The sequence below is a fragment of the Sediminibacterium roseum genome (genome assembly GCF_009939005.1).
Classification (GTDB): Bacteria; Bacteroidota; Bacteroidia; order Chitinophagales; family Chitinophagaceae; genus Sediminibacterium; species Sediminibacterium roseum.
The window spans coordinates 1,168,737-1,226,407 of the sequence record NZ_JAACJS010000015.1 but is presented as its reverse complement, the minus strand read 5'-3'; the positions used below and the strand labels follow the sequence as shown (position 1 = coordinate 1,226,407).

Below are 57,671 nucleotides of genomic sequence, written 5' to 3'. Positions count from 1 at the left end.
GATGTTGAAGCCCTCGTGTTCGTGTGGCTCACGCACATCGATCAATGCAACTTTGTCTTGTTCGATCAGCAAAGCCAGCGCTATGGGGTCTATCTCTTTCATCCGAAATCTTCGGTATCGTCGTGGTAAACGCGTTTGAGTTTAAAGTTGGCAACCGGTGCCACGATGAGCGGGAATTTTTCAACGGTTACATTGCTCGGGTCAAGGCCAAAACCACGTTCTTCGCCGAGGCTGATCTCCTTCAGCCAGAAATACAGTTTCATCACGATCCTTTCTATGATCGGAAGTTCATTGTCCTGGCTCAGGTATTTTTCAAGCACCACGAATTGAAAATCGCCCACCACATTGTTTTTCTCCAGGCTTTCATAGCGGCTGGTGATGTTTACTTCCTTGTTGTTCACCAGCTCTTCCACCACGCGGCGGAACATGAGGTTGATGCGTTGCTCAACCCTGAACCCCACACGGAACTCGACACGGATGATATCGTTGGGAATGATGTGCTCAACGGAGAACTCGCAGGTATATGGATCGTCAAGAACATCCACGTGAACGAACCAATAGATGTCTGCACGCTTTGGTTTTTTATTGAGGATGGAATAGATGATCTTATGCTCGATCTCTTTGGGGTTGTTGGCGCTCGTCATGTAAACGAGGTGTGTTGCGTATTTGGGAATGGTCCTGTCGTTGCTCAGTTCCTGTATCATGGGAATATAATGTTCCATGCGAACGAACTCGACATAGCGGTTTTTGATCTTGCGGCTGCGGAACCATACATACATCACCGCAAACAGGATGGTACCCATGACCACGGCAACATAACCGCCATGCATGAATTTTTCGAGGTTGGCGATGAGGAATGATATTTCGATCGCGAGGTAAACAGCGAGGTATAAATAGATCCATCCTTTGTTGACCCTGCGGCTTACGAGGAAATTGGCAAACAGGATGGATGTACTGATCATGCACATCGTGATCGCCAATCCATATGCCGCGCCCATGTTGGCCGATTTCTGGAAATACAACACAACGCCTACGCAACCGATATAAAGCAAAAGGCTGATGCCTTGGATGTACAGCTGTCCTTTTTCTTCTGTTGGATAATTGATCTTCATCTTCGGCCACAAATTCAAACGCATGGCTTCGCTGATGAGTGTGAATGAGCCCGAGATCAGGGCCTGGCAGGCGATCACCGCGGCCATGGTAGAAATAATGATGCCCGGAAGTTTGAACCATACCGGCATGATACCCAGAAAGGGGTTAAAGCCACCCGCCATTACTTCAGGCGGGAGCAGCTGGTCCTTGTAATTGGCGAGCAGCCATGCGCCCTGCCCGAGGTAGTTCAACAGCAGGCAGGTTTTAACAAAGATCCAGGAGATGCGGATGTTTCCTCTTCCACAGTGGCCCAGGTCGCTGTAGAGCGATTCTGCTCCCGTGGTACAAAGAAAGATCGCGCCGAGCAGCCAGAAACCTTTGGGATATTGCGTAAGCAATTCGAATGCGTAATAAGGATTGAGTGCCCGGAAGATACCGATGTCATCTACCAGGTGCGATGCGCCCAATACGGCGAGCATGCTGAAAAAGATACACATGATCGGCCCGAATAGTTTTCCGATGGATGCGGTTCCGAACTGCTGAACAAAGTAGATCACGGTGATGATACCGATCACGATCCCGATGATGGTGCGTTGGGAAATTTCGTGCAGTGCAGGGATCTGGCGCAGACCCTCGATGGCGGAAGTAACGGTAATGGGCGGTGTGATCATCCCATCTGCCAGCAATGCGGCACCACCGAGCATCGCCGGTACCACGAGCCATTTACGGCGGCGGCGTACGAGGGCATACAGGCTGAAAATGCCACCTTCGCCTTTGTTATCGGCTTTTAATGTGAGGATCACATATTTGATGGTGGTTTGCAGGGTGAGTGTCCAGATGATGCACGACAGGGACCCCAATATCAAAAACTCACTGATGACCCTTCCGTTGATGATCTCGTTAAGTACGTACAGGGGAGAAGTTCCAATATCCCCATAAATGATCCCCAGCGCAATGACGAGGCCGGCGGCGGAAACCTTGTTGATGTTCTTGCTCACACGAAGAGGGTTAGTGCTGTGAAGACGCTGCGGGTCGGGAGCCAGGAGCTGCAAACCTTACAGTAAGGCTCGAGGCTCGTGGCCGGTGGCTCGCGGCTGATTGCTACAACAAATGTAGATAAAATCATTCCACCCCTCCAAAAATCCCTTGGCAGGCTAACGACTGTTCTTTTACTGTTAAATTGCATACCGGTAAGCGTCACAAAGCTTACATTTGAGATCATAAAAATGCCGACCGGTACATGAAAACGAAAGTACGCCTGCTCCTCGCCTTTTTACTGTTTACCTGCCTCACCGGATCTGCACAGCGGATCACCTATTCAGAACCCGACCGCGACGATGCCCGCAGCCTCAATTTCGAGATCGTGGGCAAACTGAACGGGAACGTGATGGTGTATAAGAACTACCGCGACCAGCATTTTATCTCCATCTACGACAACGACATGAAGCTGGTGGATAAGGTGAAGCTCGAGTTCATGAACAGCAGCCGCATTCTCAATACCGATTTCCTGCAGTTCCCCGATTTTGTTTACATGATCTACCAGTTCCAGCGCCGGAGCATTATGTACTGCATGGCAGTGAAGCTCGACCCGATGGGGAAGCCGGTGGGCGAGCCGGTTGAACTGGATTCTACCGATAATTTCAATTATTCGGCGAGCAACAAGATCTATTCTGTGATCAACAGTGAAGACAAACAGAAACTGATGATCTTCAAGATCAACACAAAGAACGATAAGGCGCATGTGCTCACCACCTGCCTGTTCAACAAAGAACTCAAGCTGATCAAAAAATCAAGGCTGTCTATACCCATGCCGCAACGGAATGATTTCTTATCGGAATTTTCACTGGACAACGACGGCGACCTTGTTTGCGTGCGGGAATCGGGCACGGCATCGAATGACAACATCAATAAGATCAGCCTGGTTAAAAAACACGCGAACGCAGATACGTTTGCGCTGAAAGACCTGAAAGTGGGTAATGTATACCTCGATGATGTGCGCATCAAAGTAGACAATGTGAACAAACATTATGTGATCACTTCCTTCCTCAGCAAAAAGAAACGAGGCGATATAGACGGGTTGTATTATGTGCTTTGGGATAAGAACGAGAACAAGGAGCTTCTCAATGCAACCACCATCTTTACACCTGAGTTCAGGGAAGATGCAAGGGGAGAAGCGTCTTCAAAAAATGCGTTCAACGATTATTTCTTAAAACACATTATCCTGCGCAGGGACGGCGGGTTTATCGTTCTGGCAGAATCGGCCTATACCAGCTCGCGCGGCAATACGCTGAACCGTTGGGATTACCTGTACGGATCGCCGTACTGGTCGCCCACAGACTATTATACCTGGAACAGCCCGATGGGTTATTACCCCTGGTACCGCTCCAGTCTTTACGGCAACTCATCCTACATGAACCGCTACTTCGCAGACAATGTTGCCATACTTTCTTTTGAGCCGGGCGGCAAGCTTGAATGGAGCAATGTGATCCGTAAAACACAGTTTGACGATAATACGGATAACAAGATCGGTTTCGGGTTGTTGAATACGGGCGGGCAATTGCATTTTATGTTTAACGTGGTGGAGAAAAGGATCATGATACTAAGCGATCAAACCATTTCACCATCGGGACAGATAGACCGCAACCCTACTTTCAAGAACATGGACAAAGGTTACGAGTTCATGCCACGCCATGCCAAGCAGGTAGGGGCACGGCAGGCGATCGTACCGTGCGAATACCGCGGGTATACCTGTTTTGCTAAAATTGAATTTTAATCTGTAACGCGTGGTCTTTTTATTCAGGGATAAATCCATCATCAATATTTTTTTCCTCGTCGTCCTGGGCATCGGTGTGCACCTTCACTTTTTTGTAGATGCGCCGCCGGTGATCTCCGATTTTAACGATGGGTTGTTTTCATTGGCGCTGAAAAAATACCTGGTAGGGTTATCGCCCACCATCCTTTTTATTTTATACATCGCAGTGATACTTGTACAGGCCATCCGCCTGAACTTTGTGCTCAGCGACCTGCGCATGTTCCAGGCAACCAATTTTACTGCGGCCGCGGCTTATGTGCTTTTAACAGGAATGCTTACACAATGGTGCAGCATTTCGCCGGCGCTGATGGCCAATTTCCTGCTCATATGGCTGTTTACCAAGCTGAGCCGTTTGTACAATCATCCGTCGCCTAAAACTTTATTGTTCAATACGGGGCTGATTGTGGGGCTGGCGGTTGTGTGTTACCATCCAACAGCTATACTGATACTGGTGGTATTGTTTGCCCTCGCCGTGGTAAGGCCCTTCAATTTTGCAGAGTGGGTGGTATTGCTGATGGGCATTTTGATGCCTTATTATTTCCTGGCCTCGTTCCTTTTCCTGCGCGACCACCTGGATACCTTTCAACTCTATCTCCCTTACCTCCGACTGAACCTGCCCGCCGCAACCTGGGATATACCGCTGATCGTGAGCCTTTCGGTAATGGTGGCGATGCTGCTGGCCGGATTGTATTGCTGGCAGGTATCCAATAAAAGGATGGTGATCCAGATCCGCAAGAACTGGGGAGTGATGATGGTGATGCTGCTGATCCTCCTGCCCATCCCCTTTATATTTCTGCATGCGGGCATCGAATCAGGCTTTTTGAGCCTGGTGCCGCTGGGCGCTTTTGCGGGCTATGCATTTTCTTATCCACGCAGGATGGTTTTACCGAATATCCTTTTCTGGCTTGGGCTGCTGGTGGTCATTTACAACAATTGGTGGCTGATTACCCACAAATGACAAACGGTCATAAAAATTAGTCAAGTCTTAACGGGTCAGACGTTACCTTTGAACCCTCAAATCAACATTGATATTCTTCAAAAAAGGAACCTATGAAATTTGGCGTTGTTGTTTTTCCCGGATCTAATTGCGACAGGGATATGCAGGATGCATTGCAGCATGATCTTGGTAAGGAAGTGGTCATGCTCTGGCACAAGGACAAGGACCTGAGTATGTTCACAACAGACGACTGTATCATTCTTCCCGGCGGTTTTTCTTACGGCGATTACCTGCGCTGCGGCGCCATTGCGAGGTTCAGCCCGATGATGCAGAGCGTGATCGAGTTTGCCAACAGGGGCGGGAAGGTGCTCGGGGTTTGCAACGGCTTCCAGATCTTGTGCGAAAGCGGGTTGCTGCCGGGTGTTCTGCTCCAGAATGCGAACCAGCAATTCATTTGTAAGAACGTGTTCATCAAAAACGACGACGGGGAAGCTTTGAAGATCCCTATTGCGCATGGAGAGGGAAGGTACCACGCAGACGAAACAACACTCAACGAACTGGAAGCAAATGGCCAGGTGATATTCCGCTATTGCGATGAGCAGGGAAATGTATCAACTGGGGCCAACCCAAATGGCGCCAGCAGGAACATCGCGGGCATCAGCAACAAAAACAGGAACGTATTCGGCATGATGCCACACCCGGAACGTGCCTCATCCGAAGCCATGAGCAATATGGATGGGAAGAAAGTGTTTGAACTGTTGGGATTGAACTAAGCGGCAGCGGCCACAGCCTTACACAGGTTAAAAAGCGTTAAAGCTGTTGGAACGGTTAAACGCTTTGGAACAAACGCGATCCAAGATTGTTATATATCAGGTCAACGATGCGTCCCTTCACCCGGCTCTGCCGGATGAGCGACCATTCAACGACATAAAAGCAACTATAAGAAATGAAAAAAATTATCCTCGCCCTCTCCTTCATGGCCATTGCAATGATCTCTTTCAGCCAGGAAAATCCAGTGAGCTGGACCTATGAAGCCAAGAAAAAAACGGCAGATACCTACGAAGTTACCATTACGGCGAGTGTGGGCCATCCATGGCACATTTATTCGCAAAACACGCCCGATGGCGGTCCTATACCAACCAAGTTCACCTTCAAGGCAAATCCATTGCTCACAAAGAACGGAACGCTGAAAGAACTGGGTAAGCTCGAAAAAAGGCACGACGCAAATTTTGGCGTGGATGTGCTTTCTTACTCGGATAAAGTGCAATGGGTTCAGACCGTAAAAGTAAAAGGCGGTGTGAAGACCAACCTCAGCGGAACGATCGAATACATGGTGTGCGACGACAGTCATTGCCTTCCACCTACAAAAAAATCATTTGACGTTAAACTTCAATAAAACGCCAATGAAAAAACTACTGCTGCTCACTTTTATTTTATTCGCTGGTGTTTTTGGCGTGTCTGCACAGGGAGACAGCCTGTTGCATTGGCAGACACAGGTCAAAAAAACAGCTGCGGGGCTTTACGAGTTGTATGCAAAAACAACCGTACCGCAGGGATGGTACGTGTTTGGCCACAACCCTTCTTCCGAAGGGCTCGAAGGTGCGGGGTTTGTGTTGCAATATGAAAATGCAAGTTTGCCCGGGCCGGTACAATATATTTCACCCGCACATTTTGTAAACGATGCAACGTTCGGGAAAGTGAACGTTTTTACCGGTGTTGTTGAAATGCGCCAGGTAATGCGCATCAATGGATTTGTTCCGAAAGTGATCAAGGGAACCATCAACGCTTCCATCGCGAAGGCGGGTGAGTTCTATCCCACGGAAATTCCTTTTGAAGTGATGCCCGAAGACGGCGTGGAAGCCGCGGCGTCGGCATCATCCATCAAAGTGGCATCGATCGACATCAACAATGCCCTTGCATCCTGCGGCACAAAGAACGAGGTGGTAAAGAGCAGTGTGTGGGGAATATTTTTATTGGGCTTCCTCGGTGGATTGATCGCGTTGCTTACACCCTGTGTTTTTCCAATGATCCCGGTAACGGTTTCGTTCTTCACAAAAAAAGCGAAGACACGGAGGGGCGCCATCCAGAACGGGATGCTCTACGGTTTTTTTATTTTCCTCATTTACCTGATGGCGAGTGTTCCTTTCCATGTATTGGGAAATGTGCAGCCCGAGATCTTCAATAACATATCCACCAACCCCTGGTTGAACCTTGTATTTTTTATCATCTTCGTTTTCTTCGCCATTTCATTCTTCGGTTATTTTGAGCTGACGCTGCCAAGCAATATCGCCAGCAAAGCAGATTCAAAAAGCGGGCTGGGCAGTATCGGCGGGATATTTTTTATGGCGCTTACACTGGCCATTGTTTCCTTCTCCTGCACCGGCCCTATCCTGGGATCGCTGCTGGTAGGATCGCTGAGTGGCGGCGCATGGCAATTGACCACAGGGCTTGCCGGTTTCGGCCTCGCACTTGCCTTGCCTTTCGCGTTGTTTGCGATCTTTCCGGATTGGCTGCAGTCTTTACCAAAATCAGGCGGCTGGCTCGATACCGTAAAAAAAGTACTTGCCTTTGCAGAGCTCGGCCTTGCGCTCAAGTTCTTGTCCAATGCAGATCTCGTAATGCACTGGGGCTTTTTGAAACGGGAAATATTTATCGGGCTCTGGGTTCTTATATCCATCGGTTTAACCCTGTATCTTTTTGGCGTGCTGCTGTTGCCGCACGATTACAAGGGGATGAAGATCAGCCCTACGCGGAAAGTACTGGGCGGTGTTGCATTGTTGTTCACTTTGTACCTGCTGCCGGGGTTAACGAATACGAGGTATGCGAACCTTCGGTTGCTGAGCGGTTTTCCACCGCCATTGACATACAGCATCTACAACAAGCCTCCGGATCACATCGTAAACGATTATGCAAAAGCAGTTGAACTTTCCAGGGCGCAGAACAAACCGATCCTGATCGATTTTACAGGATGGGCCTGTGTGAACTGCCGTAAAATGGAAGAGAATGTGTGGACGGTGCCCGCGGTAGACGAATACATCAAACAAAATTTCATCCTGGTTTCATTGTATGTGGATGACAAAGGGAAATTACCTGCAGATCAGCGCATCCTCAATTACAAGACCGTGAACGGAGGAACAAAGGACATCATCAGCATCGGCGATAAATACGCCACTTTCCAGTCGGAAAACTTTGCTCAGACCACACAACCGTTGTATGGCATCCTGGACGGAAAAGAGAGGCTGCTCAACAACCCGGTGGGCTATACACCCAATGCAACGGAATACCTGAACTGGTTGAAATGCGGTAAGGAAGCATTTGATAAGAACAAATAAATAAAACGATTTCGATAAATGACAAAGCCCCTGCATCCAGGGGCTTTGTCATTTAAATTTATCCGGAGCTGGCCGCTTACAAAGCGATCTGCTTTTCAATCATCATTTTCCTGAGGTTGATCAATCCATAACGCATACGCCCCAAAGCCGTGTTGATGCTGCAGTTGGTAATGGTAGCGATCTCTTTGAAACTCATGTTGGCAAAATGCCTGAGCACAATGATCTCGCGCTGCTCTTCAGGCAGGAGATCGAGCATGCGGCGAACGCGTTCGTGGCTTTGTCCCTGCATGATCTTACTGTCTGGCCCCTCTTCCGATATCTGCAGGATCTCAAAAATATCTTTGTTGTCGCTCGTGCGGATGGCGGGCGTTCTTTTTACTTTCCTGAAATAATCAACACAGAGATTGTGCGAGATGCGAAGCGCCCAGGGAAGGAATTTGCCTTCTTCGGTATAACGTTTGTTTTTCAACGTGTCGATGATCTTGATGAACACGTCCTGGAACAGGTCCTCGGCAAGGTAGCTGTCCTTTACAAAGAAAAGAATGGAGGAGAATATTTTATCCTTATACCGGTAGATCAGGGTTTCAAAGGCAGCGGCATCGCCATCCTGAAAGGCCCGTATCAGTTCCGTATCAGACGCCTGGTCCAATGTTCTCATAGATTCATTTTTGAGTCGGGTGGTACAAATCCAGGATATCGGCAACTTTTTATTGAGTGCTCCTGGACTAACTCATTATCTTTCAACGACAAATTATACATCTTTTCATATCTGGTAAGGTTTGTGGAAAAGATGATTTTCGGGGGGGAAGGTTATACACATTTTCAGGCGGTTCGGGCTTTGTAGCCGGTTGGGTATGAACACTTTAAAAAAGATAAAAAATTTAGTATTTACTAATGTTATTAGCGAATAATTCTGTTTACATTTGGGATGCATATGGCAACAAAAACAAAGGCCCCCAGGCTCGAAAAAACAACAGGCGATACAGGCGATATTCTGGTAAAAGGTGCGCGCACGCACAATCTTAAAAATGTTACGGTAAGTTTTCCGCGCAACAAACTCATCGTGGTTACAGGTGTTTCCGGTAGTGGAAAATCTTCGCTTACCATTGATACATTGTTTGCGGAAGGGCAACGCCGCTACGCCGAAAGTTTGAGCGCCTATGCCAGGCAGTTCATGGCGCGTATGGTGAAGCCCGATGTTGATTACATCAAGGGGCTTTGTCCCGCGATCGCCATCGAACAAAAAGTGATCACGCGAACGCCACGCAGTACGGTGGGCAGTATGACGGAGATCTACGATTACCTGCGCCTTCTTTTTGCACGCGCCGGTAAAACCATCTCGCCCGTTAGCGGAAAGGAAGTGAAGAAAGACGATGTGGCTGATGTGATGAGTGCCATCCAGCAAATGCCGCACGGTACAAAAGTGGTGATCATCGTTCCGTTTAAACAACACGCCAAACGCGATGCGCGCGAAGAACTGAATATTTTGTTGCAAAAAGGTTTTACGCGTATGTACCTGCGTGAAGCGCCGGCCGGCAATGGTGAATCGGCTTCCGAGATCGCAAGAATAGAAGAGCTGCTCGAGTTACCGGATAAAGAACTGAAAAAGAAAACAGGTGGCGGTTCAACATCGGCGTACGTTTTGGTAGACCGCATCGTTGCCAAAGAATTTGACGAAGACGATATCCATCGTTTGTCAGATTCCATCGGCACTGCTTTTTACGAGGGCGAAGGAGAAATGAATGTTGAGGTGGATAATAAAAAGATGCTTCACTTCAGCAACAAGTTTGAGCTGGACGGGATCGTGTTCGAAGAGCCGGTACCGAATCTTTTTTCGTTCAACAATCCATATGGCGCCTGTCCTACCTGCGAGGGCTTCAGCCAGGTACTGGGTATAGATGCCGATCTTGTTATTCCCGATAAACGTTTGAGTGTTTACGAAGGCGCCGTTGCGCCCTGGAAAGGCGAGAAGCTGGGCTGGTGGCGCGAGCAGTTTGTGAAGAGTGCGGGCAAATCTGGCTTCCCGATCCACAAGCCGGTCATCGATCTTACAAGAGAACAATACAAACAATTGTGGGAGGGTGCGGGCAATGCCCAGGGCATCAACGATTTTTTCAAAGAAGTGGAGCAGAACCTGTACAAGGTACAATACCGTGTTTTGCTGAGCAGGTACCGCGGCCGCACCAACTGCCCGGATTGTGAGGGATATCGTTTGCGCAAAGAAGCTTTGTATGTAAAAGTGGCGGGCAAACACATCGGCGAATTGTGCGAACTGCCGGTGAGGGATCTGAAAACATGGTTTGATAAACTGCAGTTGTCTGAGCACGATAAGCAGGTAGCCAAAAGAATTTTGATAGAAGTGCACCAACGTTTGCAGACACTGATCGATGTTGGGCTCGGCTATCTTACACTCAACCGCCTCGCCAACTCACTGAGCGGCGGCGAGAGCCAGCGCATACAGCTTACGCGGAGCCTGGGGAGCAACCTCACCAATTCGCTGTACATACTCGATGAACCCTCCATCGGTTTGCATTCGCGCGATACGGTGCGCCTGATAGGCGTATTGAAATCGCTGCGCGACCTGGGTAATACCGTGGTAGTGGTTGAACACGATGAGATGATGATGCGCGAAGCGGATTACATCATCGATATGGGCCCGCTTGCTTCGCATCTTGGCGGGGAAGTGGTGGCGATGGGTAATTATGATGAGATCGTTGCAGACAAAGACAGTCTTACCGGGAAATACCTCACCGGCAAACTCAGCATAGACGCACCAAAACACGTGCGTAAATGGACGCGCAGCATCAAGGTGGAAAATGCGAGGCAGAACAACCTGAAAGACATTACGGTTGAGTTTCCGTTGAATACCCTTTGCGTGGTGAGCGGGGTAAGTGGAAGCGGTAAGACAACCTTGATCAAACAGATCCTGGTTCCTGCCCTGCAGAAGCTAAAAGGAGAGTTTTCGGAAAAGGTGGGGTTGCATAAAAACATCAGTGGCGATATCGATTATATTTCGCAGGTGGAGATGGTAGACCAGAACCCGATCGGTAAATCATCGCGAAGCAATCCTGTAACCTATATCAAAGCCTATGACGCGATACGTGAATTGTATGCAAAGCAAAACCTCGCAAAAACACGCGGGTTCCAGCCCAAGCATTTTTCTTTTAACGTAGATGGCGGCCGTTGCGATACCTGCAAGGGTGAGGGCGAGCAGATTGTTGAAATGCAGTTTTTGGCGGATGTACATCTCACGTGCGAATCGTGCGGCGGCAAACGTTTCAAAGAAGAAGTGCTGGAGGTTCATTACAAGAACAAAAGCGTGTTTGATGTACTGGATATGAGCGTGGATGAGGCGATCGAATTCTTTGCCGATGAAAAACAGATACGCAATGCCATTCAGCCGTTGCAGGATGTTGGCCTTGGCTACATCAAACTCGGCCAAAGCAGCGATACGCTTAGCGGCGGAGAGGCACAACGCGTAAAACTGGCGAGTTTCCTCGGTAAGGGAAAAGGAATAGGCCATATGCTGTTTGTGTTCGATGAACCAACAACGGGACTGCATTTTCACGACATCAAAAAACTGCTTGCTTCCTTCAATGCCTTGATAGAACAAGGGCATTCACTTATCGTGATCGAACACAATACGGATGTGATCAAATCGGCCGACTGGATCATCGATCTCGGCCCCGAAGCCGGCGATGCGGGCGGAACCTTGGTGTATGCAGGTGTGCCTGCCGGGTTGAAGAAAGTGAAGGAGAGTTATACCGGGAAATTTCTTTAAGCATCCAGCCCGTAAACATTTAATAGCAAACAATAAGGCCGATGAATATCATCGGCCTTATTGTTTGCTATTGATCCCGCCTGCAGGCACTATCGCAAACGGTCAACGCTTTTCACAAGCTTCTCATCTTTGTAGATCGCGCGCGCTGCCATCAGCAGGAATATGGGGATGGCGATGGCAATCAGGCAGGAAAGGTTGTACGTCCATTCTCCAGCCACATAGGCGCCCTTAGCTACATAGAACATGATAATATTGAGAAGGGAGAATACGAAAAGCACAAGCGCAACCTTCCATTGAAGTCCCCTGTTCTTGTAAAGAAATATGGTTACGAGCGAGCCCGCTGCAACGATGACCGTAAGGATCATGAGCAGCATATAACTCATCGCAGTGAATTGACTGAACACTTTTGCATTGTTCACAAGAATGTTGCCGCTGAAAAAGGGCAACTTCAGGGTCATGAATGCGCACAGTGATGCGAGCAGCAGCCACAGTGATTGTAAACGTTGTATCATAAGAAAAATTTAGTTGCTGTTTGTAAAACCAACAATAATCATGCTAGCCCAGTTCAGGATACAAAGCGAACTGGGTCATAAAATCGTTCACATCTTTTTTTACCTGGGCGATGATGTTTGTGTCATCCGCATTCATCAACACCTGGTCTATCGCGTTTACAACAAACTGCATGTGTTCTTCTTTCATGCCCCTTGTTGTAATGGCCGGTACGCCAAGACGGATGCCTGATGTTACGAACGCGCTTTTGTCGTCGTACGGAACCATGTTTTTGTTTGCGGTGATATCGGCCATTACCAATGCCTGTTCTGCTTTTTTGCCGCTGATGTTTTTGTTGCGAAGGTCGATCAGCACAAGATGGTTGTCTGTTCCGCCGCTGATGATCTGGTATTCTTTGGCAACAAGCGCTTTTGCAAGCGCCTGTGAGTTTTTGATTACCTGGTTGGCGTAATCGGTATAGGCATCGGTCAATATTTCACCGAAGGCTACTGCTTTTGCGGCGATCACATGTTCCAGCGGCCCACCCTGGATACCCGGGAAAACGGCCATATCGAGCAGGTTGCTCATCATGCGTATGTTCCCTTTCACATCTTTCAATCCAAACGGATTTTCAAAATCCTTGCGCATCATGATGATGCCGCCGCGTGGCCCGCGTAATGTTTTGTGCGTGGTGGATGTTACAAAATGACAATGATCGAAAGGATCGTTCAACAAGTTCTTGGCGATCAGTCCTGCCGGGTGCGCTATATCCGCCATCACCAGGGCGCCTACCTCGTCGGCCACTTTGCGGATGCGTTCGTAGTCCCAGTCGCGGCTGTATGCACTCGCGCCACAGATGATCATTTTCGGTTTTACCTCTCTTGCTTTTGCCTCGAGCATTTCGTAGTCAACCCTTCCTTCTTCGCGGGTAACGCCGTAAAAATTGGGTTGGTACAGTTTGCCGCTGTAGTTAACGGCAGAGCCGTGTGTGAGGTGGCCGCCCATGCTGAGATCGAGCCCCAGGATGGGGTCGCCCGGTTGCAGTACCGCCAGCGCAACGGCGGCATTGGCCTGCGCCCCGCTGTGCGGCTGAACGTTGGCATATTCTATGTTGAAGATCTGTTTGAGGCGGTCGATGGCCAGCTGTTCTGTCTGGTCAACAATTTCGCAGCCCGCATAATAGCGGCGGCCGGGATACCCTTCGGCGTATTTGTTGGTGAGTACGCTGCCCATGGCCTGGATCACCTGCAGGCTGGTAAAATTTTCAGAAGCGATCAGTTCAATGCCATGACGTTGTCTTTCCAGTTCCTGTTTGATCAGGTCGAATACCAGGGTATCTCTTTGCATTAGCTTGTTGTTTTGCCGCAAAGATAGCTGTGCGCTGCGACCTATGTGCCGAAGGGTCTTTTTTTGTGGAAAAAACCGATAAAAAGGGATGGAACGGCGTTTGGCAGGCAACCCGCGGCCCGGAGCTGGCAGCGGATAGCTGTTTTTTCCCTATTTTGCGCCTCCTGAGAATGTGTCTGGCATACATGATGGTGTATGTGAGGTATGGCAGTGCACTGTTTTCAAACATAAATGGAACCCCCATGAAAGCGATCATCCCCGTTGCCGGAGCCGGTACCAAATTAAGACCGCATACCTATACCCAACCGAAGGCCCTGATACCGATCGCAGGAAAGACCATCCTGAGTTTTATTGTTGACCAGTTGCGCGATGCCGGTATACAGGAATTTATTTTTATCGTAGGATACCTGGGCGAAAAGATCCAGGATTATGTAAAGGAAAATTACCCCGACCTGACCACTCATTTCGTTTTCCAGAACGAAAGACAGGGAACGGGCCACGCGATAGAGCTTACCCGGAACATTGTGGGCAACGACGAAGTGTTTGTGGCATTGGGCGATACCATTTGCGAGTACGATGTAAAGGAAGTGGTGAACAGCGAATACAGTATGCTTGGCATCAAGAAAGTGGATGATCCAAGAAATTTTGGTGTGGCGTCTGTCGGCGAAGACGGGTTTATAGAGCAGGTGGTGGAGAAACCGGCGATACCCAAAAGCAATATGGCGCTTGTGGGGTTGTATAAGATCAAGGAAACGCATTTCCTTTTCGAGTGCCTGCACCATCTTTTTGCGCAGGACATCCGCACTTTTGGCGAATACAATCTTACCGATGCGCTCGACTGCATGATCAAACGCGGCGCCAAGTTCCAGGCGTTCAAAGTGAAGAACTGGTTTGATTGCGGCAAGAAAGAAACCCTGCTGGAGAGCAACGCCACCCTACTGAAAAAATTCGGGGGCAATACAGAAGGCAATCACTGTTACAAAGACACCATCATCATTCCGCCCGTCAGCATAGCGCCGGGCTGTGATATCTCGAATGCGATCATCGGGCCGCATGTGGCCATTGGCGCCAATACGTCTATCAAACATTCAATCGTAAGAGACAGCATCATCGGGTCCTATACTACTTTGTATGAAGTGGTGCTCGACAATTCCCTGATCGGCAGCGATGCTTCGGTGAGAGGGTTGAGCCGAAGCCTTAATATTGGGGATAATACAGAGATAGATTTCGGTTAATGGGGTCTTAGTCTTAGCTCACTTCGCCTTTTCCTTAGCCTTTCTTCGAGTTGTTCTATCGTGGTTGTCGCTGCTGTTCCTGCTTCGTGGTCGGCAATCCGTTTTTTTAATTCGATCCATTGTCCGGCACTCAGTTCGTTCTCATAAACTACCTCCGGTTCGGCCGGTTTTCCCTGCGCAATCCCGCTCCCCGCTGCCTGTATTTGGTGTTTTGCCATTGCGCAAGTTTTAATAAAGTTACCAATTAAATATTGATTTTTTAAATTGCACACATGAATACCTCTAACCGGATCACAACCTTGTTCCAGGTACAGTACCCGATCGTACAGGCGGGAATGATCTGGGCGAGTGGATGGAAACTTGCCAGTGCAGTGAGCAATGCCGGCGCACTGGGCCTGCTCGGCGCCGGAAGCATGTACCCGCCTGTATTGCGCGAACACATCCGGCAGTGTAAAGCGGCTACCGCCAAACCCTTCGGCGTGAATATTCCTTTGATGTATCCTGATGTGAAAGAACTGATCGATATCATCATCGACGAAAAAGTACCTGTTGTTTTTACAAGCGCGGGTAATCCCAAAACATGGACCGCATACCTGAAAGAAAATGGCATCACCGTTGTGCACGTGGTAAGCAGCAGCAAATTTGCACTAAAGGCTGAAGAAGCCGGTTGCGATGCGGTGGTTGCCGAAGGCTTTGAAGCCGGCGGCCATAACGGCCGTGAAGAAACGACTACGATGGTATTGGTGCCGGTGGTAAAAGAAGCCGTTAAGATACCCGTAATTGCCGCAGGCGGCATTGCCACCGGCAGGCAAATGCTTGCAGCGATGGTACTGGGCGCAGATGGCGTTCAGATCGGGAGCCGTTTTGTTTGCACACCGGAAGCATCTTCGCATATGGCATTCAAACAGGCGGTAGTAGAAGCAGGCGAAGGAGACACGCAACTCAGTATGAAAAAATTAATGCCCGTACGTCTTCTCAAAAATCATTTTGCTACCGAGGTTCGCGATGCAGAATTGCGTGGCGCTACCGAAGAAGAGCTCCGTCAATTGCTCGGCCGCGCCCGCGCCAAAAAAGGCATGTTCGAAGGCGATCTGGCCGAAGGTGAACTCGAGATAGGACAAGTGAGCGCACTTATCCATGAAATAAAACCCGCCGCCGATGTGGTGAATGAGATCGTTGCTGAGTTTGAAAAATTACGATCTGAATAGTAAGATTGTTTCTTACATCTTGGGAAATAGCAAATCCCTAATAAACAAGAAGCGAATCTTACCGATCCGCTTCTTGTTTATAAATGTACAGGTTTATATCTCTAATCTGCCTGTGGTAAGAACGTCATCGCTTCCCATTCTTCTTTTGAGGGGCCGTAAATGCCGGGTACTTTTAATCCTGCGGCGCGCATCAAAACAGTGAGCTGGCCGCGGTGATGGATCTGGTGCACTACTGTTACCCAAAGAGCAAACCCTTTCTTCCAGCTTTCTCCGTACATCGGCGTTTCTTCCTGCAGGGTATCGTCGTTCCACTGTGTGAGTGCGGCTGTTACTGCGGCCGTATTTTTTTTGTAGGCCTCTACCAGCTCGTGTACGGTATGAAATTTTATTTTTTCATAACCCGCAACAGGCAATCCTGCTTCGTGCGGAATACCGGCGGCACAATCTACGATGTGGTTGGCCAGGCGATCGATCGTTCTGTAATCATTCACATATTCTTTCGTAAGACTTTCATCTGTCAGGTTGTTAAGACACGCAAGTGTTGATGCCGTTTCTGATTCCCAGATGTCGCTGAAATGCCGGATGGAGCTGAACATAGTTTTGGTGTATTGTTTTTATTTGTGAAAATAAATTGAATCGGCCTGCGCCGTACAGGTTACGGTAAGATCATTGATGCAAACGTTGGGCGGAAGTGTTGCGCAATAGTAGGTCACACCTGCAACATCATCTGCATACAAAGGAACAAAACCATCGTAAACCTGTTTTGCCTTTCCTTCATCTCCTTTGAAACGAACGATTGAAAATTCTGTTTCTGCCGCCCCGGGATTGATCGTGGTTACCTTGATCGCATGTTGCAAAAGATCTATGCGCATCGATTTGCTCAGTGCACCCACTGCAAATTTTGTTGCGCAATAGCCATTGCCATCTTTGTAAACTTCTTTTCCCGCAGTAGAACCGATGTTGATCACATGCCCTTTTTTTCTCGCGATCATAAAAGGCAGCACAGCCTTGGTAACATACATGATCCCTTTCAGGTTGGTGTCGACCATGGTATCCCAGTCGTCGAGGCTGGCGTTTTCGAAACTGTCTCTCCCCAAGGCGAGTCCTGCATTGTTTACAAGCACATCAATCGACTGCCATTCTCCAGGGATCTGTGTGATGGCGGCGAATACTTCATCCCGTTTCTGAACATCAAATACCAATGGAAGCGTTTTGATCGCGTGTGCCGATTCCAGTTCTTTTGCCAAAGCCGAAAGCCTGTCTTCCCTTCTCCCCGTGATGATACAGTTCCATCCCCCGGCCGCAAATTTTTCAGCGATCGCTTTTCCAAAACCGGAAGTGGCGCCGGTGATCAGAATGATTTTTTCCATAAAAATGTGTTGGCTGCGAAGGTAGGGAATATGGTGAATAGTAAACGGCAGGTGGCGGTCGCTGAATGCGGCCAGAAGCGTAGCAAATAACAATCAGTCCCGGATATTTTTCATTCACCAGCCTCTTACCGTATCAAAACAACTGTGCCTTTCCTTGAGATCACGTTCCCGAGAAAATCCACGCCGGATGTGATGTACACATAGGTGCCACTGGGTTGCGGCGAGCCGTTAAAGTTGCCGTCCCATCCTTTGTTTTGTTCGCTGGTGGTGAAGACGAGTTGTCCCCATCGATTGTAAATACTGAAGTAATTCAGTTTGGATATCCCAAGCAGCACCGGCCGGCTCACATCGTTTTTTCCATCGCCGTTTGGTGTAAAGCCGGAAGGCACGAGAATATCCGGCGCCGATTTGTATACCCGCACTTTTACCTGGTCCTCTGCATAACACGCGCCAATGCTCACGCGCACCGTGTACACCATGGTATCGTATGTTTTATCGAGCGTGGCGATCGGGTTTGCAATATTGATGGCGCTCAGGCCGGTGGCCGGCGACCACAGATAGGTGGTTCCCCCGGTGGCTTCCAGTTGCAGTGGTTGTCCTGCAACCACCGCCGTATCCCTGCCCGCATTGGCAATGATGGGAGGAGTAACCGTTACGATCACCGTATCTGTTTTTGCATTCAAACAGCCGGCCGTATTGGTGGCGCTGAGAATGTACATGGTTGTTTTCGTTGGGCCCGCAATCGGGTTCAATGTATTTGGGTTGATGAGCGACGAGGCCGGCGTCCATGAATATTTTGTTGCGTTGGATGATCCGTTCAACTGCACACGCGACCCGTAACAGATCGTAACATCGTTGCCCGCGGCAGCGAGCGGGTAAGGCGATACGGTTACAAACATAGAATCTACCGCCTGGCATTTCCCGAGGTTGGCCGTTACGTAATAACGTGTGCTTACAAGCGGCTGAACAAGCGGGTACTTCACATCCTCCACGTTTTCGCCGGTGGAGGCGGTCCACAGGTATTGCAACGCATGGCTAACGGGCCGCAGCCTGAACGTGTCTGTCTGGCAAACCCCCGTATCCAACCCTGCTTTCACAGCAATGAACGGAAGCACGTTTACCGTAACGGAATCTGTGTTTGTGCAGCCATTGTCGCTCACGGTAACGTAATATTTCGTGGTATCTGTGGGATAGACCAATGGTGTTGCGGTGTTCCTGTTCAATATTCGTGTTGCATTGGGGCCGGTACCGGCGGGCGACCATACTACGGACCCCGATGTAATGTTCGATCGAAGCATAAGCGTATCGATGCTGCAGATCAATGTGTCTTTGAACGGAAGGCTGAGAGAGGGTCTGTCGAGTATGGTGAATGGCCGGGTGATGGTATCAATGCAACCGATGTTGTTGGCAACGACCAGTTGTAGCTGAACGGTGCCCGGCGAAGTATATTTCCATGCGGTATCTTTTGCCCGGGCGGTGTCTGCTAGTGTAGAAACATCGCCGAAGTTCCAGAGACGGCTGGTTACCGTTCCGTATTTGATGGTTGAGGTGTCTTTGAAAATATAATTGTTGAGAAGACAAGAGCCGGTAACGGTGAATCCTGTTTTAAAACCGGGATACACTTTTACCAGTGCGGTTGTAGAATCTTCGCATCCGTTAACGGTTGCCACTTTGAGTTTAACGGTGAATGTGCCGCTGTCTTTTCCGCTTTTCAGGTAATCATACGATGGGGTGGGGTTGGTAGATGTATCTGTTGTGATTCCCGCCACGCCAAAATCCCATAAATAGGAATTGATATTGGAACTGGTTGATTCGTTCTCGAAAAAAAGAGTGGTGCCCGTACAACTAATGTAGGTTGGCTTCAACACGGCTCCTGTGAGTGTGCACGAATTGACACGCAACGTAAAATCTTTCCGGTGATTGGAAATGATCTTTCCCGCTCTCCATTCTGTAATACAAACCGTAACCACATACCTGCCCGGCGTTCCAGGGGCTATGCCCGATATAATGCCTGTAACAGGATCGATCACAGCCAGGTCGCCGAGCGGCGTGGAACCTGTATAGCCGGCGTTGTATGCTACATTGTTATAAGGCGGATAACTGTAATTGGAAGTAGCAGCAGAATTAATGGTGAGTCCCCTGTCGAAAGCTGAACAAAGGCTGTACGACAATGAGTCGCCTGCATCGGGATCGTTTGCCCCGAAGTCCAGAATGAACTTGCCGCCTGCGCAAACCAGCGTGGTATCTTTCAACGCAAAAACAGGACTGGAGTTTACACCCACCGGTAATGCGGTTGTGCCCGGGATATTGCCCGTATACGTTGCGCCTTCGTTTTGTGCGGGATTGGAATAAACGTTCACGATATTCACCGTTCTGCAACAGGTTTGAAACGTTACGGTGTAACCCGCAGCGCTGTTGGGAAGGTCTCTTGTAAAAGTAAAAACACCCACCTGGTAGCAAATCGGTTTTGGGGGCGCCGGTGAAATGCAGGGGTTGAGCGTACCCAATTGGATCGTGTTAAAACTTGCCCTTGTTACATTGATGCCTAACTCGTAAAGGGTAGATGGGCTGGAATTGTTGTAAATATTTACAATGACACTGGCTGGCATATCAGCAGTCATGGTACCAGGCGCCGGTGGATCCGGGTCACACTCCCTAAACAACCTTAATGAGATCTCGTACCGGGATGTATTTGCAGTGCCCCCCGGCCCGATGTATTTGTAGAACACTTCACCACCCGCAATATGCCCGGCAAAGGAATAAGCAGCAGAGAAAAGGATCAGTAAAAGGAAAATAATGCGTTTCATACCTCGGTTCCGTTGCCAAAATAAACCTATCTGGGAGAACAGTCCCGTTTTTGGGGCAGTTATCTGATCATTTAACGGTGTTGCAACACTTTAATGAGGTTAAAAGAGAGAGGATCGCTGCTTTGGCGGTCATTTTACTGTGAACAAGATCAGGTAAAGCTTGGTAACAGGTTGAGAAATCATACCGGAAATATTTCATACACTACCTGATCAACACCACCGTTCCCTTACGGTACACCACTTTTCCCGTGTAATCGACACCCCTTGCCTGGAACACATAAGTTCCGCTCGGCTGTTCCGCTCCATTAAAACGGCCATCCCATCCTTTGCCAAACTCGGTTGTATTGAACAGAAGTTGCCCCAGACGGTTGTAAACCTGGAAGAAGTTCAGCTTCGCAATACCGATCGTGACCGGCTGAAGCACATCATTCTTTCCATCCGTATTGGGCGTGAAGCCTGTTGGCACAAGTATATCCGGGCCGGTCCTGAAGATCCTTACCAATACATCGTCATCGGCAAAACATCCATATTGATCCGTAACACGCACATAGTAACGGATCGTATCCGCCTCATTTGAAAAGATCGCCGTAGGGTCTGCGATGTTCGTAGCCGATAAATAAGATTCCGGGCTCCAGGAATACGTTACGCCCCCTGTTGCCTGCAGGCGCAAGGGCTGCCCAACCGTTGCCGTGGTATCGTTTCCTGCGAATGCGTGAACCGGCGGCGCCACGATAACCGTGATGCTATCGCTTACAATCTTCGGGCAACCCAGTGTATCCCGCACATAAGCCACATAGGTTGTTGTTCTGGAAGGCCCGGCCACCGGGTTTTTCGTGGTAAAGCCAACGAGCGTTGCCGATGGCGTCCAGTTGATGTAAGCCGCCTTCACAATGCTGTGCAGCTGCGCGCGCGACCCGATGCAGATGGCGGTGTCAGGCCCCACGGTAACACTTGGGTATGGCACCGAACGGATCGTTACCGTGTCCCTTGCCTGGCATTTGCCCAGGTTCGCGGTTACATAATATTTTGTATCAACAAGCGGTTGCGCGGCGGGATATTTTACGGGAGGCAGTTTTTCGCCCGTTGAACTTGCCCATTGGTATTGCAATCCATGGCTGACGGGATGAAGTTCTATTTTATCTGTACTGCAGATCAAAGAATCTTTACCCAACTCAACCGTGATCGATTGCAGCACGTTGATGGTTACCGTATCAGAATTGGTGCATCCCTGGTTGGAAAGGGTTACGATGTACCGGGTGGTATCCTTTGGAAAAACAAGCGGCGTACCGGTATTGCCGAAAAGAATGTTCTTGTTTGGCGACCATGAATACGTACCGGGATCGGTCATAGGTATCGCCAATGTATCGATCGCGCAGATCAATGTGTCTTTGAAAGGAAGATGCACCTCGGGTTTATCGCGCACCACAAAATCCTTGTACACACTGTCAATACATCCCTTTGAATCGGACACAACAAGCCCTATGTTTTTTGTACCCGGGTCTTTGTACTTGTAAGTCGGATTTTTTAAGGAAGATATATCAGCGGTTGTAGACGCATCACCAAAGTTCCAGCGCCAGCTGTTGGGCGTTCCGTATTTTGATGTTGTGCTGTCTATAAAACGGTACGGCAAAAAATAACAGGCACCCGCAACACCGAAACCGGGTTTGAAACCCGGGTACACCACCACTTCCGCACTGTCTACACCCACACAACCTTTTGGCCCGTGCACGGTGAGCCGCACCATAAAACGGCCCGTGTCTGCATAATTGAAATCAACCAGCGGCAGGGTCGAGCTGCTGCCGGCCTTGTCTCCAAATTCCCACAAATAACCCGTGATGGCAGATGAGGTGGATTGGTTTTCGAAATGAACGATCGTTGTGTCTTTGCATTGCACGATCTTATCAGGAAGATCCGCTTCCACAAAATCGCAGCTTTGTGTTTTGAGGATAAAGTCTTTGCGGTGTTCCGAAATTATTTTTCCATTGCGCCATTCCGTGATGCAAACACTTACCACGTAACCATTTTTATCGCGTGTTCCTGCTGTAGTGCGGCCCACGGGCGGCACAATACCACTGATGATCCCCGTTCGCGGGTCTATGGTAACGCCCGCACCCAAGGGCATATCGCCCGTGAATCCCCCGCCATACGGCAAACCTTCGAGCGTGAGCGTAGAAGGTGGCTGCGACTCGCTCCGGATAGATGAACCATATCCTTCACAAAAAGAATAGGAAAGTGAATCGCCGTCTTCATCCGTTGCACCAAAATCAAGCACGAATTTTTTGCTTGAACAAACCAGCGCCGTATCGCGCACATTAAAACGCGGTGAGCTGTTGTGGCCGGCGCCGAGCACATTTGTGCCGGGTATCTTGGTTACATACGTACTGCCCACACTTGTTTCCTGAGATAAATTGTTGATGTAATCGATGCGGTCCTTGCCATGGCGCACCACGGTGTATCCGTCTTCCGTATCGCGCAGCACAATCGTTGCCTGCGATACCGCCATCTGGTAGCAAACCCTCGGGTCGCCCACCAGGCAGGGAAACTTGGATGTATTGAGGGAAAGTGTTGTTACGTCGGTGGGTTTGGGCAAAGACAGTGTGGTAACCAAAACGCCTTTCGAATAAAAGCCAACATTGATCACTTCCGATTCCAGGCGCGGGCCGGGCGATTCGCAATCCCTGAACAATCGCATCGTAATCAGGTAAACGCTTGTTCCGGGTGTGGTACCGGCTCCTACATATTGGTACATGATCTCTCCACCTGCCACATGTCTCGCCGTTGCAGAAATACATAACAGAAAAAACACCACTATGAAGAAATACTTCTTCATGCATCCGGAAATTAATGATTGAGAAAAGACAACAGGTGCCGGTTCAATAAATCCGGTGCTTCCCACATGCCCATGTGCCCTGAATCCTGTAACACATGAATATACGAAATGTTGGGGAGCGAAACCTGTTTTATCACGTCGGCGAGTGGCGCTGCCACATCTTCGGTACCTATTACGAACAGCACCGGTAAAGAGTTGCTTAACAGCACGTGCGTGCGGTCGGGCCGCAGCATCATGGCCCTGGTATACTGCTGGAGCGATTGTTTGGAGAAGGAGGCGCCGGCATCGATCAAAGCCTGCACGCTTTCGGGGTGCTCGGTTTTGAACTTTGCTGCAAACAGGTTGGGGGTTGTATTTTTAAGGAAAGCCAGCGATCCATATTCTTCTATCATCGCAATGCTTTTTTCCCTGTTTTTTTTCTTTTCCTCACCATCCGCAAACGCAGTTGAATGCACCAGCCCGAAACGATGCAACGAAGCCGGGTATTTTTCTGCGAAAGCAAGCGTGATGTATCCTCCCATGCTATGGCCAAGCATGGCGCAGGGGACTGTTTTTTCTTCCTGTAGCAATGCATACAGGCAATCTGCATATACATCGATCATGTTTGAATCAAACCGATCGGCATCCAGTAAATCAGAACCACCGCTGCCCGGCAGGTCCGGAACAATGAGTGTGAAATATTCCCGTAAAAAATCAACCTGTTTTTTCCATACCGATCCGTCTTCTCCAAAACCATGCACAAGTACTACCGGCGCGCCCTGCCCTTCTATGTTGTAGGCAATCTTTGATTGGTTGTATGTAAAGTGTTTACGCAAGGTTTTGATTGATTGTTATTTTCTCAAGGCATAACTACGTACCAGCATCAGCAAAACGATCGGCAGCACGGCGATGTTGATCTGTTGCGGAATAAAGTACCATCCGATCAGGGTAAATGCATAAACGGCCACGCAGCATGATAAATACCCCTTCAGCCATTTTGGTTTTTTCCACAGCGCAAAAGCAACAACGAGGTTGGTTGGCAATGCCCACAAAAGGTTGTAATTGGCGCCACAGGCTTTGTGATCCGTGCCAAACCACATGAACAGAAGGAAGCAACCAAGCAAACCGGTGAGCAGGAAAAATGCAACATCGAAAAACCGCGTGATGCTTCTTGCCGTACTGTTGTTCTTCGATGAAATATAAAGCACAACCAGCACTATGGCAGTAAATGCATACAGGGGCATATTGGTATTTTTCCGCGGCGCGTTACCCGGGTTGTGAATGAGCTGTTTACTGCGCAGTATGTTTTTGCTGTGAACAGAACTGTCAACCCCCTTCATCAGGTAATCGGGCAGGAACATCGATTCTGCAATGTTCACTTTCCAGTCCATCCTGCTGCCCAGCAACAGGTCGATGCCCAGTTTGCTCCAGGGTTGTGCCCCCCTGTCGAGGTACTCGTGCAGCATGTTCCGGAACGTTGTTTTTTCGGGAACGAGTTGCCGGTCTGCTTTCAGCCCCGCATATTTCATGAGCATGTCCCTCACGCGCGTGGTGCAGTTGTCGTAGTTGAAAATGTATTTGTAATAACGCGCCGCGCCGGCCAGGTTCGCGTTCAGCGCTTCGCGGATCGCCGTCTTCTCTTCACCTGTTAACAACAATTCCTGTTCGGTTACCGTTCTTCTTTCGTACACGTATGCCTGCATGAAGTCTGGAAAATATTCTGCCGACAACATATAATCCAGCGTGCCGCGTGTAAATTTTACGTAGAAGTCGGGATCGTTGAAATCGAATGTGCCGTAGTTGTAAACAATATCGGTTTGTTTTGAACTATCGGTGATGCGGATGGCCGTATGGCCAAAAACAGAATACAATTCATCTCCCTGTCCGCAGGTTAGCAAACTCACGCGCAGGTGCGAAGAGTCTTGTGCATTTATCTGGCAAGCAACCGATGAAATGAAAAGCAGTAGCAGTATCTTTTTCAACAATATTTTTTTTAAAGTTAGGAAGAAAGATACAAGAACCCGACGACGGCAGCAGGACGGCTCAAATAAAAAGCAGGAGCAGGAATGAAGAAACAACCAGTTTCCTGGTATTGTCTTCAGCCTGGTCCTGCTTAACAAGGATGATTTATCCTGTCGTAATCAAAAATCAGCCCCTGCTGTAATTAGGCGCTTCTTTGGTAATGGCAACATCGTGTGCGTGACTTTCTTTCATGCCCGCATTCGTGATCTTCACAAAAGTGGCCTGTTGCAAAGCCTTGATGTCTTTTGCACCGCAATAACCCATGCCGGAGCGGAGCCCGCCGGTATATTGGTAAACGATCTCGTTCAGGAAACCTTTGTAGGCCACGCGTCCTTCGATGCCTTCGGGAACAAATTTTTTCACATCCTGTTCTGCATCCTGGAAGTAGCGGTCGCCACTGCCCTGGCTCATTGCGCCAAGGCTTCCCATACCCCTGTATTCCTTGAATTTGCGGCCCTCGTAAATGATGGTATCGCCGGGGCTCTCTTCAACGCCTGCAAACACGCTGCCCATCATCACCACGTTCGCACCGGCGGCAAGTGCCTTCACCATATCGCCTGTATAACGGATCCCGCCATCGGCGATCACGGGTATGTTTTTTCCTTTCAGTGCCTTGCTTGCTTCCATGATGGCCGTGAGCTGCGGAACACCGGCACCCGCAACGATCCGCGTGGTACAGATGGAGCCGGGGCCTATGCCTACTTTTACACAATCCGCGCCCGCTTCTGCCAATGCTTTTGCACCTGCTGCGGTACCGATGTTTCCTGCGATGATCGGCAGTGTCCTGAAATTTTTACGCAGTGCCTTCAATGCCTGTATCACGCCCTTGCTGTGGCCGTGCGCGCTGTCCAATGTAACAATATCAACACCCACCGATTGAAGTGCGGCCGCCCTTTCCATCAGGTCCTGCGTAATGCCCAATGCGGCACCCACCAACAGTCTTCCCACGTTGTCTTTGGCAGCGAATGGATAATTGCGCAACTGTAAAATATCACGGTACGTGATGAGCCCGATCAGTTTGCCCTGTTTATTGACAACGGGTAATTTTTCAATTTTATACTGGCGGAGTATTTTTTCTGCTTTTTTAAGATCGGTTCCTTCGGGTGCGGTGATGAGGTTGGTTTTTGTCATCACTTCTTTCACTTTTCTCTTCCTGTCGTGTTCAAAACGAAGATCCCGGTTGGTGAGGATGCCTACGAGTTTTTGCTGCGCATCAACGATGGGTATACCGCCGATCTTGTTGTCTTTCATCAAACGCAACGCATCGCCGATCGTGGCATCGACCAGCAGGGTGATGGGATCGATGATCATCCCGCTCTCACTGCGTTTTACCTTGCGCACCTGCTCTGCCTGGCGCTCGATGCTCATGTTCTTGTGCAGGATACCAAGGCCCCCTTCGCGTGCCAACGCAATGGCCAGGCTGGCTTCGGTAACAGTGTCCATGGCTGCGGAGAGCATGGGAATATTAAGTACGATGTCTTTGGTAAGGTTTGAACGGATGTCTACCTCGCGCGGAAGCACTTCGCTGAATGCCGGCATCAGCAAAACATCATCGAACGTAAGGCCTTCACCGAATAATCTTGATTGAGTTGGGTTGTTGAGGGAGGAGTTGTTTCTTGTTGCCATGTGCAAAGATAGGGTGACGGGCAAATAGGTGCCAAAAAAAGTTCCCGGTAACGAAAGCCGCAAGGGAAGAGGCATTGAGACGGCGTTCTGCGATTCGCGCCTCTTTTATTGAAATCGTCTACTTTCGCTGTACATGACCAAGCTTCCCCCCACGGCAGATGCACCTTATTTTAATTTCCAGTTCGCACTCCTGTGCTTCAGCAATTTCCTGTTCAGTGTAAGCTTCAGTATGATGATACCTGAACTGCCCGGTTACCTGACAAAACTTGGCGGCGCCGAATACAAGGGACTGATCATTGCGCTTTTCACCTTAATGGCCGGCATCTCGCGGCCCTTCAGCGGTAAGCTGACCGATACGGTGGGCCGTGTGCCCGTGATGATCTTTGGTTCGCTGGTTTGCGTGGCCTGCAGTTTGTTGTATCCCATACTCACCACGGTAAGCGGCTTTTTACTGCTTCGTTTTTTTCATGGGTTTTCAACAGGCTTCAAACCCACTGCAACTTCTGCCTACGGTGCAGATGTGGTGCATGAATCGCGCCGCGGAGAGGCGCTTGGCGCGCTTGCGATCGGTTATACATTGGGCTCTTCCATCGGGCCGCTCGGTGGCAGTTTCCTGGTGATGAATTACTCCTACAACCTGATGTTCTATGTATCTGCGCTCTGCGCTTTGGGCTCAGTGATCATTCTCTACAACATCAAGGAAACACTGCCGCATCCGCAGAAGTTTTCTTTCGCATTACTGCGGATCCGCAAAACGGAAGTGTTTGATAAAACCTCCATCCGCCCTGCCATCGTAATGTTACTGTTGTGTTTTTCGATCGGTGTGGTGTTAACGCTGTCGCCCGACCTGAGCGAATCAGTAGGTATGCACAACAAAGGATTTTTTTATGCATGTTATACTATTGCTTCGCTGTTGATCCGCCTGGTTGCGGGCAAATCATCAGACAAATACGGCCGCGTGATCGTGCTTATCTTTTCTTCGCTTGCCATGGTGGCCGCAATGGCGCTGCTGTCCTTTGCACATTCCATCTTTATGGTCATACTCAGCGCCGCCATCATGGGGTTCAGTGTGGGAATGAATGGCCCCACACTCATGGCATGGGCCGTAGACCTCTGTAAACCCGAAAACCGCGGCCGCGCCGTTGCATCTGTCTACATCGCCCTCGAAGTGGGCATCGGCAGTGGCGCCCTAATTTCGGGATGGATCTACCAGAACAAACCCGGAAACCTGGTATATGCATTCGCGGTACCCGGCCTGCTCGCCCTGCTCTCAATGGTGCTCCTTCTCAACTGGAGAAAAAAAGAAAAACGACACAAGATGGATGAAGCGGAGCAATTGTATGATGTGAACGAATAGTGTAGGTGCACGCCTTTAAATTCGATGTTGTTGCACACACTCATTTACAAAACCGAACGGTCCAACTTTATACCAACCTGTACATCTTTCCCGGCATCAAACAAACCAGGTTCTGCATTTCCAGGTTCAGCATCGCTGCTGCCATGCTGCTGGCCGACAGGCCGCTCTGCAGGTAGAGCAGATCGATGGGGAGCATGTCTTTCTCTTTCAGCAACTGCACAATTTTTTTTTCATCTTCTGTCAGTTCGATGAACAGTTCGCGCTGTTTTTTTGCAACGTTTTTTTTCGCCTGCCATCCCATCGTTTCCATCAATTGGCCTGCCCCGGTTAACAGCATTGCCTTGTGCTGCCTGATGAGTTGCAGGCAGCCACTGCTTTTGTGGTCTGTGATCTTTCCCGGAACAGCAAACAGGTCGCGGTTGTAATTGTGCGCCAGCTCTGCGGTGATCATGCTGCCGCCTTTGCTCGCGGTCTCTATCACAATCGTGGCGTCGGCCATCCCGGCTACGATCCTGTTTCTCTTGGGAAAATTATGTTTGTCGGGTTTTGTATTCCTTCTGAATTCAGTCAGCAATCCACCCTGCAAGAGCATGTCTCTCGCAAGCATTTTGTTTTGTGAAGGATAAATGCTGTCCATCCCATGCGCCAGCACGCCCACGGTTTGCAATCCATTTTGCAACGCCGCTTTGTGCGCGATGGAGTCGATGCCGAAGGCGAGCCCGCTTACCACTAAGATGTTCTGCGTTTCAAGCGCCGCGATCAATTCTTCTGTAACCTGTTTTCCATAATCCGTATGGTGCCGTGTACCGATGATGCTTACGATCCGGCCCGTATTAAGGTCCGCGTTTCCCCTGTAGTACAGCATCGCCGGCGGATCGTAACAATGCAGCAAACGCTGCGGGTAATTTTTGTGGGTGATGAACAATGGCTGCACATGGTGCTTCTGCATAAATACCAGCTCTGCTTCCGCTTCTGAAAGATCTGTATACTGCCTGATCTTACGTGCACAGATCTCTCCAATGCCTTCTACCGCGGCGAGGTCCTTCTTTCGGGCAATAAAAACGGAGGCGGCATCCCCAAAATGTTCTACCAAGAGCTTCGCGCGTATGGGACCAAGATCCGGGATCATTGTCAAAGCAACTTCATAAAGCAAATCGTCTTTCATGCGCAGCAAAATAGTTGCGCAAGCTCATCAAAAATCAGATTGAGATTTGACGTATTAATACTGCGTAGAATGACGTACTGCTCGTTTCGGAACATCACAACACCAGACCGATATGAAACCGATCAACACGTAGACAACCGCTCGCATTAAAATCTGCTCAGCATATAATGGTAAAACAGTGAAAATCTTGTGCTGGAAAGCTTTGCAGACGGGCTTGCATAATTGGAAAGCGTAGTTTCTCCGCGCACTTCTATCCTGTGTTTATCAAACAGATAACCCAGACCGCCGCCAAAGCTCCAGTAGGGATTACCCAGAACAGGGAAATTAGGTGTAACACCTGTATTTTTTACGGTGGACCCATTTACGATCGTGTTGACGGCAACCAAAGGATTTACAAAAAAAGTGGATCGCTTTGCCGGACTCACAAGAAACATTGCGCCCAGCGTGAAGTCAACCATACTTAGTTTTTTATAGAAATCCATCTGTTTGCTTGCACTTGATGCGATGTATGGACTCGTACCTTTTAAAAGTGCAGTTGAAAAGCCCAACCCAACAATCCCCTTGATTTGCGTATACCTGTTGTTAGGGCCAAAATGCATAGAAACAGAGATCCTGGGATCTGTTGAGCCATTGAAATCGGTGCCGCTCAAAAAGTCTCCCAAACCTCCTCCGTCACTTTTGATACTTGTCCCGGTAAATTTCATATACGATACACCCGCGCCAATTTCTATTCGCATGGGTTTGATACCTGTGTTCTTGATTACCGTTGAACCTCCAGATTTTTCATTCAATTTGATCACGGCATCTTTGAGTGAATAATACTCATATTGAACATTCATCAGGTCAGCTTTCATTGTTTCATCAGCACCTTCCTCGTTTGCATAGTTGATCAAAATATCGCGGTATTGTTTGTCTTGCTCGGTCACGTTGGTGCCAGACAGCTTTACCCTTGCCGGCAATTCGTTGATTGGACCATTGCTTTTGCTGGTAAAATAAACCGTACGCATACTGGTGCGCAACTCATAAAGCGAAATTTTTCCTTTCACAAGCTGTAACAAAAAAGCAGTATCTGTTGCTCTTTCTTCTGAATAAGCTTCTTTTGCCTGGTCAATCTCAAGGCCGTTGGTGTAATAAGATACAATGGCTGACACATAGTAATCTATGTTGTCGCGGCCAAATGCAGCTATATCATTTGCGGTGAGTTTTTCTTGCTGGCCTGCTTTTGTAAAAGTGATCGCTTTTACCGTTTTATCCTTGCCCGCAAAAGCAATTTCGCCTTTTACGGTTTCTCCGTTTTTTCTAAGGATGAATCCTGGGTATTTATAGGACTGCGCGTTTAGGTTTGAACATAGGTTGATAAGCACCGTGCACAGAATGGCAGCAGATTTGAACATAGTAGTCGTTTTGGTAAAGCAAGTTTACGAAAAAAAAGAAACAGTATCTCAACATACGATAACAAGTAAGCAGGAAACAATGACCTTGTCTTTTTTGTAGAAGATTCCTGTATTGGCATCACGGATGGCAGTATGCACGAAGAATAATGTTGTAAAAACAGTTGTTTTCAACGTTCGGGCACTGCTTTCGTTTTGGAATCACATTTGGTACTGTCGATATTTACAGTGGATATTAAAGTCCAACCACAGTAAACGTAGTCCGCCTGTTCTTCGCCCTGCCTTCTTCCGTTGCATTGTCGGCAACCGGTTGTGTGGCGCCATATCCTTTGTAAGACATGCGGTTGATGTTAACGCCTTTGCCCACCAGGTAATCCACAATTGCCTTCGCGCGGTTCGTAGATAACCTGAGGTTGTCTTCCGCCTTACCTACATTATCTGTATGCCCGCCGATCTCAACTTTCAGCGAAGGGTTTTCTGTCAATACCTGCAGCAGTTTATCCAGCTCGGCATAGGCGCCTACCGGCAATTCAAAAGAATTTGTTGCAAACTGCACGTTGTTGAAAGTGGTTACCACATTCATCTCCACAGGCTGTAAGTAAATATCCTTTTTATAAACGCTGTCGGCTTCTTTGTTCTTTAATGGATAGAATTCACTGTAAAACAGGTAGCCTTTCCGGTTCACCGTAAACGTATAATCTTTACCCGTTGGAAGTGTGATGAAATAATCTCCCACCTCATCGGTACTCACTTTCATCAACGCATCGTTGTTGCTGTTGTCGATCAGCTCAACAGTGGAGGGCAACGGTTTGTTTGTTTTTTTATCGATCACTTTTCCTTTCACATAAAGCGTCCTGTACGGGCGGATATCCGGCCTCAGGTCAAACCTGTAAAGATCATAGCCGCCACGGCTGTCGCTCTTATCGCTGGCATAATATGCGGTTAGCCCGTCTGCAGACACGGCAAGGCTTCCTTCGTTCTCAATGGTATTGATCGGGTACCCGAGGTTTTCCGGTTTGCCCCATTTGCCGGACACATCTTTGCGCACAACAAAAAGATCCGAATTGCCATAGCCCTGTAATCCATCCGAGGTATAATACAGGGTCTGGTTGTCTGCATGAATGAAAGGCGTTTGCTCATCGCCTGCAGAATTGATCTGCGGCCCCATGTTTTCCGGCTCGCCCCATTTTCCATTGGCCAAACGATGGCTCACCCATAGATCCCTTCCGCCATAACCGCCCGGGCGATCGCTTACAAAATACAGGGATCGTTTATCAGGACTCAAGGTTGGCCCGCTTTCGTAAAAATCGGTGTTGATCTTATCGCCCACACTTTGCGGCTCGCTCCATCCCTGTGGTGTCTGGTAGGAGATGTAGATGTCGAAACTTTTATAGCTCTGTGTTGAAAGTTGCCCTGCAAAGATCAGCCACTCGCCATCCTGCGATACAGACAATGCGCCTTTGTTGGTTTCTTCATTGATATCGCCCGCGATGGCTTTCCATTTTCCAAAATTTCCCTTGGTGCGCATGGTGCTCTCAAAAAAATCTTCACGCTGGTTACCGCGCCTGGTAAACACAAGCAGGCTGTCGGTAACAGTTACCGAAGGATAGTATTCCGATTGCACCGTATTCACACTGTCGCCCAGGTTAACCGGCGCAAAATTGTACCGCGAATCCTTGTGCTGCGCTGCGTAATTGATCGCGAATTCATAAGAGCGTTTCCTGTATTGTGCGCTCTTCAGGCTTCTTTCGTTGAGGCGTGGGTATTTCAGGAAATGGTTCACTGCCTGCAAGGCTTCTTCAAACCTGCCAAGCCCCGCGAGGTTGATGGAATAGGGGAGGCTATACACAATAAAATAAGCAGTGTCTTTTGTTCTTGCCCTCTCATAGAGCTTAACGGCCTGATCGTACTTTTTTAATTCTCCCATCGCGCCGGCGAGGGAAAGATACGCATCTACAAAACTGCTGTCTTCCTTGATCGACTGCGCCAACAAAGGAACGGCATCTTTGATGCGGCCATCAGACAAAACATCCAATGCTTTCTCGTAAGTCTTGATCGCCTTTGCATTTACTTTTTCAGGATCATACACCTGCGAAAAACCGGCGGCCGAAATAAACAATGCAGCAACTGCTAAAAATGCTTTCATAGGAGGAAAGTTCGGGAAAAAGGTGTTAACGAGCTGTTAGGGATGGAGGCAAATACCCTGTTCAAATCCTAAGGCACATCAATGTACTTGTGAACCTGCAAACTCAGTTCCCATTGCGGGTGGGCCTTGATATAGTCTACGATCAGCGGCGTCATTTCGGCGGCTTTGTCCCACTCGGGCTGGAGATATAGTTTGCATGTTTCATTTACCTGCGATGCATATGTTTCTGCCCATGTAAAATCGTGTTTGTTCAGTATCACAACTTTCAGCTCGTTCGCAAAAGGAACCATTTCCGGAACGGGCGCCTTGAATTTTTTCGGGGATAGGCAGATCCAGTCCCATGAACCACTCAACGGCGACGAGCCCGATGTTTCAATATTTGTTTCAAACCCTGCTTCCTTCAGTTTTGTGGTGAGGGTGGAAAGATCGTGCAGCAACGGCTCACCGCCCGTAATTACAGCGAGGCGGCCGGGATGTTCTTTTGCGCGTGCAACGATGTCTTCAACGGAAATGCGTGGGTGTTTGCCAGCGTCCCAACTCTCTTTCACATCGCACCAGAAGCACCCCACATCACATCCCCCCAGCCTGATGAAATAGGCCGCCCGCCCCTGGTGAAAGCCTTCGCCCTGGATGGTGTAAAAAGACTCCATTACCGGTAGTGCTGATTGATCGGGAGTGTTCATGAACTGCAAAGATAATGTATTGGCGCCGCGGGCCACCCGCTAAGGGCCGCACGCTTTTTTAAAAGAAAAAAAGATGGATAAACAAGCTGAAAAAAGAAAGGCTCCAGCGGCTACAGCTGTTCACGGCTAACGTAGGCCTGCAGTGTATTCTTCAACAGGCCCGCGATCGTCATCAACCCAACGCCACCCGGTACAGGTGTGATGGCAGATGCTTTCCCGGCCACTTCCGCATAAGCAACATCGCCTTTGATGCGGAACCCTTTTTTTGCCGTGGCATCTTCAACGCGTGTAATGCCTACATCGATGATAACGGCGCCGTCTTTTACCATTTCTGCCTTCACAAACTCCGGCCTGCCCAGTGCGGCAACAATAATATCGGCCTGTAAGCAGAGCTCGGTAAGATTGGGTGTGTGCGAATGACAAAGTGTAACCGTACAGTTCCCTCTTTTCAGGTTGCTGCTGAGCAGGATGCTCATCGGTCGTCCTACAATATTACTGCGGCCTATAACCACCGCATGTTTACCCGTTGTTTCAATGTTGAAATGTTCGAGCATCAGCATGATTCCATAAGGCGTTGCAGGGATAAACGTTGGAAGGCCCTGCACCAGTTTTCCTGCACTGCCCGGGTGAAAACCATCCACATCTTTCAAAGGATCGATGGCCTCGATCACTTTCTGTTCGCTGATCTGTTTTGGCAAAGGCAACTGCACAAGAATACCATCCACGCCCGCATCTGCATTGAGTGAAGCGATCGTATCAAGCAGAACAGCTTCCTGCACATCTGCATCCAGGCGGATGAGCGTAGAGCGGATGCCCACTTCTTCACAGTTTTTTACCTTGCTCGCAACATAAGTTTCACTCGCACCGTTGTTGCCAACCAGTACCGCCGCCAGGTGCGGGGCACGTTTGCCGGAGGCAAGCAATTTTGCAGTTTGTTGTTTGATCTCTTCCTTGACCGCCGCAGAAGCGATCTTGCCATCTAATACTATCATAATGGCGCAAAAATATCTGAAATGATGTTGCCACGCTTGTTTTTAGTTACCGTTCACATAAAAAACCGGCCAAAACGCCCTTTCGTTCGTGTAATTTATCATGGAAAATGAAAAAAATAATCTATTGCATATTTTTTTCATTAAATACTGGTAACCAATAGATTTAAATATATTTTAAAAACTTTATTAACAATATTTTTGGAAATTACGCAGCATTTTTTAGCAGAAAATGGTCTAAAACAGCTCCGGGCGTGTAGAAACTTGCCTCCCGAAGTGTTTAATTAATTTTTTATTAACATTTCGGTCAAATAGTTATATTCGCCTACTCAAAAGTTTATCCAAAAACTAAAAACACATGAAGAAAATTGTATCCACACTCTTAGTGGCAATGCTTTGCTTTGTACTAGGAGCCACTGCCCAGACCACACGCACGGTGTCGGGTAAAGTAACGGATGAGAAAGGAGATGCGATTCCCTTTGCTTCCGTGGTTGTTAAAGGGGGAAGCCGTTCGGGCGCTTCTGCTGATGCCTTTGGTGTATTTTCCGTTAAAGTAAAAAGAGGTGATGTGATCGAGATCTCAGCAGTGGGATTTCAGACAACGTCGATTACTTACGCGGATCAGAACTCTCTCGGTATTTCACTGAAAACAGGTGACAACACTCTTTTGAAAGAGGTGGTGATTACCAGCGCCTTCGAAACAAAACGAAGCGCACGCAGTACGAGTGCCAGTGCGCCGACCATTTCAGGCGACCAATTGAACACCGTTCGTACGCTGAATGTGAACAATGCCCTCGCAGGTAAGGTTCCGGGTGTACAGGTGAGAAGCCAGGCGACCGGTAAACTCGGTCAGGATAACGCCATTCGTCTGAGGGGTGAAAACAGCCTCGGTTCTTCTTCAGGAGCGATCTATGTAGTGAATGGTACGATTGTAGCTTCTGCACAGGACATCAACCCTGATGATATCGAAAGCATCAGCGTATTGCAGGGTCCTTCTGCTTCTGCGCTGTTCGGTACACAAGGCGGAAACGGTGCGATCGTTATCACTACCAAAAAAGCGAAAAGGAACGAACGTGGTATCGGAGTTACTGTTAACTCGGCCTCATCTTTCGAAAGCGTAGCAAGGCTCCCTGAATACCAGAACTCATATGCTGGTGGATCAAGCCCTACTATGGCTACCTTCAATTACAACGCGGCAACCATGCCCTCTTACTGGGCACCACTCGCTGGTAAACAATACCACGATTATACAACCGATGAAAGCTGGGGACCAGCCATCACGGGCCAGGAATATATTCCTTGGTATGCGTGGTATCCTGGAACGCAATACACAGGTAAAACAGCTTCCCTCACTCCCCAACCTAATAACATCAGGGAATTCTACAAAACTGCTGCTAACCTGAACAACAACGTTGTGTTCTCTAAAGCGACAGAAGGCGTTTCTACACGTATTTCTTACTCGAATATCAACCAGACAGGTCTTGTACCCAACACAAGGTTGAACAAGAACACGCTCACTACTTCTACAAGTGTTGACCTGAACAGTCATTTCGTGATGAACCTCAACCTTAACTATGTTACACAAACCGTATTCGGAGATTTCTCTGATGGTTATGGTAACAATGTAACCGGTTCTTTCAATTCATGGTTCCACCGTGATCTGGAAATGAGCAAACTCATCGAGTTGTCTGAGATTCGTGACCCGTATGGCAACATCGGTAGCTGGAACAAACCAAACCCTACCTCTTATGGTACAACTTTGGCCAGTCAACAGAACTTCTTCAAAGCGAACTACTGGTACAATTCTTTCACATACCAGAAATACTTAAACAACAGGAGCCGTAAAGACAGGTTGTATGGTGATTTCTCTGTGACTTATAAGATCAACAACGACCTTAGTGTAAGAGCGCTTTATCGTAAGAACCAGAATACAACGTATGTTGAGAACATCACACCTTCTATTCTGCAATCGAGCGGATACCAAACAGGTCTCGCGGCGAGCTACTCTACTTCTAACTCTTTCTCAAACCAGGAGCATTGGGAAGGTCTCGTAACGTACAACAAAAGGTTCAATGACTTCTCTGTGAGCGGTAATACAGGTTTTGATTTTTACAATGCTTATCAAAACGGTGTCAACGCAGCTACTGCGGGTGGTTTGAACGTAGAGAACCTGTATTCTTTGCAGAACTCTAAAAACGCGATCACTTACGGAAACACCAGGTCTGCTGAGAAATTCCGCGCTTTGTTCGTAACAGCAAACGTAGGCTACAAAAACTTGCTCTTTATCGATGGAACGATCCGTAAAGATTATTCATCTACACTTCCATCTGCTAACAACTCTATCCTGAGTAAGTCAGTAGGTGCGAGCTTTGTATTCAGCGATCTGCTGAAAACATCAGTGCCTTGGTTGAACTTTGGTAAGTTGAGAGCTTCATGGGGTGAGATCCCGCAAACGTTGGATCCATACCAATACCCAGGATTTAACTATCCGTTGAATGCCAACCAGTACAACGGAAACTTCATCATGAACACACCTGACCAGGTGGTTGATTCTTCGATCAAAGGTTCTGTAAACACAGCGAAAGAGATCGGGCTCGATCTAAGATTCTGGAAAAACAAGCTCGGTTTGACGTTCACTTACTGGGATCAGACCAACAAAGGTTTCCCGCTTTCTGCACAAACTTATGCAGGAACAGGATTTACCAGCAAGCTGATCAATGCGGGTGAAGTACGTAAAAATGGTATCGATATCACCTTGAACCTGCGTCCGCTGAGCAGTAACGACTTCCAGTGGGAGATCACAGGAGCATTTGGTAAGATCATCAAAAACGAAATCGTCAGCCTGAGTACAGATACAACCGTTAAGCAGATCACCTCATCAAGCCCTGCAAGATTCGGTGTGCCTGGTACAGGTTACCTGACACCTCAAATGGTTCACCGTGTAGGTATGCAGTGGGGTCAACTGATGGGTAATACAGAACAAACCATCAACGGACAACCGGTACTCGATGCGAATGGTTTCTATGTTCGTAACGGAACTCCTCAGTTCCTGGGTAGCGTAATCCCAGAATTCACTGGTGGTGTACAAAACACATTCTCTTACAAAGGATTTACTTTGAACGTGAACATCGACTTCCAGAAGGGCGGTAAATTCGGTTCATTGTCTGAAGCATGGATGGATTATGCAGGTTTGAGCGCTGCAACAGGTGCACTCAACGACAAAGGCAAGAGCGTTCGTGATGCGGTTGCATCAGGCGGCGGTGTGCATGTATTTGGTGTAGACAATACAGGTAAACCTGTTGACTACTATGTTGATGGACACGACTATTTCAAACAGTTTGCAGATGTAAGCGGTATCCAATTCTCTAAATATGTACACGATCTGAGCTTCATCAAACTGCGTGAATTGGCGTTGAGTTATGACTTCAATGTGAAAAAGCTTGGCCTTGGAAAAGCGATACAGTCTGCAAGACTGTCGTTCATCACCAACAACCTGTGGCTGATCTATGCAAACACGAAAGCGTTTGATCCATCAGAAATTAACAGTACGTATGGAGATTCGGGAGGTCAATATCCTTCAACAAGGTCATATGGTATTAACTTGCGTGTTGGGTTCTAATCAGTTAACGTGAGAACAGGATTCTAAAAACATTAAACATCAAATTAGTAACGATGAAAAAATTTCTTAAACTAGGTTCAATCGCAACAGCTATTGCAGCGACTGCCCTTATGGGAACAGGTTGCAGTAAGTTGGAAGACTTTGGTACTACCAATGTCAATCCAGGCGGTACAACTACACCAGTTACGGCGGCCTTGTTAACCAACGTTGAATCCGGCATGGGTGCTGGCTACGGCGTAGGTATACAGCCCGGCTATTATGCACAATATTTTGCAGAAACACAGTATCCTGCCCTGTCATTATATGGTGCACCGATCGTGTCTTTACCAAGTTATTCATCGACTTTGTATGACCTGCAGAACATCATCAACCTGAATTCCGATCCGGCTACAAAAGCGGTAGTAGCTACATCGGGCGGAAATGCAAACCAGATCGGTATCGCTCGTATTTTGAAAGCGTATATCTTCTGGACCATTACAGACAGGTGGGGCGACATCCCTTACTCAGAAGCCTTGAAAGGAAGTGGCCTTCCGAAATACGACAAACAACAGGATATCTATGTAGACCTGGTGAAAGAACTGAAAGAAGGGGCATTGCAGTTAGACGATGCAAGTGCGCCATTTAAAGGTGATATCATCATGAACTACGCGGGCACCGGTACGGCTGCAGCTACCAACGCGAAATGGAGAAAATTCGCCAATTCAGTTCGTTTGCTGATCGCATTGCGTACAAGCAAAGTGTATCCTACTGCAGGACAGTGGGCCGCAACAGAGTTCAACGCTGCATTGACTGCTACCGGTGGGTTGATGACCGAGAACACTGATAACGTGATCCAGACTTACCCTAACACAACTTTTGCGAACCCTTGGTACACAACTTATGTTGCTGCAGGTGCAAGGTTTGACAACGCGGTAAGTAAAACGCTGACAGATACTTTGTCTGCTTACAACGACCCACGCCTGGGCTCTTACGCGAGCACACCAAACGGTATGCCTTACGGCTTGAACCAGGCGGCTGCACAAGCTGTATACGACGCAACCACAACTGCATTTCCTTTCAAAGGCAAAAACTCACTTGCTACAGATCCGATCACCATCCTGAACTCAGCGATGATCACTTTTGCAAGAGCCGAAGCGGCGGAACGCGGATGGACAACCGAATCAGCTTTGTTAATGTACAACAAAGGGGTAACGCTTTCATTGACTCAATATGGCGCTACTACCGGCCAGGTTGCCACTTACCTCGCACAACCAGTGGTTGCGTATGGTACAGACAATCTGCACAAGATCGGCGTTCAGCGTTGGTTGGCTACTTATCCTAACGGTATAGACGCGTGGGCAGAGTACAGAAGAACAGGCTGGCCTGCTTTGAAACCAGCGGTTAATGCAACCAACACCAGCAAACAGATCCCCCGCAGGTATCAATACAATACTGAGGAATACAACCTGAATGGCAAAAATCTTTCAGCAGCGATCTCGCTTTTGTCTGGTGGCGACAGCCAGGATTCGAGGATTTGGTGGGATAAATAATATTCACTGCAATTCTTTCGGCCCCCGCTTTTTGTGCGGGGGCTTTTTTTTGCCATTGCCTCGTCCTAATAAAAATTTACCACAGGCCAGAAGCCTGTCTTAATATGCGGTAAAAATCCCCGCAATAACTGCCAACTATTAAATACATTTGCTGTTCCCAAAAAAACAACATGGAACAGCAGCCTACCCAGTTAAACATCGAGATCAGTGAAGAAGTGGCCGAGGGCAGTTATGCAAACCTTGCCATCATTACACACAGCAATGCAGAGTTCGTGATCGATTTTGTGAATGTGATGCCGAGCACACCAAAGAGCAAAGTAAAATCGCGTATCATCTTCACGCCTATGCATGCCAAGCGTTTCATGAAAGCGCTGGCCGAAAACATCGAAAGATTCGAAGCCGCCAACGGAACGATCAAAGACCTCGAACACATTGAAATACCCATGAACTTCGGGGGACCAACGGCGCAAGCGTAAGTGATAATTAGGAATTAGAAATTAGGAATTAGGAATTGGAGAAAAGCAGGTACTTCACCTGCTTTCTCTATTTGGAGGTTGCCGTCCTGTTTCGAAGCTGGAACAACACGCAATTCCTAATTCCTAATTTCTAATTTCTAATTCCTAATTATAACATGCCTTCATCAGCAAAACTAAAATACCCCTCTTTGCTTACGATGATATGATCCATTATTGTTATATCGAGCAGGCTGGCGGCTTGTTTTATTTTTTGGGTGATGACTTCGTCGGCGCGGCTGGGTTTGGTATTGCCGCTGGGGTGGTTGTGGCAGAGAACGAGCGCGGTGGCGTTGTGTTCCAGCGCTTTTTTCAGAATGATCCTGGGATCGGCCACTGTGCCGGTAATGCCGCCTTCGCTGATGATCTCTGTATGCGTGATCTTGTTGCCCCTGTTTAAAAATACCACTGCAAAAACCTCCTGTTGCCGGTACTCGAGGTGGGCACGAAGAAAATGGGCAATATCGGCGCTGCGGGTCACATGGCTGGCGCGGCTTGCCGAGGTGCTTCTCCGTATGCCAAGTTCCAGCGCCGCCGCAATATTGATGGCTTTGGCCTCCCCAAGGCCTTTTACTTTTTTGTTCACGATCTCCTGCACGCTCATCGACGTTAGTTTGCGGAGGTCGTTTCCTACGGTGAGCAATAATTCTTTCGCCACCTGCACCGCAGAACGGCTGGGCGTGCCGGCATTGATGAGGATGGCGATGAGCTCTGAATCGCTGAGCGCCTCGGCCCCTTTCAGCAGCATCTTTTTACGGGGCTGATCGTCGTCGGCCCACTGTTTAATGGAAAACTTGTTCATACTAAAAATTTATAAAAAATCAAATCATAATTTCTTAACCTTATCTCTATCTTCGCCGCATATTCCGCATTCATTATGAACCCATCCGTTAAGATATTCTCCGGCACTGGTTCTCAAAAGCTGGCAGAGAAAATTGCGCAACGTTTTGGCGCCCCCATCGGTAAGATCAACATCCAGAAATTCAGTGACGGCGAGTTCCAGCCCATTTTCCTGGAAAGCATCCGCGGCGATTATGTTTTTCTTGTACAAAGTACATACGCCCCCACTGATAACCTGATGGAGCTGCTCCTGATGATCGATGCAGCCAAACGCGCGAGCGCCCACAAGATCATTGCCGTTATACCTTATTATGGGTTTGCAAGGCAGGACAGGAAAGACAAGCCGCGTGTTGCCATCGGTTCAAAACTGATTGCCACTTTGCTGGAAGCCGCGGGAGCCGACCGTATAATTACCATGGATTTACACGCACCGCAGATCCAGGCGTTTTTTGATGTTCCGGTGGATCACCTCGACAGTTCTGCGATCTTCATTCCCTACATCGAACAACTGAAACTGTCCAATCTTTCCTTTGCCGCACCCGATGTGGGCAGCACCAACCGTGTACGCGAAGTGGCCAGCTACTTCAATGCCGAAATGGTGATCTGCGACAAACACCGCAAGCGCGCCAACGAGATCGCCAGCATGGTGGTGATCGGTGATGTATCGGGTAAGGATGTGGTATTGGTAGATGATATCTGCGATACCGGCGGAACGCTTGCCAAGGCAGCGGCCCTTCTCAAAGACAAAGGCGCAAAAACGGTCCGGGCCATGATCACACACCCTGTGCTGAGTGGAAAAGCTTACGAGAACATCGAAAACAGTGTATTGGAGGAACTCGTTGTTTGCGATACCATTCCGTTGAAACACGAGAGCAACAAGATAAAAGTGATCTCCGTTGCCGACCTGTTCGCCATCGCCATCCGCAATGCGTATGAAAACAAGAGTATCACCAGCCTGTTTATACATTCGCAGCTGCGAGGAAGAGACAAATAATAATTAGGAATTAGTAATTAGAAATTAGGAATTATTGAATATGCAAGATGTTGACTTTTAATGCATTTGTAAGCGATGAGTGAGAAGTCAACACCTTTGCCTCTAAATTATTAATTACTAATTCCTAATTCCTAATTATTAGTTACCTTCGCCGTCCAAAAAATAAAACAATGAAAACAATTACAATCGAAGGTCACCTGAGGACCGAACATGGCAAAAAAGCCGCCCGCCAGATTCGCTCTCAGGAAAATGTGCCTGGTGTAATTTACGGGGGTGCTCAGGAGGTAAATTTTTACGCTTCTGCAAAGGCTTTCAAGCCTTTGGTGTACACTGGTGAATTTCAGCAGGCTGAAGTTACAGTAGACGGTAAAAAGTACAATTGCATTTTGAAAGATCTGCAGTTTGACAAAGTAAACGATTCCCTGATCCACGTGGATCTGCTCGAACTCGTGGGTGATAAGAAAGTGGTTGCTACCATTCCGATCAAATTTGTGGGTACTTCTGTAGGTGTGAGAGGTGGTGGTAAAATGATCACTAAACTTACAGCGCTCAAGGTTAAGGCTTTGCCTAAGGACCTCGCTGAATCCATCAATGTGGATGTTACCAACCTCGACCTCAACGGAAACATCCGTGTGGAAGATGTGAAAGTGGATGGTATGGAAATCCTGAACTCACCACGTATTCCTATCGCTTCTGTTGTGTTGACACGCCAGCTGAAACAGGAAGAAGCTTCTGCAGCGAAAGACGAGAAGAAGAAATAATTTTCTTTTTGATATTGAAAGAGCCCGGCGAAATGCCGGGTTTTTTTTGCCTGTTACCGATCCTGATCGCTAACAATAATGGGGAGAAGAATGGCCTATTTAATTTCTATTTGAAACAGGCTCACGCTCGCATTGTCGTAATGCGCAGGCAATCCTTCTGTGTTGTTCAATTTGATCAGTCCCAGGAAATCAAATCCGCAATTGGTGTAATGCGCGATTAATTTTTCATTGCGGCCAACTGTGTCGAGCCGTACGTATTTTTTCTGGTTGTTCCGCGCATAATCTTTTGACCAGTCCACAATTTTCTTCACAAGGTTATGCCCGCGGTGATCGGGCTGTGTGGTAATGCGGTGAATGTAAACAGAAGGGTCGGCATTTTTTTCCTCCCAGATCAACGGGTCATCGAATGTGGTGGCCCAGATGCAAAGTACATTTCCGTCATCGATCAATTTCCACTGGCGGTTTTCAGCGATCTCTGTTTTGATCAGTTCAGGATCGAACTCCGGAAATACAGCGGTGCTCCGGGGCCTCATGTATTCTGTGGCGTGGCGGTAGAGGGTGAAGATGAAGTCGAGGTCGGAAGGAGTGGCGTTTTGGATTTGCATGGGTGTTTGTATGTTTTATTCTATAAATCTTATTTTATTTGCTGGATCACTAGTCCTTTTTCAATTACCAGTTTGGTGTTTTCCGGGATGCTTTTCGAATTCACAAAGTAACCGAAAGGTATGGCGGTGAGAGAGTCGCCGATGAAAATTCGGGCCATAAAAATCCCCTCACTCTGCGGCGTGCTTTTCACTTCAAAATCTTTCTTTGCTTCCTGTCCGTGCTCCAATTTAGAGAACGCGACCGTACCATCCGGCGCCAGCACAACAATACTGTCGATGGTTGTATTGCTTTGGTTTTTTATGGACAAACGATGGGTTCCCGTGCCCGAGCACGCAGAAAGTAGTAAAATAAGCACGAGTATAAAAAAGACCCTCATAAAACCAGTTTGTTGGAACCGGCGAAGTAGCCGATGTAATTCCATGTGTGAAGCATTTCTGGGTTTGCTGCCCAAATAGAGTCTAAATATCGCAAATGTGCGGCAGGCAGTGCTGCCACTCATCAAGTAACAGATCTATAGGATACAAAGAGGCTTGGAGATGGGCCATCTGTCAAATAAAAAAGCTGAAACATTGAAATCAACATTTCAGCTTTATCCACTGAAGCTTTGGCTTGAGGTGGATCACCTACGCCAAGGCTTCGGTGATCTAATAGCGAGAACGAGATTTGAACTCGAGACCTCAGGGTAGTCCTACATTCTGCTAACGGCCCATCTTTCGCTTTTTCAATAACTCTTCAATACCATCAGAAGTTGTCATAAACCGAAAAGTACCGATTTTGGAATTTTTATCCAGTATTAAACTCGTTGTTTGCGGGCCTGCTTTACTGAAAAAGGTTTGAAACACATACACATTTTGCGGATCCGTTTTGTCGATACCGAGAAAAACAAAAGACTTAAGCGTTCCGAATTGTTCCAGGGCCTCGGCGGTTCGCTCGTTTGACCACATTGGATGGTTTTTGGTAAGCGATTGAGTAAATGGCCTGGACAGGGCAATTATGCTGTCACCTTTTCCTTCGTTATAAAATCGTTGAAATTTTGCCATTACCTGTTCGTAATCCTTTTTGGTTTGAGCCGCGAGTGTGAAGGGAAGCAGGAAGATCAGGAAGGTCAGAGATTTCATACTAAATGATTTGATTTATAATATATGAAATATTTGCAACATAAAATGTGCCAGAAAACCATCCACGCGTTATTGGTTGCTGATCAACAACGATCAACATCCGCAAAATAAAAAGCCCATCAGATGATGGGCTTTTTGTAGCGAGAACGAGATTTGAACTCGTGACCTCAGGGTTATGAATCCTGTGCTCTAACCAACTGAGCTACCTCGCCATTGGTTGTTCCCGGGTAGCCATGGGGCTAACGGGCTGCAAATATAGGAGGTTTGGGTAAAAGGAAAAACCTTAGTAGGCCAAAAGTTTGTGGATCCGACCGGTTACTTTTTCGGCGGTGGGCAACATGGCAGCCTCCAAAGCGGTATTGATGGGCACGGCGGGCAGGTTCCGGGCGCCCATTACCTCTACTTTCGCATCGAGAAAATGGTAACAATGGTTGGAGATCCGGAGGCCGAGCGCCTCGGCAAAACTGTTGTTCTGCTGCTCCTCGCTCAACACAAGCACTTTCCCGTGGCGGCGTACGGCATTGAAAACGGTCTCTTCATCCAGCGGGAACAAGGTCCGCAGGTCTACGATCTCTACCTGGCCGGGCAACTGTTCGGCTGCGGCTTTTGCCCAGTAAACGCCCATACCGTAGGTGATCACCGCCACCGTTTCCCCTTTCCTTATCCGGGCCGCATCCGCTTCGAGCACAATGTTGGCCTTGCCCAGGGGAAGAATGTAGTTCCGGTCTGGCTCTATCGTCCGTGCATCATCGGTGCCGGGCACTTTGCTCCAGTAAAGGCCCTTGTGCTCCAGCATGACCACCGGGTTGGGGTCGAGAAAAGCTGCTTTCATCAGTCCTTTCATATCGGCCGCATTCGATGGATACACCACCTTGATCCCTTTTACGGTTAGTAAAGTACTTTCTATGCTGCCACTGTGGTAAGGGCCGCCGCCCCCATACGCGCCGGTAGGAACACGCAATACCATCTGCACGGGGAACTTGCCGTTGGAGAGATAGCATGATTTCGATGCTTCTGTGATCAACTGGTTCAGTCCCGGGTAAATATAATCGGCAAACTGTATTTCTACAATGGGTTTCATGCCAAGCGCCGAGAGCCCGATGGTTGAGCCAACAATGTATGCTTCCTGGATGGCCGTGTTAAATACGCGGTGATTGCCGAATTTGTCTGCCAGCGTCGCCGCTTCGCGGAAAACACCGCCGAGGCGGCCGCCTACATCCTGGCCGTACAAAACGGCTTCGGGGTATTCTTCCATCAATTCTTCTATGGCGTGTAATGCGGCATCCACCATCATCACACGTTCTGTATTTTTTGAAACGCGTTTTCCTTTTTCTTCTGTAACGGTTGTGGGTGCGAATACATGGTCTTCCACTGCATTGATATCCGGATCCACGGCGTGTTGTGCGCGGGTAAAATCGGCCGTTACTTTTTCAAGCGCCTCCGCTTCTGCCTGGTTGATCTCGTGTTCCGCATAACCAACGCCAGTCAACAGCAGGCGGAGCTTGGGCAGCGGATCATACAAGCCGTGTTTCAAAAGATCTTCGCGGTTGCGGTAAAACTCCCTGCGTACGCCGCTTGTGTGGTGGCCGAGCAAGGGAACTTTTGCGTGCACGAGTACGGGCCTTCGTTCAGCACGCGCGTACGCGATGGCGGTTTCCATCGTTTCGTAACTGCGGATGAAATCGCTCCCATCGCACTGCAAACGTTTGAGGCTCTTGAAGCCCGCGGCATAATCGTATGCATTGCCTGCACGCACCTCATCGGCAGACGCGCTGATGCTCCATTGGTTGTCCTGCACCAGGTAAATGATCGGCAACTGTTTAAGCACCGCTACCTGCAGCGCTTCACTTACTTCTCCTTCGGTAACGCTTCCATCGCCCAAAGAACAAACAACGATGGGCAGTTTACCGTCGTCCGATTTCCGCAGCAGCGGCGATTGTGATTGTTCCAGGAACTGGATGCCCTGCGCAATACCCGTAGTTGGTATTGCCTGCATACCGGTGGCGCTGCTCTGGTGTATGATGGATGGCTTTGACGTATTCCGGCTGCTTGGGTGGCAGTAATACGACCTGCCGCCCGAAAAGGGATCTTCTTTTTTCGCCAGCAACTGCAGCATCAGTTCATAGGGCGTAAATCCTACTGATAGTAAAATGCTGTCGTCGCGGTAATAAGGGCTCACCCAATCGCAGGGCAGCAACTGCATACCGGTGGCGAGTTGAATGGCTTCGTGTCCGCGTGAGGTGGAATGTACATACTTACATACCTGCCTGTTGGCATCGTAGGTGTCCGCCATCGATCGCGCGGTAACGAGAAGTTTATAGGCGTGGAGAAGACGGTCTGGCGTAAGCATGTTTGAATATCAGCAGCAAATATACCGAACATCACACAGCGAACAACGGGCAGCCAGCATGAATTGTGAAAGATTGAACCTTATTGCCAGCGGATCAATAATCATGCATCAATCACCATATACCCGCTGCCTGTTGTTGAATGTTCAGCGTGGTTATTTCACTTCGAGCGTAAACACTTTCTCTTTCCCGAAAAAGCCTTCGAGGAGGTCATTGGTAACACATTCGCCAACACCTGCAGGCGTTCCGGTATAAATCAGGTCGCCGATGTTGATGGAGAAATATTGGGAGATGTGCGATACAATGGTATCAAAAGAAAAGATCAGGTCTTTGGTATTTCCCACCTGCACCGTTTCGTGGTTCTTGTCGAGCGAGAACAACAACGGCCCCTGGCGCAGTTCGGGTGTGAACGGGATCCATGTTCCGGTTACGGCCGAATTGTCCCAGGCCTTTGCTTTCTCCCATGGCAATCCTTTTTTCTTCAGCTCGGCCTGTACGTCGCGCGCGGTGAAATCGATGCCGATGGTGAAGGCATCGTAATACTCGGATGCGGCAGGTTCTTCAACATATTTCCCGTTCTTGCAGATACGCAAAACCACCTCTGCCTCGTAGTGCAGCTCGTTTGTGAACTGCGGGTAATAAAAAGGAGTGGAGGGCTGGAGCAGGGCCGATTTCGGTTTCATAAAAATAACCGGCTCCTCGGGAACCGCGTTCCCCAGTTCTTTGGCGTGGTCTGCATAATTTCTTCCGACGCAAAATATCTTCATAACATCGATTTTACATTTGTGAGGTGTACCGGGATCACAGCAATTAAATTTTTAGACCTGCCTGTTGTTCCCTGGCGAGGCTGATTATTCAAAAGTAAGGTTATTCGTGTTGCCCATGGTTCGCTCCAATCCTGTTGCTGCAAAAGATTCAATTACCTCCACGCATTTTTCTATTTTCTTTTGCACCACCGGTACTTCAGCCGGTGTCCATTTGCCGAGTACAAAATCTACCTGCCTTCCTTTTGGAAAATCATTGCCGATGCCGAATCGGAGCTTGGGATACTGATCGGTGCCCAGGGTAAGCTGGATGTCTTTCAGCCCATTGTGCCCGGCATCCGTTCCCGACCCGCGCAGGCGCAGTTTGCTCAGGGGCAGCGCGAGATCATCAACAATGGTAAGCGTGTTTGCCACTTCGATCTTTTCTTTGTCGAGCCAGTATTTGAACGCTTTCCCACTCAGGTTCATGTAGGTGGTGGGTTTGATGCAAACGAATATTTTTCCCTTCCATTTCACTTCCGATACCTCTGCGAGGCGGTCCATTTTAAAGAATCCGCCGTGCTTGAGCACAAAAGCATTCACCACATCAAAACCGATGTTGTGCCGCGTGTGGCGGTATTCGTCGCCGATATTGCCCAGGCCGATAATAAGAAATTTGCTCATACGTTGTCAAAAATAGCGTGCATTGCGCAGACGGGCAAAACAGGTTGGCCGCCGGGATGGCGTTCCGGAAAGTTAAATATTGACAATAACCGTGTTAACAACAATTAATGCTTCCCTGTTCCCGCCACATGTATTAATTTCACCTCGTTTCAAAACCAAAACATGCTGCGTTCTCTCTACCTGAATATTTATCATTTCTGGGCAGGCATCGCCAATATCGGTGTGAGCGACCGGCTGAGTTTTCACGAGGCCAAGAAAACGCAGTTGCTCAACATCGTGGTAGCGAGCGGAATTCCGTTGAACGTTGTTTTCTGTATCCTCAACTTTTACCAGGATAAAACATTACTCGCCGTTGTTAACCTTTTGCTGGGATTGGGCGGTATCGCCATTCTTATCATCAACAGTTACCGGCGGTTTTTATTGAGCCGGCTGATCATGACCTTCCTCGCCAGCGTGCTTTTTATGATCGGCGCTGTTTTTTTTCGCAATGGCGGTGAATATTACCTGGTGACCAACCTGCTGGTGATCATCATTTATTTCAACGAACGATGGTACATTTTTCTTATCTGCCTGTTCAACTGTGCATTGTTTCTTGCGGCGAAAATATTTTTGGCCTATTCCACTTTTGAATACGGAACAGTGCCTTTTGGCAGGGTGCTCTTTAATATTTCCTGGGCATTGGTAACGATGGTGCTTGCGCTTATGTTCTTCAAGAAAGAGCAGGCGGCGTACCAGGAGCTGATCGAACAAAAGAACCAGGAACTCGAATCGCTGAACCATACGAAGGAGAAACTGTTTTCCATTATTGCACATGACCTGAGGTCGCCCATTGCGCAGCTGAAAAATTCGCTCGATATGGTGAGCAACCAGTACATCTCGCCTGAAGTGTTCAGGCAGATCTCGGCCAAGCTTTCATCGGAGGTTGACCAGCTGCACAGCACACTGGATAACCTGCTGAAGTGGAGCATCAGCCAGTTTCATGGGATCAAGGCAGAACCGGAAGTGGTTGCCTTAACGCCTATTGTAGAACGGAAAGCCCTGCTCTTTGAACAATTGCTTGAGCAGAAGAAAATAGTGTTGAGCTGGCAGTTGAACAACCTTTCTGTTTTTGCAGATCCTGATCATGTTTTACTGGTGATGCGCAACCTCATCTCCAACGCCATCAAATACAGTTATGAGAACAGCAACATCACCATCCGGGCAAACAGGCAACAGGATATGGTTCTGATAGAGATCGCCGACCGTGGAATGGGCATGACCGAAGCTGTGCGTACCAGTGTTTTTGCCGCGGCCGATATCGTCTCCAACACAGGTACATCAAACGAAAAAGGAACGGGGCTGGGATTGAAACTGTGTAAGGAGTTTATCGAAAAAAACGGAGGTAAGGTTTGGCTGGAGTCGGAAGAAGGTAAGGGAACGGTGATTTTTATTTTGCTGCCCGCAGGGTAGCGCCTCAACCGGTATACTTCGTTTTTGCATTTGTAATTTATATAAGGTAATTTCAATATTGAACAACAATCAACCTATGAAATACCTGCTCTCCGCTTTCTTTGTGATGCTCGTTTGTACCTCAAACGCCCAACCTGGCAACAGTTCTGCGCAATACAGGCAAACCGAAGAAAAGATCAACGACCTGGTTCACACAAAGCTCGAGCTGCGTTTTGATTACAGCAAAGCATGGGCGATCGGGAAAGCATGGATCACCCTGCATCCTCATTTTTACCCGACTGATTCTTTGCGGCTGGATGCAAAAGGAATGACGATCAATTCCGTGAGTCTTGTATCGAAGGGAAAGAATATCCGCTTGAAATTTGCGTACGACGCCATGAACCTGCGCATATCACTTGATAAAACCTACAAAGGCGGTGAGAACTATACGGTGTTCATCGATTATATTGCCAAACCCAATGAATACAAAGCGGTGCATCCTTCCCTGATGCCCGGCGAAAAAGGGTTGTATTTCATCAACAACAACAACGCCATCAAAAACAAACCCGTGCAGATCTGGTCGCAGGGCGAAACAGAGGCCAACTCTTATTGGTTCCCTACGATTGATAAGCCCAACCAGAAGACAACGAATGAGATCACACTCACCGTTCCTTCAAAATACACCACCTTGTCGAATGGCCTGCTGACCTCGCAAAAAACAAACAGCGATGGCACACGCACCGACACCTGGAAAATGGATCTTCCGCATGCGCCTTATCTTTTGTTCATCGGTATTGGTGAATATGCGGTGGTGAAAGACAAGTACAAAAACAAAGAAGTAAGCTACTATGTTGAAAAGGAATACGAGCCGTTTGCAAGAAGGATCTTCGGGCATACGCCGGAAATGATCGCTTTTTTTTCAAGGATCACAGGTGTTGATTTCCCCTGGCAGAAATATGCGCAGATCACCGGCCGCGATTATATTTTCGGCGCAATGGAAAACACCACGGCTACGCTGCACGAAGAAGGTGCGCAACTGGATGCGCGGCAGTTGTCGGAAGGAAATGCATGGGAAGACATCATCGCCCACGAGTTGTTTCACCAGTGGTTCGGCGATTATGTAACCGCTGAGAGCTGGAGCAACACCACCGTAAACGAATCATTTGCCGATTACAGCGAAACCTTGTGGAACGAATACAAATACGGCAAGGAAGCCGGGCAGGAAACCATCTATAACAACAGGCAAACCTATTTTGCTAATCCGGCCAACAGGAAACTGAGCCTGGTGCGTTTTGCTTATGACAACGCGATCGAAGCGTTTGATGAGGTGAGTTACCAGAAAGGAGGCAGCATTCTTCACATGCTCCGCAACTACGTTGGCGATTCTGCTTTTTTCAGATCGTTGAATGTTTACCTGTCGGCCAATAAATTCGGAAATGGCGAGGTGCATCAATTGCGGCTTGCATTTGAGCAGGTTACCGGGCAGGATCTGAACTGGTTCTTTAACCAATGGTACTATCGCCCGGGCAATCCTAAAGTAGATATTTCTTACGCATACAACAATGGCAGCGCGAGTGTGATCTTCAAACAGCTGCAGCCCGACCTGTTTATCTTACCTATGGCGATAGATGTATACGAGCGAGGTGCAAAAAAACGCTACCAGGTATGGGCGAAGAATGCAGTCGACACTTTTACTTTCCCCGTGAACGGTAAACCCGATTTCATCAATGTGGATGCGGATAAGGTTTTGGTGATGGAGAAAACAGATAACATGTCGGCAGACAATGCGAAGTTCCAGTACAGAACCGCAGGTGCACAATCGCATATCGACAGGAGGGAAGCTGCGTATTATTTTGTGCAACGAAAGCAGGCGGCACAGGAAACCGGGTTTGTAAAAGAATTATTGAAAGACAAAAACCCTGGCATCCGTTCACGTACACTGATCAACGCCGTGAATATGGGCAACGACACGATACGCGAAGCGATGGAACCTCTTGTAAAAGAGTTGTTGCAGAAAGACCCCAGCGCAAAAGTGCGCCGCGCTGCCATTACAAGCTTATTGAAATACAGGAATTACGAGGCTTACAAACCGCTTTTCATTGCCGCAGTGAGCGACTCTTCGTATTCCGTTGCCGGTGGCGCTCTTACAGCGGTAAGCATGGTTGATTCCGTTGGTGGTTTGCTGCTCGCGCGGTCATTGATGCTGAAACCTGCGAAAGGAGAGTTGTTGTCATCGATCGTTGATAAACTTGCAAGTTACGGCGACGACAAAGATTTCGCCTACGTATACGATGTGTTCGAGCACGCAGGAACAAGCGCGCGGTTTGGGTTGCTTGACGGATTGGCCACGGCGCTCACACGAACGAAAGACGCGGCTGATGTGAGAAAGCAGGTCGATGTCATCATTGATTTCCGTGACGGACTGCCGGCATTTCTTGCGTCGGGTGTTCCGCAGGTAAACGGGTATCTGAAAGCCATTGCACAGGCCCAGCGTAGCATGGGGAACGCCGCGCTGGCGGATTATATTGAAACTAAGTTACCTAAATAACGACCGGTTTTTTTGTGCGTTCTTTCAAGTGACGGAGTTGTAGCGTTCGTTGAAAGCATCGCATTCCATTGAATAAAAACCGGTGGCTGTTGAATAGGCGGACACATCGCTTCTTTTTTATTAGAGATTTGAAGACACAAATTTCTTTTATGAAAAAAGCATCTGTCCTGCTCGGGTTTGCTTTATCGTATTTTATCGTTGCTGCTTTTATGCAGTTGCCAACCGAAGCGGATCTTTCTTATCCAAAGGATTTCCGAAGCTGGAAACATGTAAAGACAACCCTTGTGGATAAGCCTGGCACGGCCAATGAAAAATACAATGGTTTCCATCACATTTACGCAAACGACCGGGCGCTGGAGGGGTATCGTTCAGGAAAATTCCCTGATGGTTCGGTGGTTGTGTTTGAAGTGGTGGAAATGCAAAAAAAAGACAACGTTGTTCACGAAGGAGGAAGAAAGTTTGCCGATGTAATGTTCAAAAACGCAAAACTGTTTGCGAACACAGGCGGATGGCAATACAAGGAATTTATAACGGGCAATGAAAATGCAGATGCGCTGAAAGACGCAGAGCGGACCAGTTGTTACCATTGCCATACTTCAAAGAAGGAAGAAGATTATATTTTCAGCAAGTTGAGGTAGCTGTTGGTAAATTAAGCGGGAGACAGTTTTTATAGATACTGTCTCCCGCTTTGATTTTTAAAGTGATTACTTTTTATTTGAACCTGATATTGTAAACTGCAGCCACACCTACGTTCTGCAGATCTGTGCCGCCTGATCCTACGAACACCTGGTTGTAAAATCCATAGACGTTCCAGTCGTAATTGTGGTAGCCCAATTGTGGTTTAACATAGGCGCCACCGCTTTTACCGGTAGTGTTGGTTAGAAATGAATAACCAACATCAGATCCTACAAAAAATCCATCGGATGTAGGATAATAGCGGAGCAACGCACCCAGCGGAATGGTTCCGAAATCTGAGGCGCCGTTCTTACCAAAGAAGTGTGTGTACCCACTCGCAATACCCAATCCAAAATGTGGGTTTACCATTGCCTGTCCACTTAACTCTGCGCCTAAAGTTGCAGAACTGAAATTGGAGATGTTACCAACGGGAAGCCCTGCAGATATACCAGCCTTCAGCCATGAGTTTGTTTTTGTAACGGTAGGTTCTGTTGTTGTGTTCTGCGCAAACGTAGAGGCGATCATACACAAAGCCAATGCGCTCATAAGTACTTTTTTCATAATCATCGATTTTTGATTCACAGTTGTGTTTAAATTTTTGTGCCTTCGGCTTGGCGAGGAATTTATTTCACATCGGTTGGTGATTTTTTTAGGGTTTTGATAACAAGGTGAGGAATCGTTTTTATTGCAATGGGTAATGTGAGGTGCCTTGCTGCGGTGGGCGCGCTGTGGTTGCCACAGATTACTCGGATTTGCACGGAAGGTGAAAAGCGGATCGATTGTCATAGATCTGATGACAATTCGCGGTCGGTGGCGGTTGATAAGGGTAAAAGCCCTGATTAGTCGTGTTCTTACTACAGAAAAATTTCCAATTCGCTACCGTTTTTCATTTCAAAAAGTGATCAGGATATACATGTTGTTTCTATTTTTTGGAAGTCTGATTTGTTGTCAATTTGAATTCTAAATTTCTAGTTATGGGCAGACATAGACTTACTCTTTTATTTGTGTGTGCGATCTTGTTTTTCTCATGCAGAAAGGATATGGCAACCAGTGAAGTGATCGTTACACCTCCGCAGCAATGGCAGGCGGTATCTTATAGCGAATCGAATGTATTGCGTGCGCCGGGCAATTACCAGGAATGGAAGATCGCATCCGCGCCTAAACTGGTTTCGGTAAATGGCGATGGCGAGTATGAGGGTTTTATCAATTTCCCGCTGGAGAATACCGAGTTCTGGCTGGTGAAAGGAACGGCATGGAGCAATGTGGTTACTTACAACCAGACCGGCGATAACACTTTCGGGTTCAACGGAACTTTTTTTAAGATCCCCTCGGGCGCCGGTGTTTATAAGATGAACGCGAGCACAAACAGTTTTAAATGGTCGTGCGAAAAAATAACAACGATGAGTGTGTATGGAACAGCCGCTGCAGGGGTTGATGAAGAAATGACATTCAATCCGTCGAACATGACGTGGACCATCACCAGGAACTTTGCCGCGGGCGAATTTGTGTTCCGGGCCAACAAGGCAAACCATATCCGCTTCGGCCATAATGCAGAATCCGAAACGGGGCTGCTTAGTGTGAATGGCGAGAGCATGCGCCTCGATAAAAGCGGCAGCTACACGATCGTATTATCGTTGCAGAGCGCGGGAAACTACGTGTACAGTGTAAAACGCAACTTCTAGCCTTCGGGGACGCCACTGAGCCGTGGGTTTAAAATAAAAATTCACGGCTCATGGTATGCTGCAGGTGTTACACATGAAACGATTCCGATACGATCTTCCCGTCTTTCACATGGTAGAGGCAGATCTCGTTCATGTCCATCCGCCCTTTGCCTTTCATGGTTGCATCGAGGTTGAGCGTGCAGCAGAAAACGTTCCCGGCAACAAGCGGGTCCGAAATGCGGGTGCTGTGGATCGTTTCAAGCATCGATTCGAACTTCTTGCCTTTTTCGAGGATGGCGTTGAGTCCTTTGGTCTCTTTCGGGAAATCTTCCGACGCATACGGTTCAATACTCACCGCATCTTCCGCAAATAGCTCCCGCTGCGCGGTCTCATAATCCGGGATCCGGCACAGTGCCACGAGCCTGTCGGCAATTTGTTGGGTTGTCATAAGATTGGTTTTTCGAAAATTGATAAAAAAACCGGACCAATCCCGCTCAACCCCTCCACCCATCGGGCCAAATGGCCTGCGGCCCGGAATGGGCAGCCAATATCCCGTTGAGGCCCGGGAAAACCCGGCGGTCTATCCCATTGTTAACACTGACGTAATCCTGCCATAACAATTCCGTAACATTCGCCTTCTACTTTCGCAGCATTAAAATTTATTGCTGTGAAGAAATCTGTTGTTCTCATCTTACTGCTATTATGCTCTTTTTCCCTGTTTGCACAAAAAGGTAAGATCGCCGGTAAGATTTCCAATAGCAGGAACGAAGGATTGAGTGGTGTTACCATCAAGATCGGCGGCGCCGCAACCGGGTTTGTGAAGTCGGATGTGGATGGCCGTTACTCTTTTACAGCCGAACCCGGCAAAAAATACAGCATTACCGTTTCTTATATAGGTTACAAAGACAAAACCATCGATGATATATCCCTCGCCAGTGCAAACGAAGAAGAAACCGTTAACATTGTGATGGAAGAAGGGGGCGCCGCGCTGGAGGGTGTTACCGTTAAGGCTTCGTCTTCAAGAACCGGTGCGCGGGCCGAAACCATCAATGCCCTTATCTCTTACCAGAAAAATACCTCGGCCGTTGCACAGGTGATCTCCGGCGAGGCCATCAGGAGATCTCCCGATAAAAATACCGGTGAGGTTTTGAAACGTGTGCCGGGCACTTCTGTGCAGGAAGGTAAATACCTCGTGGTTCGCGGTCTTGCAGACCGTTACAACCAGGCCATCCTCAACGGCGTATTGCTGAGCAGTACAGAGCCCGACAGGAAAACGTTTTCTTTCGATGTGTTCCCTGCACCGATGATCGATAACATCATCATCAACAAAGCATTTGTTCCTGAATTGCCGGGCGAGTGGGCCGGCGGGCTGATACAGGTAAATACCAAGGACGTTCCATCCAGTAATTTCTTTACCGTACAGATCGGTACGGGCTTCAATACCCAAACAGCGGGAAGCGATTTTTACCACTACCAGGGCGGTAAATCCGACTGGCTCGGTTTTGACGATGGTACACGCGGCCTCACAGCCGGTTTCCCTACCAAATCGGAGTTCAATGCGCTCGACCAGGGACAAAAAACCATCTATGGCCGGGTGTTCAAGAACATCTGGTCAACACAGAAAAACGATGCCAACTTTTTCCCTGTTACCAATAAGTCATTCCAGGTAAGCGGGGGATTCAATACGAAACTGGGTGAAAAGAACAAGCTCGGCGTTGTATTGGCGCTTACCTATAACCAAAGCTTCAAAAGAACAAATTTTGACAACCGCCTGTACTCCATTACCGGTGGTGTGGCGAGCCTGAACTTTGATTACCACAACGACAAGTATGCGCAGGATGTGCTTTGGGGCGCGCTGGGCAATGTAACCCTGCAGCTGGGCAACAACAACAAGATCTCCTGGAAAACCATTCTCAACGTTAATGCAACCGATTATACAACAAAACGTACGGGTAAAGATTTTGAGAACGACCCGATCAATGGCGAGAACATACGTGCATCGGAACTTGCTTTGAAATCGAATACGTTTTTCAATACGCAGGTAACGGGCGACCACAACCTGCCATCGCTCAAAACCAAACTGCACTGGTATGGAAGCTTCAATATCCTCGACCAATACATTCCCGACCAGCGAAGGATCCAGTACAACCAGAACGTAACCGTTCCGGGTTCTCCTTACCTGTTGCTGGTATCTGCTTCCAAAACATCGCAACGCAGCGGCAGCCGTTATTTCGGCTTCCTGAATGATTACATTTATACAAGCGGCGGAGATGCGACAAAAACATTTAACATGGGCGGACTTACACAGTCTGTTAAAGCAGGTTACATGTTACAGGTGAAAGACAGGCTGTTTGATTCAAGGCCATTCTCTATCTATCTTCCTTCCGATAACCCGTCGCTGCGTTTGCTCTCAGAAGAAAATGTTTTTGCCGATGCAAATTTCGGAAACGGGTTCGACAACAAATTTGCGTTCAACGAGATCTCCGGTGAGCAATACCGCTATCTCGCCAATACGATCCTGAATGCGGGCTTCCTGCAGTTCGATAACCAGATCAATGCAAAACTCCGTGCCACATGGGGATTGCGCTGGGAAAATTTTGACCAGGTGGTGGGAAGCATGAAAGAAAAAGACCCGCGCCATGTGCACAGTAAAGTAGACGACTTCCTGCCGGGATTGAACCTTACTTATAAACAAAACGATAAAACAAACATCCGTTTATCCGGTTCACAAACAGTGATCAGGCCCGAGTTCCGCGAGCTGAGCCCGTTTGCGTTCTTTGATTTCGACCTGGGCGCAACCACAACCGGCAACAAGGCCCTGGTACGCACCAAAGTAACCAATGCCGACCTGCGCTGGGAAATGTACCCGAGAGCGGGCGAGCTGTTTACGATTGGCGTATTCTATAAATATTTCGACAAACCGATCGAGCTGTTCTTCAACCAGACCGGTGCGGGAAGCTCGAGCACGTTCAACTACATCAATGCAGACAAAGCATCGGGCTACGGA

General features: G+C 48.3%; 46 protein-coding genes and 1 tRNA gene (2 of these 47 cut by a window edge). 19 read left to right on the top strand and 28 right to left on the bottom strand.

Annotation, left to right across the window (positions count from 1 at the left end; genetic code table 11):
* Positions 1-102: the beginning of a rhodanese-like domain-containing protein gene (locus GWC95_RS16545; RefSeq protein ID WP_161819825.1), read on the bottom strand. 192 nt of this gene lie to the left of the window's left edge; 102 of the gene's 294 nt are visible here — the first part of the coding sequence; it begins with the start codon at positions 100-102; its stop codon lies beyond the left edge, outside the window.
* Positions 99-2,090: a KUP/HAK/KT family potassium transporter gene (locus tag GWC95_RS16540; RefSeq protein WP_161819824.1), complete on the bottom strand. Its 1,992-nt coding sequence runs from the start codon at positions 2,088-2,090 to the stop codon at positions 99-101. Before GWC95_RS16540 ends, GWC95_RS16545 begins: the two co-directional genes overlap by 4 nt.
* Before the next feature lie 242 nt (positions 2,091-2,332).
* Here GWC95_RS16540 and GWC95_RS16535 point away from each other — a divergent pair, with 242 nt between their 5' ends.
* The 5 genes from GWC95_RS16535 to GWC95_RS16515 all read left to right on the top strand — a co-directional run bounded on the left by GWC95_RS16535 (position 2,333) and on the right by GWC95_RS16515 (position 8,173).
* Positions 2,333-3,865, top strand: coding sequence for a hypothetical protein (locus tag GWC95_RS16535; RefSeq protein ID WP_161819823.1), 1,533 nt, complete (start codon positions 2,333-2,335; stop codon positions 3,863-3,865).
* A 10-nt stretch (positions 3,866-3,875) separates the two neighbouring features.
* Positions 3,876-4,862, top strand: coding sequence for a hypothetical protein (locus GWC95_RS16530; RefSeq protein WP_161819822.1), 987 nt, complete (start codon positions 3,876-3,878; stop codon positions 4,860-4,862).
* Positions 4,863-4,954: 92 nt separating this feature from the next.
* Complete coding sequence (gene purQ / locus GWC95_RS16525) at positions 4,955-5,614, top strand: phosphoribosylformylglycinamidine synthase subunit PurQ (RefSeq protein WP_161819821.1); 660 nt, start codon at positions 4,955-4,957, stop codon at positions 5,612-5,614.
* A gap of 173 nt (positions 5,615-5,787) precedes the next feature.
* Complete coding sequence (locus tag GWC95_RS16520) at positions 5,788-6,237, top strand: protein-disulfide reductase DsbD domain-containing protein (RefSeq protein ID WP_161819820.1); 450 nt, start codon at positions 5,788-5,790, stop codon at positions 6,235-6,237.
* A gap of 7 nt (positions 6,238-6,244) precedes the next feature.
* Positions 6,245-8,173 carry a protein-disulfide reductase DsbD family protein gene (locus GWC95_RS16515; RefSeq protein WP_161819819.1) on the top strand — a complete coding sequence of 643 codons (1,929 nt, stop codon included), beginning with the start codon at positions 6,245-6,247 and terminating at the stop codon, positions 8,171-8,173.
* A gap of 76 nt (positions 8,174-8,249) precedes the next feature.
* On the opposite strand, the gene GWC95_RS16510 is transcribed toward GWC95_RS16515, so the two are convergent.
* A complete protein-coding gene (locus GWC95_RS16510) occupies positions 8,250-8,831 on the bottom strand; it encodes an RNA polymerase sigma factor (RefSeq protein WP_161819818.1) in 582 nt (193 codons plus the stop codon).
* Positions 8,832-9,107: 276 nt separating this feature from the next.
* Here GWC95_RS16510 and uvrA point away from each other — a divergent pair, with 276 nt between their 5' ends.
* Complete coding sequence (uvrA, locus tag GWC95_RS16505; protein ID WP_161819817.1) at positions 9,108-11,954, top strand: excinuclease ABC subunit UvrA; 2,847 nt, start codon at positions 9,108-9,110, stop codon at positions 11,952-11,954.
* A gap of 89 nt (positions 11,955-12,043) precedes the next feature.
* Here uvrA and GWC95_RS16500 read toward each other — a convergent pair whose 3' ends face one another.
* Both GWC95_RS16500 and GWC95_RS16495 read right to left on the bottom strand, forming a co-directional pair.
* Positions 12,044-12,466 carry a DUF4293 domain-containing protein gene (locus GWC95_RS16500; protein ID WP_161819816.1) on the bottom strand — a complete coding sequence of 141 codons (423 nt, stop codon included), beginning with the start codon at positions 12,464-12,466 and terminating at the stop codon, positions 12,044-12,046.
* 43 nt (positions 12,467-12,509) lie between these two features.
* Complete coding sequence (locus tag GWC95_RS16495; protein ID WP_161819815.1) at positions 12,510-13,790, bottom strand: serine hydroxymethyltransferase; 1,281 nt, start codon at positions 13,788-13,790, stop codon at positions 12,510-12,512.
* 242 nt (positions 13,791-14,032) lie between these two features.
* On the opposite strand from GWC95_RS16495, the gene GWC95_RS16490 reads away from it, so the two are divergent.
* Entirely contained in the window at positions 14,033-15,025 is a 993-nt protein-coding gene (locus tag GWC95_RS16490; RefSeq protein WP_161819814.1) for a sugar phosphate nucleotidyltransferase, read from the top strand.
* Here GWC95_RS16490 and GWC95_RS16485 read toward each other — a convergent pair.
* Entirely contained in the window at positions 15,022-15,243 is a 222-nt protein-coding gene (locus tag GWC95_RS16485) for a hypothetical protein (RefSeq protein ID WP_161819813.1), read from the bottom strand. The two genes, GWC95_RS16490 and GWC95_RS16485, sit on opposite strands and share 4 nt — an antisense overlap.
* A 54-nt stretch (positions 15,244-15,297) precedes the next feature.
* On the opposite strand from GWC95_RS16485, the gene GWC95_RS16480 reads away from it, so the two are divergent.
* Positions 15,298-16,233: an NAD(P)H-dependent flavin oxidoreductase gene (locus tag GWC95_RS16480; RefSeq protein ID WP_161819812.1), complete on the top strand. Its 936-nt coding sequence runs from the start codon at positions 15,298-15,300 to the stop codon at positions 16,231-16,233.
* Positions 16,234-16,334: 101 nt separating this feature from the next.
* Here GWC95_RS16480 and GWC95_RS16475 read toward each other — a convergent pair whose 3' ends face one another.
* The 7 genes from GWC95_RS16475 to guaB form a co-directional block, all read right to left on the bottom strand.
* Positions 16,335-16,829 (bottom strand): DinB family protein, encoded by a 495-nt coding sequence (locus tag GWC95_RS16475; RefSeq protein ID WP_161819811.1) that lies wholly within the window; start codon positions 16,827-16,829, stop codon positions 16,335-16,337.
* Positions 16,830-16,847: 18 nt separating this feature from the next.
* Positions 16,848-17,603 carry an SDR family NAD(P)-dependent oxidoreductase gene (locus tag GWC95_RS16470; protein ID WP_161819810.1) on the bottom strand — a complete coding sequence of 252 codons (756 nt, stop codon included), beginning with the start codon at positions 17,601-17,603 and terminating at the stop codon, positions 16,848-16,850.
* Positions 17,604-17,728: 125 nt separating this feature from the next.
* Complete coding sequence (locus GWC95_RS16465; RefSeq protein WP_161819809.1) at positions 17,729-20,410, bottom strand: T9SS type B sorting domain-containing protein; 2,682 nt, start codon at positions 20,408-20,410, stop codon at positions 17,729-17,731.
* 202 nt (positions 20,411-20,612) lie between these two features.
* Complete coding sequence (locus GWC95_RS16460) at positions 20,613-23,240, bottom strand: PKD domain-containing protein (RefSeq protein WP_161819808.1); 2,628 nt, start codon at positions 23,238-23,240, stop codon at positions 20,613-20,615.
* Between the two features lie 11 nt (positions 23,241-23,251).
* Entirely contained in the window at positions 23,252-24,055 is an 804-nt protein-coding gene (locus tag GWC95_RS16455) for an alpha/beta fold hydrolase (RefSeq protein WP_161819807.1), read from the bottom strand.
* 15 nt (positions 24,056-24,070) lie between these two features.
* Complete coding sequence (locus GWC95_RS16450; protein ID WP_161819806.1) at positions 24,071-25,201, bottom strand: lipoprotein N-acyltransferase Lnb domain-containing protein; 1,131 nt, start codon at positions 25,199-25,201, stop codon at positions 24,071-24,073.
* A gap of 166 nt (positions 25,202-25,367) precedes the next feature.
* Positions 25,368-26,867, bottom strand: coding sequence for an IMP dehydrogenase (gene guaB / locus GWC95_RS16445; RefSeq protein ID WP_161819805.1), 1,500 nt, complete (start codon positions 26,865-26,867; stop codon positions 25,368-25,370).
* Positions 26,868-27,000: 133 nt separating this feature from the next.
* Here guaB and GWC95_RS16440 point away from each other — a divergent pair, with 133 nt between their 5' ends.
* Positions 27,001-28,224, top strand: coding sequence for an MFS transporter (locus GWC95_RS16440; RefSeq protein WP_161819804.1), 1,224 nt, complete (start codon positions 27,001-27,003; stop codon positions 28,222-28,224).
* Positions 28,225-28,291: 67 nt separating this feature from the next.
* Here the strand turns inward: GWC95_RS16440 and dprA are convergent, their stop codons facing one another.
* The 5 genes from dprA to GWC95_RS16415 all read right to left on the bottom strand — a co-directional run bounded on the left by dprA (position 28,292) and on the right by GWC95_RS16415 (position 34,601).
* The gene (gene dprA, locus GWC95_RS16435; RefSeq protein ID WP_161819803.1) at positions 28,292-29,389 is read right to left on the bottom strand and encodes a DNA-processing protein DprA; all 1,098 of its coding nucleotides are present in this window, start codon (positions 29,387-29,389) and stop codon (positions 28,292-28,294) included.
* A gap of 146 nt (positions 29,390-29,535) precedes the next feature.
* Complete coding sequence (locus GWC95_RS16430) at positions 29,536-30,783, bottom strand: hypothetical protein (RefSeq protein WP_161819802.1); 1,248 nt, start codon at positions 30,781-30,783, stop codon at positions 29,536-29,538.
* Between the two features lie 232 nt (positions 30,784-31,015).
* Positions 31,016-32,926: an OmpA family protein gene (locus GWC95_RS16425; protein ID WP_161819801.1), complete on the bottom strand. Its 1,911-nt coding sequence runs from the start codon at positions 32,924-32,926 to the stop codon at positions 31,016-31,018.
* Positions 32,927-32,994: 68 nt separating this feature from the next.
* A complete protein-coding gene (locus GWC95_RS16420; RefSeq protein WP_237722184.1) occupies positions 32,995-33,609 on the bottom strand; it encodes a 7-carboxy-7-deazaguanine synthase QueE in 615 nt (204 codons plus the stop codon).
* Positions 33,610-33,719: 110 nt separating this feature from the next.
* Positions 33,720-34,601 (bottom strand): bifunctional 5,10-methylenetetrahydrofolate dehydrogenase/5,10-methenyltetrahydrofolate cyclohydrolase, encoded by an 882-nt coding sequence (locus tag GWC95_RS16415; RefSeq protein ID WP_161819800.1) that lies wholly within the window; start codon positions 34,599-34,601, stop codon positions 33,720-33,722.
* A 355-nt stretch (positions 34,602-34,956) separates the two neighbouring features.
* Here GWC95_RS16415 and GWC95_RS16410 point away from each other — a divergent pair, with 355 nt between their 5' ends.
* The 3 genes from GWC95_RS16410 to GWC95_RS16400 all read left to right on the top strand — a co-directional run bounded on the left by GWC95_RS16410 (position 34,957) and on the right by GWC95_RS16400 (position 40,222).
* Positions 34,957-38,217 carry a SusC/RagA family TonB-linked outer membrane protein gene (locus GWC95_RS16410; protein ID WP_161819799.1) on the top strand — a complete coding sequence of 1,087 codons (3,261 nt, stop codon included), beginning with the start codon at positions 34,957-34,959 and terminating at the stop codon, positions 38,215-38,217.
* A 53-nt stretch (positions 38,218-38,270) separates the two neighbouring features.
* Positions 38,271-39,746, top strand: a complete 1,476-nt coding sequence (locus tag GWC95_RS16405; RefSeq protein WP_161819798.1) for a SusD/RagB family nutrient-binding outer membrane lipoprotein — start codon at positions 38,271-38,273, stop codon at positions 39,744-39,746.
* 170 nt (positions 39,747-39,916) lie between these two features.
* Positions 39,917-40,222, top strand: coding sequence for a DUF3467 domain-containing protein (locus GWC95_RS16400; RefSeq protein WP_161819797.1), 306 nt, complete (start codon positions 39,917-39,919; stop codon positions 40,220-40,222).
* 148 nt (positions 40,223-40,370) lie between these two features.
* Here GWC95_RS16400 and radC read toward each other — a convergent pair whose 3' ends face one another.
* Complete coding sequence (gene radC, locus GWC95_RS16395) at positions 40,371-41,060, bottom strand: RadC family protein (protein ID WP_161819796.1); 690 nt, start codon at positions 41,058-41,060, stop codon at positions 40,371-40,373.
* A 75-nt stretch (positions 41,061-41,135) separates the two neighbouring features.
* On the opposite strand from radC, the gene GWC95_RS16390 reads away from it, so the two are divergent.
* A complete protein-coding gene (locus tag GWC95_RS16390) occupies positions 41,136-42,092 on the top strand; it encodes a ribose-phosphate pyrophosphokinase (RefSeq protein ID WP_161819795.1) in 957 nt (318 codons plus the stop codon).
* Positions 42,093-42,262: 170 nt separating this feature from the next.
* Positions 42,263-42,853 (top strand): 50S ribosomal protein L25, encoded by a 591-nt coding sequence (locus tag GWC95_RS16385; RefSeq protein WP_161819794.1) that lies wholly within the window; start codon positions 42,263-42,265, stop codon positions 42,851-42,853.
* A 95-nt stretch (positions 42,854-42,948) separates the two neighbouring features.
* Here the strand turns inward: GWC95_RS16385 and GWC95_RS16380 are convergent, their stop codons facing one another.
* The 7 genes from GWC95_RS16380 to pth form a co-directional block, all read right to left on the bottom strand.
* A complete protein-coding gene (locus tag GWC95_RS16380; RefSeq protein ID WP_161819793.1) occupies positions 42,949-43,458 on the bottom strand; it encodes a GNAT family N-acetyltransferase in 510 nt (169 codons plus the stop codon).
* A gap of 29 nt (positions 43,459-43,487) precedes the next feature.
* Complete coding sequence (locus tag GWC95_RS16375; protein WP_161819792.1) at positions 43,488-43,835, bottom strand: hypothetical protein; 348 nt, start codon at positions 43,833-43,835, stop codon at positions 43,488-43,490.
* Between the two features lie 322 nt (positions 43,836-44,157).
* A complete protein-coding gene (locus GWC95_RS16370) occupies positions 44,158-44,499 on the bottom strand; it encodes a hypothetical protein (RefSeq protein ID WP_161819791.1) in 342 nt (113 codons plus the stop codon).
* Positions 44,500-44,715: 216 nt separating this feature from the next.
* Positions 44,716-44,789 (bottom strand) — tRNA-Met (locus GWC95_RS16365).
* 71 nt (positions 44,790-44,860) lie between these two features.
* The gene (locus tag GWC95_RS16360) at positions 44,861-46,927 is read right to left on the bottom strand and encodes an alpha-ketoacid dehydrogenase subunit alpha/beta (RefSeq protein ID WP_161819790.1); all 2,067 of its coding nucleotides are present in this window, start codon (positions 46,925-46,927) and stop codon (positions 44,861-44,863) included.
* A 153-nt stretch (positions 46,928-47,080) separates the two neighbouring features.
* Positions 47,081-47,692: a fumarylacetoacetate hydrolase family protein gene (locus GWC95_RS16355; RefSeq protein ID WP_161819789.1), complete on the bottom strand. Its 612-nt coding sequence runs from the start codon at positions 47,690-47,692 to the stop codon at positions 47,081-47,083.
* 84 nt (positions 47,693-47,776) lie between these two features.
* Entirely contained in the window at positions 47,777-48,352 is a 576-nt protein-coding gene (gene pth / locus GWC95_RS16350) for an aminoacyl-tRNA hydrolase (RefSeq protein ID WP_161819788.1), read from the bottom strand.
* A gap of 162 nt (positions 48,353-48,514) precedes the next feature.
* Here pth and GWC95_RS16345 point away from each other — a divergent pair, with 162 nt between their 5' ends.
* The 3 genes from GWC95_RS16345 to GWC95_RS16335 all read left to right on the top strand — a co-directional run bounded on the left by GWC95_RS16345 (position 48,515) and on the right by GWC95_RS16335 (position 52,966).
* On the top strand, positions 48,515-49,801 hold the full coding sequence (locus GWC95_RS16345) for a sensor histidine kinase (protein WP_161819787.1): 1,287 nt from the start codon (positions 48,515-48,517) through the stop codon (positions 49,799-49,801).
* 76 nt (positions 49,802-49,877) lie between these two features.
* On the top strand, positions 49,878-52,328 hold the full coding sequence (locus GWC95_RS16340) for a M1 family metallopeptidase (protein WP_161819786.1): 2,451 nt from the start codon (positions 49,878-49,880) through the stop codon (positions 52,326-52,328).
* Positions 52,329-52,477: 149 nt separating this feature from the next.
* Complete coding sequence (locus tag GWC95_RS16335) at positions 52,478-52,966, top strand: cytochrome P460 family protein (protein WP_161819785.1); 489 nt, start codon at positions 52,478-52,480, stop codon at positions 52,964-52,966.
* A 73-nt stretch (positions 52,967-53,039) separates the two neighbouring features.
* Here the strand turns inward: GWC95_RS16335 and GWC95_RS16330 are convergent, their stop codons facing one another.
* Entirely contained in the window at positions 53,040-53,564 is a 525-nt protein-coding gene (locus GWC95_RS16330) for a hypothetical protein (protein WP_161819784.1), read from the bottom strand.
* A 413-nt stretch (positions 53,565-53,977) separates the two neighbouring features.
* Here GWC95_RS16330 and GWC95_RS16325 point away from each other — a divergent pair, with 413 nt between their 5' ends.
* Positions 53,978-54,685: a cadherin repeat domain-containing protein gene (locus GWC95_RS16325; RefSeq protein WP_161819783.1), complete on the top strand. Its 708-nt coding sequence runs from the start codon at positions 53,978-53,980 to the stop codon at positions 54,683-54,685.
* Positions 54,686-54,752: 67 nt separating this feature from the next.
* On the opposite strand, the gene GWC95_RS16320 is transcribed toward GWC95_RS16325, so the two are convergent.
* Positions 54,753-55,112, bottom strand: a complete 360-nt coding sequence (locus GWC95_RS16320; protein WP_161819782.1) for a nuclear transport factor 2 family protein — start codon at positions 55,110-55,112, stop codon at positions 54,753-54,755.
* A gap of 219 nt (positions 55,113-55,331) precedes the next feature.
* Here GWC95_RS16320 and GWC95_RS16315 point away from each other — a divergent pair, with 219 nt between their 5' ends.
* Positions 55,332-57,671, top strand: the 5' portion of a protein-coding gene (locus GWC95_RS16315) for an outer membrane beta-barrel protein (protein WP_161819781.1). 486 nt of this gene lie beyond the right edge of the window; only the first 2,340 of its 2,826 coding nucleotides appear in the window; the start codon lies at positions 55,332-55,334; its stop codon lies off the right edge, out of view.

Excerpts from the sequence above, each read along its gene's own strand:
- GWC95_RS16535 (WP_161819823.1), top strand. The coding sequence starts at position 2,333 with ATGAAAACGAAAGTACGCCTGCTCCTCGCCTTTTTACTGTTTACCTGC.
- purQ (WP_161819821.1), top strand. The coding sequence starts at position 4,955 with ATGAAATTTGGCGTTGTTGTTTTTCCCGGATCTAATTGCGACAGGGAT.
- GWC95_RS16520 (WP_161819820.1), top strand. The coding sequence starts at position 5,788 with ATGAAAAAAATTATCCTCGCCCTCTCCTTCATGGCCATTGCAATGATC.
- GWC95_RS16515 (WP_161819819.1), top strand. The coding sequence starts at position 6,245 with ATGAAAAAACTACTGCTGCTCACTTTTATTTTATTCGCTGGTGTTTTT.
- GWC95_RS16510 (WP_161819818.1), bottom strand. The coding sequence starts at position 8,831 with ATGAGAACATTGGACCAGGCGTCTGATACGGAACTGATACGGGCCTTT.
- uvrA (WP_161819817.1), top strand. The coding sequence starts at position 9,108 with ATGGCAACAAAAACAAAGGCCCCCAGGCTCGAAAAAACAACAGGCGAT.
- GWC95_RS16500 (WP_161819816.1), bottom strand. The coding sequence starts at position 12,466 with ATGATACAACGTTTACAATCACTGTGGCTGCTGCTCGCATCACTGTGC.
- GWC95_RS16495 (WP_161819815.1), bottom strand. The coding sequence starts at position 13,790 with ATGCAAAGAGATACCCTGGTATTCGACCTGATCAAACAGGAACTGGAA.
- GWC95_RS16490 (WP_161819814.1), top strand. The coding sequence starts at position 14,033 with ATGAAAGCGATCATCCCCGTTGCCGGAGCCGGTACCAAATTAAGACCG.
- GWC95_RS16485 (WP_161819813.1), bottom strand. The coding sequence starts at position 15,243 with ATGGCAAAACACCAAATACAGGCAGCGGGGAGCGGGATTGCGCAGGGA.
- GWC95_RS16480 (WP_161819812.1), top strand. The coding sequence starts at position 15,298 with ATGAATACCTCTAACCGGATCACAACCTTGTTCCAGGTACAGTACCCG.
- GWC95_RS16475 (WP_161819811.1), bottom strand. The coding sequence starts at position 16,829 with ATGTTCAGCTCCATCCGGCATTTCAGCGACATCTGGGAATCAGAAACG.
- GWC95_RS16470 (WP_161819810.1), bottom strand. The coding sequence starts at position 17,603 with ATGGAAAAAATCATTCTGATCACCGGCGCCACTTCCGGTTTTGGAAAA.
- GWC95_RS16465 (WP_161819809.1), bottom strand. The coding sequence starts at position 20,410 with ATGAAACGCATTATTTTCCTTTTACTGATCCTTTTCTCTGCTGCTTAT.
- GWC95_RS16460 (WP_161819808.1), bottom strand. The coding sequence starts at position 23,240 with ATGAAGAAGTATTTCTTCATAGTGGTGTTTTTTCTGTTATGTATTTCT.
- guaB (WP_161819805.1), bottom strand. The coding sequence starts at position 26,867 with ATGGCAACAAGAAACAACTCCTCCCTCAACAACCCAACTCAATCAAGA.
- GWC95_RS16440 (WP_161819804.1), top strand. The coding sequence starts at position 27,001 with ATGACCAAGCTTCCCCCCACGGCAGATGCACCTTATTTTAATTTCCAG.
- dprA (WP_161819803.1), bottom strand. The coding sequence starts at position 29,389 with ATGAAAGACGATTTGCTTTATGAAGTTGCTTTGACAATGATCCCGGAT.
- GWC95_RS16430 (WP_161819802.1), bottom strand. The coding sequence starts at position 30,783 with ATGTTCAAATCTGCTGCCATTCTGTGCACGGTGCTTATCAACCTATGT.
- GWC95_RS16425 (WP_161819801.1), bottom strand. The coding sequence starts at position 32,926 with ATGAAAGCATTTTTAGCAGTTGCTGCATTGTTTATTTCGGCCGCCGGT.
- GWC95_RS16420 (WP_237722184.1), bottom strand. The coding sequence starts at position 33,609 with ATGAACACTCCCGATCAATCAGCACTACCGGTAATGGAGTCTTTTTAC.
- GWC95_RS16415 (WP_161819800.1), bottom strand. The coding sequence starts at position 34,601 with ATGATAGTATTAGATGGCAAGATCGCTTCTGCGGCGGTCAAGGAAGAG.
- GWC95_RS16410 (WP_161819799.1), top strand. The coding sequence starts at position 34,957 with ATGAAGAAAATTGTATCCACACTCTTAGTGGCAATGCTTTGCTTTGTA.
- GWC95_RS16405 (WP_161819798.1), top strand. The coding sequence starts at position 38,271 with ATGAAAAAATTTCTTAAACTAGGTTCAATCGCAACAGCTATTGCAGCG.
- GWC95_RS16400 (WP_161819797.1), top strand. The coding sequence starts at position 39,917 with ATGGAACAGCAGCCTACCCAGTTAAACATCGAGATCAGTGAAGAAGTG.
- radC (WP_161819796.1), bottom strand. The coding sequence starts at position 41,060 with ATGAACAAGTTTTCCATTAAACAGTGGGCCGACGACGATCAGCCCCGT.
- GWC95_RS16390 (WP_161819795.1), top strand. The coding sequence starts at position 41,136 with ATGAACCCATCCGTTAAGATATTCTCCGGCACTGGTTCTCAAAAGCTG.
- GWC95_RS16385 (WP_161819794.1), top strand. The coding sequence starts at position 42,263 with ATGAAAACAATTACAATCGAAGGTCACCTGAGGACCGAACATGGCAAA.
- GWC95_RS16380 (WP_161819793.1), bottom strand. The coding sequence starts at position 43,458 with ATGCAAATCCAAAACGCCACTCCTTCCGACCTCGACTTCATCTTCACC.
- GWC95_RS16375 (WP_161819792.1), bottom strand. The coding sequence starts at position 43,835 with ATGAGGGTCTTTTTTATACTCGTGCTTATTTTACTACTTTCTGCGTGC.
- GWC95_RS16370 (WP_161819791.1), bottom strand. The coding sequence starts at position 44,499 with ATGGCAAAATTTCAACGATTTTATAACGAAGGAAAAGGTGACAGCATA.
- GWC95_RS16360 (WP_161819790.1), bottom strand. The coding sequence starts at position 46,927 with ATGCTTACGCCAGACCGTCTTCTCCACGCCTATAAACTTCTCGTTACC.
- GWC95_RS16355 (WP_161819789.1), bottom strand. The coding sequence starts at position 47,692 with ATGAAGATATTTTGCGTCGGAAGAAATTATGCAGACCACGCCAAAGAA.
- pth (WP_161819788.1), bottom strand. The coding sequence starts at position 48,352 with ATGAGCAAATTTCTTATTATCGGCCTGGGCAATATCGGCGACGAATAC.
- GWC95_RS16345 (WP_161819787.1), top strand. The coding sequence starts at position 48,515 with ATGCTGCGTTCTCTCTACCTGAATATTTATCATTTCTGGGCAGGCATC.
- GWC95_RS16340 (WP_161819786.1), top strand. The coding sequence starts at position 49,878 with ATGAAATACCTGCTCTCCGCTTTCTTTGTGATGCTCGTTTGTACCTCA.
- GWC95_RS16335 (WP_161819785.1), top strand. The coding sequence starts at position 52,478 with ATGAAAAAAGCATCTGTCCTGCTCGGGTTTGCTTTATCGTATTTTATC.
- GWC95_RS16330 (WP_161819784.1), bottom strand. The coding sequence starts at position 53,564 with ATGAAAAAAGTACTTATGAGCGCATTGGCTTTGTGTATGATCGCCTCT.
- GWC95_RS16325 (WP_161819783.1), top strand. The coding sequence starts at position 53,978 with ATGGGCAGACATAGACTTACTCTTTTATTTGTGTGTGCGATCTTGTTT.
- GWC95_RS16320 (WP_161819782.1), bottom strand. The coding sequence starts at position 55,112 with ATGACAACCCAACAAATTGCCGACAGGCTCGTGGCACTGTGCCGGATC.